Source organism: Cruoricaptor ignavus (genome assembly GCF_900141665.1).
Taxonomy (GTDB): domain Bacteria; phylum Bacteroidota; class Bacteroidia; order Flavobacteriales; family Weeksellaceae; genus Cruoricaptor; species Cruoricaptor ignavus.
The window spans coordinates 1-56,285 of the sequence record NZ_FQYI01000010.1 but is presented as its reverse complement, the minus strand read 5'-3'; the positions used below and the strand labels follow the sequence as shown (position 1 = coordinate 56,285).

Here is a 56,285-nt window from a genome sequence, read left to right as displayed (position 1 = left end):
AGGCCGAGCGGAAATTTAAGGAATTGAACGAAGCCAACGAAGTGCTGAGCAACCCGGAAAACCGTGCGAAGTACGATAAATACGGCGAAAACTGGCGGCACGGCGAAGAGTACGAGAAAGCACAACAGCAGTACCGCTCTTCACAGGGTGGCGGTTTTGAAGGCTTTAGCGGAAATTTTGAAGAAGGCGATTTTTCGGAGTTTTTCCAAAGTATGTTTGGCGGCGGTTTCTCCGGCAGAAGCAGCCGTGGAAGCGCTTCCGGAAAATTCAAAGGGCAGGATGCCTACGCTGAGCTCAACCTGAATATGCGGGATGCTACCGCTACGCACCAGCAAACTTTCGACATCAACGGAAAAAAGGTGCGCATCACCATTCCTGCCGGCGTTTATGACGGGCAGCAAATCAGGCTGAAAGGCTACGGGCAGCCAGGAATAAATGGCGGACCAAGCGGCGATTTGTACATTACCTTCAACATTGCCAGCGATCCGAATTTTGACAGGGTAGGTGATGATGTGCGGATGAAAGTGCCGATAGACCTTTATACAGCGGTGCTTGGCGGCGATGTGAAGGTGGAAACTCTGAACGGAACCGTGAACCTGAAAGTAAAGCCTGGTACGCAAAACGGTGCTACGGTGAGGCTTCGCGGAAAAGGTTTCCCGGTGTATAAGGAAGATGGGAATTTTGGCGATTTATTCGTATCGTACGATGTGAAGCTGCCGACAAACCTTACGGATAAACAGCGCGAACTTTTTGAACAACTGAAAAATTCTTAACGAAATGAGCAACAGAATTTCAAGGGAAGAGCTAGTGAAAATCTATAATGTGGAGCTGAAATTCATCGATGAACTCGTGGATTTTGGCCTGCTGAAGAGCTTTACCGAAAACGAAATTTCATACATCCTGTACGAAGAACTACCTGCGTTCGAGCGCTTTGCCAATTGGCATTATGATTTGGAAATCAACTTGCCAGGAATTGATATGGTAAATAATCTTCTGCAGAAGGTGCGCGAACTTCAGGCGGAAAACCGCAGGCTGGCGAACAGGCAGTTTGCGCTGGAAAGTTTGGCGGAAGATTACGAAGATTAATTGCTGAAGGAAATCAGCTCTTCTTTTTTCGAGTTTAAAAGCCTGTATTCCAGATATTTAAAGGAATCCCTAGGCACTATGGTCACCCATTTTCTGTATTTCAGGAACCATTTCATTTGGATGCTGTTGATGCCCTTCGTCAAATAGGCTTCCACGAAAGGATGGGTGTGAAGGTAAAGCTTGCCTTTTTCCGTCTGCATTATATTGCGGATGGCTTCTTCCATTCTTTCGACTATCACTATCGGTGCCAGAATTTCGCCCGAAGCGTTCGGGTTTTCTTCCGTGGTCACGATTTGCTTTTCCGGGCGGTTTCGCTGCCGCGTGATTTGTATCAGCCCAAATTTACTTGGCGGCAAAATTTTGTGGCGCGCCTTATCGCGCTTCATTTCGAGTTTCAGGTGGTCGTAGAGTTCGCGGCGGTGTTCAGGGTTCGTCATATCAATAAAATCCACCACGATGATTCCGCCCATATCCCGAAGCCTCAGCTGCCGCGCAACTTCCGTAGCCGCAAGTTTGTTCACGGTCAGTCCGTGCGTCTTGTTCGTTCCGGCAGCAGAAATATTCGAGCCGGAATTTACATCTATCACATGCAGTGCCTCGGTGTGTTCCACCACAAGGTATGCGCCCTTTGAGCTTGGGATGTTCACATGCTTGCCGAAGCTGTTCTTCAGCTGCTTTTCCACATTGTAATATTCCAGCAAAGGGATGTGCGAATCGTAAAACTTCACGATGTCCTTCCTTTCCGGCGCTATGATTTCCAGGTAGCTTCTCATCTCTTCCACCATCTGTTCATCATCGCAGATTACCGAAACGAATTCCTGGTTGAAATTGTCCCGTAAAATTGCGGAAGCTTTTTCATCTTCGCTCAAAACTTTGGACGGAACCTTCTGATTTTCAATGTTTTTAAAAATCAAATCCCACTTTTGGATCAGGTGGTTCATATCGCTGTGAAGTTCCGCCACCTTTTTTCCTTCCGCCACGGTGCGTATTATCACGCCGAAGCCTTCCGGCCTTATCGATTCTATCAGCGTTTTCAGGCGCTCTCTGTCCTCCGGATTCCGGATTTTTTTCGAGATGGAAACTTTGTCATCAAACGGGATCAAAATAAGGTAGCGGCCTGTAAGTGAAAGCTGCGTGGAAATTCTCGGGCCTTTCGTGGAAATGGCTTCCTTCGTAATTTGCAGCAAGATTACATCGTCCTTCGCCAAGACTTTGTCCACCGTTCCGCGTTTATCAATTTCCGCCTGGATTTCGAAATTCTTCAGGCTTGCGCTTTGCTGCCTCTTGCCGAAGGTATCTTTTATGAACTTCCTGTAGCTCAGGAAATCTGGGCCAAGGTCCTGATAATGCAGGAAGGCATCCTTATCATGGCCTATGCTCACAAAGGCAGCGTTCAGGTTTGGTGCCAGTTTCTTCACCTTCCCCAAATAGATATCGCCTACGGAAAACTCGTTCTTTTCCACCTCTTCGTGAAACTCGAAAAGCCTTCCGTCCTCCAGCAGCGCTATGGCTGTGCGCTGCGCTTCCTGAGAGATTATCAGTTCTTTCTTCATTCGCCCGGCAAATTTTTGCTAAAATAAAATATAGTCGGCGGAAAACACCAACTATATTTTCTATTTCGCGGAAGCGCTACTTCTTCTTCTTGTGTCTGTTCGCTCTTCTTCTCTTCTTCCGTTTGTGCGTTGCCACCTTGTGTCTTTTTCTCTTCTTTCCGCTTGGCATAATTATATTTTATTTTTAAGATTTAAAAAATTGAGTTATTTCTTCACGGGAACTTTGGCTTTCACCTTATCCGAGAATGATTTCGCAGGCTTAAAAGCCGGGATATTGTGCGCAGGGATATCGATTGCCGTATTTTTAGAAATGTTTCTCCCGGTTTTAGCTGCCCTTGTTTTTATAATAAATGAGCCAAAACCGCGTAGGTAAACATTATCGCCTTCTAGCATTGCACCACGGATCTCCTGCATGAATGCCTCAATGATTTTCTGAGTTTCATTCTTTTCCGTACCGAGCTTCCCAGAAATTATTGTTACCAGTTCCGCCTTAGTCATGTCCTTTTAGCTTATTTTAGAATTCGGACTGCAAATATAGACAAATTTACTTTTCTGAAAAACAAAATATTGATTTTCTTTGTGTTGGGAGGTCTTCCCGGAAAATTTTTTTCTAAAATAGCCGCCTTCATCTCTTTTGCGTCCCCAATTTTAGCGAAAGCCTTTGTAACGCTTGAAGAAATGCTGGATTTTAATCATTTAATCATTTAATCATTTAATTTCTCTAACTTACTTCCCGATGCAAAATTTCGAAAAGATGTTCCCTAAGACTTCATCATTGGTGAACTCGCCGGATATTTCGCCGAGGGCTTCCAGGGCGTTGCGAAGCTCGTAGGCAAGAAGTTCCGTGGTGATGCTGCTCTGCACGGCAGCCTCCACATTTTCAATGGATTGCAGGGATTTCTGCAGGGCTTCGTAGTGCCGCTGATTGGTAATCACCGTGCTGGTCTCCGTTTTCAGATTATCCACAAATGTGGAAAGTTCGCTTTTAAGCTCGTCAATATTCGTCTGATTTTTTGCGGAAATTTTAATGAGCGTCTTGGCAAAATCCGGGACTAAAGCTTTGGTAATTTCGGCTGAAAATGAAGAATTATCCGCCAGATCTGTTTTGTTCTGCAGCAGGATAATCTGTAAATCCTTCCGTTGAATTCCCCGTATGAAATCCACGACTTCTGCCGCAGTGTAATCGCTCTCGTCAAAAAGGTAGAGCAGGATGTCCGCCGTTTCAATTTTCTCGCGGGCTTTTTTTACGCCAATTTCCTCGATGGTATCGGTAGTCTCGCGGATTCCAGCAGTGTCTATGAAGCGGAACGCCGTGCCGTTCAGGTGAAGGATTTCCTCAATGGTGTCACGCGTCGTCCCTGCAATATCGGAAACTATGGCGCGCTCTTCTTTCAGCAGGGCGTTCAGCAGTGTGGATTTCCCGGCATTCGGCTTCCCGATGATCGCCACGCTTATGCCGTTCTTCACCGCATTACCGTAGCGGAAGCTTTCCAGCAGCTCGTGCAGCCTGCCCTTTATTCGGTTGAGTAGCGATAGCAGCGCAGTTCTGTCGGCAAATTCCACATCTTCTTCCGCGAAATCCAGTTCCAGCTCGATGAGTGAAGTGAAGTTCAGCAGGTCGTTCCGCAGGTCTGAAATCTCGTGGGAAATTCCGCCTTTTAGCTGGTTCAGCGCCATTTTTCGGGACGCCTCGTTTTCGGACGCAATCAGGTCTGCCACGGATTCTGCCTGTGCCAAATCGATTCTGCCGTTCAGGAAGGCACGCATTGTAAATTCGCCCGGTTTGGCGAGCCTTGCGCCGTTTTCCACGAGAACTTCCAGAATTCTTTTCGCGATGAACGGAGAGCCGTGGAACGAGATTTCCACCACATCTTCCGCCGTGAAGGTCTTCGGCGCACGGAAAATCGAGATAAGGACTTCGTCAATTGCCTGCAGGCCTTTGTCCGTTGGCTTTTGGCCTTCAGTGAAATGCTTTTGCTCTTCCAGTAAAAACCCGTAATGCACGGTATGGCTTGCCGCTTCTTCAAGATTTTTGCCGGAGAAAACTTTATTGGCAATGGCAATGGCATCCCTGCCGGAAATGCGGATAATGCCAAGCGCCGCCACGGCATTTCCCGTAGCCAGCGCACAAATGGTGTCCTGATTCATCGGGTAAATTTACTATTATTAATGATTAGGCTGAGGCTGGGATTGAAAAATTCATAAATACTTGCTGGAAAAATAGATCGTTAAAAAATATTATCGTAATATTGCAATATAAAAATAAACATAATCCAGATGGGTGCATCTAAAACGGAACATTACACCGAGAGGCAAAACAGAATTTCAACAATCTTTAAAGCGCTGGGGCACCCTGCAAGGCTGGCGATTATGGAAGTGTTGATGGAAGTGGAAAGCTGCATTTGCGGCGATATTGTCAGCAGTCTGCCGCTCGCTCAGCCCACGGTTTCCCAACATTTGAAGGAACTTAAAAACGCAGGATTAATCAAGGGGAACATTGAGGGAAATGCCGTATGCTATTGCATCAATGAGAAATTGCTTGAAGAGATACAGGGATACTTTGCAGAAGTCTCTGTAAAATTATCGAAAATGGAAAATAACTGCTGCTAATAAAATTTTTTTAATAATGAAACTGTACCAATTAAAACAAATCCTGAAAACAGTACCACAACTCAATTTCGTGCTGGAAGACGGACGCCTCGTGCCACAGCACTTTCACATTACAGAAGCTGGCCTGGTGACGAAGCATTTCGTGGACTGCGGCGGAACGATACGGACTCATAAAAGCATCTGCTTTCAAATCTGGACGGCAGATGATTTCGAGCATAGGCTGGAGCCGCAAAAGTTTCTGCAGATCATATCCGTTGCCCAGCCGCTTTTCAACGAAGGTGAAGATCTGGAGGTTCTAGTAGAGTATCAGCAAGAAACTATATGTTGCTACGGCCTGGATTTCGACGGAAGTAACTTTTTGCTAACCGCCCTGCAGACAGATTGTTTAGCCAAGGACAAGTGCGGAATACCACCGGCAAAGAAAAAAATCAATCTATCGGAATTGCAAGATTCAAAGACCAACAATTGCACGCCGGGAAGCGGCTGCTGCTAAAAATGAAATAGCATATTATGGATATAGGTGTACCGGCGAAGAAGAAAATTTTAGTGCTATGCACTGGTAACAGCTGCAGAAGTCAGATGGCTGAAGGCTATCTGAGACATTTTGCAGGAGACAAGGCGGAAATCTACAGTGCAGGTGTGGAAACACACGGTGTAAACCCACAGGCTATTTCAACGATGTTAGAAGACGGTGTAGATATTTCGGCGCATACCTCAAACAACATTGATGAATACGCTGATGTGGATTTTGATTTTGTGATCACCGTTTGTGATAATGCAAAGGAGCGATGCCCAGTATTCCCTTCACAAGCGAAAAAATTTCACCAGAACTTTGCCGACCCTGCCAAAGCAAGTGGCAGCGAAGACGAGATAAAAGAGCACTTCAGCACTGTGCGCCAGCAGATAAAAGTTTACTGCAGCCACTTCGTGGAAGAAAATCTTTAATGCGAGTTCCTGCTTAGGAAAGGCAATTATTTCATAATATTGCCCTTAGTAGCCGGTCTTTGCTTTATTCTGCCAGCCGTATTTGTCACCGGAGTCTTTGCGTACCTCTACAAAAAATTCGGGCAGCTACCGGAAGTGCTGCCGTTCATCTATGGCATAAAACCGGCAATCATCGCCATTATTTTGGCGGCCGTATTTCCGCTTGCCAAAAAATCTCTGAAAACTTCCGAGTTAAAAATCATCGGGCTGCTGGTTTTCGTGGGAGCCCTCTTCAAAATCAGCGAGATATCCCTGATGTTCGGTGCGGGTATCACAGCGCTTTGCCTGGCATTCATCAAAAATGGGAATAATAAAACTCTTAAGAATTTCCTGCCGGTTGCGTTGTTGCAAATTCCCAATGTTGCCAAGATTTCTGCAACTAATGCCCAGCTTTTCTGGATTTTCCTGAAAATCGGGTTGATACTTTACGGCAGCGGCTATGTACTGTTTGCCTTCCTGGATACCGAACTGGTTTCTGCCGGAATTCTCACCAGGCAGCAATTAATAGATGCGATTGCTGTGGGGCAATTCACGCCAGGCCCCGTATTTTCGTCGGTCACATTCATTGGGTATCAGATAAACGGCTTCAGCGGAGCGGCGATTTCCACGCTTGCGATTTTTCTGCCGTCGTTTGTCTTTGTAGCGATGCTCAGTTTCATTGTAAAAAAGCTGCGGAATTCCCGGCAATTTTCCGCTTTTCTGGACGCGGTCAATGTAGCCTCTGTTGCTTTGATTGCCGCGGTTTGTATAGAAATGGGCACAGAAACCATCAATGATTGGCGCACAATCCTCATTGCCGTGCTAAGTATCGCCATTGCCTTCCGATACCGGAAACTAAACAGCGCCTTTGTAGTTCTCGGCGGTTCTTTACCTGGTTATTTATTATCTTTGATTTGACACGGCTGCATTTATTACTATCAGAATATCCATAAAAATTTGAAGAGATGATACTGAAAGTGGAGAAAAGGCAAGAGATTTTCAGAAAATATTTCCGGCTTTAACGAAAATTCCGTAATTTCATCCTTTGAAATTGAGGTTTATGAGAATGGTATCGCAATTTTTCACGGTGGCTTCCGCCTTCGTTTTTACGATGGCTTCCGCTCAGGTTTCGCAGCAGCAAATGGTGCAGAACATCATGACGGAAACCTACAATAATTCTCAACTGGAAACCCTGGCATACGAACTTCTGGATGGCATCGGGCCAAGGCTCGTAGGCTCACCCAAGATGCAGCAGGCACACGATTGGGCGGTGCGGAAATTCAATTCCTGGGGCATCCCTGCAAGGAATGAAAAATGGGGGGAGTGGAAATCCTGGGAAAGGCTCACTTCTAATGCTGAGATGCTTTACCCATATACCAAATCTCTGGAAGGTATGCAGCTGGCGTGGAGCCCTGCGACAGGAAATAAAGGCGTAACGGCAGATGTGGTGGCAATGCCGGTCTTTAATTCCAAAGAAGAGTTTAACGCCTGGCTTCCTACGATTAAGGGGAAAATCGTGATGGCATCGCAATATCAGCCCACCGGAAGGCCGGAGTACAACTGGAAGGAATGGGCTTCTGCAGAAACTTTTGCGAAGTATAAAAAAGAAGCCGACGAGCGCAACGCTGCTTGGAATAAATCGATGGAGAACATCGGCCATTCCTGGAGAAATATTAACAAACCGCTGGAGCAAGCCGGTGCAGCGGGCATTATCTGGAGCAACTGGAGCCGTGGTTTTGGCGTGAATAAAATTTTTGGAGCAGGTACGAAGAAAATACCAGTGATGGATATTTCGCTAGAAGATTACGGCCAGCTCTACAGGATGATTCAGCATGGAACCACGCCTAAGGTAAGGCTGGTAACCAATAGTAAGGACCACGGCAAAGCCCCGACCTTTAATACCGTAGCCGAAATAAAGGGCAGCGAAAAGCCTGATGAGTATGTGATACTTTCCGCACACCTGGATTCCTGGGATGGTGGCACAGGTGCTACGGACAACGGCACGGGAACCATCACGATGATGGAGGTGGCACGCATTCTGAAAAAGTATTACCCAAACCCGAAACGCACCATTTTGATTGGTTTGTGGGGCAGCGAAGAGCAGGGGCTGAACGGAAGCCGCGGCTTCGTGTGGCAGCATAGAGAGAAAATGCCGAAGGTTCAGGCGGTGTTCAATCAGGATAACGGTACGGGAAGAATCCAAAGCATCAACGGCAATGGCTTCCTGAACTCTTACGACTACCTGAAAAGATGGGTAAATGCTGCACCAGAAAGTATTACCAAGGAAATTAAGTACACGTTTCCTGGCTCACCTTTTGGCGGCGGCAGCGATCATTATTCTTTTGCAGCGGCAGGCGTTCCGGCGTTTTTCCTGCTTTCCAGCAGCTGGTCTTACGGCAGCTACACCTGGCATACACAACGCGATACCTATGATAAAATCGTGTTCGATGATGTGAAGAAACAATGTGGCACTCATCGCTATTATGACCTATATGGCAAGCGAAGACCCTGAGAAAGCATCGGCGGAAAAAATTAAACTGCCAATAGATTCAAGAACCGGAAAGCCTGTAGAATGGCCTTCGGTAAAGGAGCCGATAAGACTTGGTGGTTTTGATTAAACTTAAACAGATAATATTTTTTTAAACTTTTTATACAATGAGCATTAGAAGCATTTTAGAGAAAATTGCGACAGAAGAGAACAACCCGTGCGTTACCATTTCGCTGAATACGCACCGCACACACCCTGACAATCAGCAGGATGGCATCGTTCTGAAGAACCTTATCAGCGAAGCGAAGGAGAGAATCCACGAGGAATTCAGTGACAGGGAAGTGAGCGGCGTTCTTGAAAAACTGGATGCACTGCACGATAAAATCGACATCAACTATCTGCTGGACAGCCTGCACATCTATATTTCCAACGATACGGAGGAAATCGTAAAATCTACCTGGCCAGTTGCAGAAAATTCCGTATACATCGATGACCATTTTGCGCTGAGACCTCTGGTAATAGAGTACAACAGGGCGAGAAGGTATATGGTGCTGCAGCTTGCTGTGGATGGCGCGAAGCTCTTCCTTTGCGAAAACGGAAATGTGGTGGAAGAAGTGGATTCCGAAGCATTCCCATACCACGAAAATCCGCACTATGTGCCGAAGCAGCGCGAAAGCGACGCGGAATATGGCGATAATGTGATGAAGGAATTCTACCGTGATGTGGACAAGGCGCTGGTTAATTATATCAATGAACGGGATAAAAATCTGAAGGTGGTGGTGATAACAACCGAAGGCAACTATAGCGGCCTGCAGGAAGTGGCTACAAGACCGCAGATCTACATTGGCTATGGGCACATTGACCACGGTGAGCAGAAACCGCATCAGCTTGCAGAGCAGGCATGGGAAATCGTGAAGGAGAACATGCAGCACGAAAGAACGGAAGCGATAGAAGAGCTGCAGGCAGCGGTTTCCGAAGGAAAAGTGATTACCGATTTGCTGGATATTTATCTGGCGGCGAAGGATGGCAACGGTGAACTGCTGATGGTACACAGCGATTTTACGCAGCCTGTGAAAATGACCGGTGAGAGAGAATTCGAAATCAAGGAGGATTCTAAAGAGCCCGGCGTAATCGACGATATTACTAGCCTAATTGCTTGGGAAGTAATTTCCAAAGGCGGCAGGGTAGTATCAACCAGTCAAGATCAGCTGAAATCTCTCGGTGAGATTGTACTGAAAACGAGGTGGTAGAATTTTGAATTAGAAATTAAATCCCGGCGGAAAGTCGGGATTTTTATTTGTTGCGAATGGAACAGATTCTTACCAATTTAAGCAAAAAATTCTAAAATATCTCAAAGCCGTATCTTTACGCAAAATTAAATTATGACTGCAGATTGGAAAACCGCGAGGGAATTTGATGATATTACCTATAAAAAATGTGGCGGCGTGGCACGCATCGCTTTCAATAGGCCTGAAGTGCGCAATGCCTTCCGCCCGAAAACCACTTCGGAACTTTACGAGGCGTTTTACGATGCTTACGAAGATTCGTCAATCGGCGTGGTTTTGCTCACTGGTGAAGGCCCAAGCCCGAAGGATGGCGTTCACGCATTTTGCAGCGGCGGCGATCAGAAAGCAAGGGGGCATCAGGGCTATGTGGGTGATGATGGCAGGCATCGGCTGAACATCCTGGAAGTGCAGCGCCTCATCCGCTTTATGCCAAAGGTTGTAATTGCCGTGGTAAACGGCTGGGCAGTAGGCGGCGGACATTCGCTGCATGTGGTGTGCGATCTGACGCTGGCGTCCGAAGAGCACGCGATCTTCAAGCAGACCGATGCCGATGTTACGAGTTTTGACGGTGGCTACGGTTCAGCCTATCTGGCTAAAATGGTGGGGCAGAAAAAGGCGCGGGAAATCTTCTTCCTGGGTAGAAATTATTCTGCCAAAGATGCCGAAGCAATGGGGATGGTAAATGCGGTAATCCCACACGCTGAGCTGGAGGACACGGCTTTTGAATGGGCGCAGGAAATTCTGGCAAAATCGCCGACTTCCATACGAATGCTGAAATTTGCGATGAACCTGACGGATGATGGAATGGTGGGCCAGCAGGTTTTTGCGGGCGAGGCCACGAGGCTCGCCTATATGACGGACGAAGCGAAGGAAGGCCGCAATGCTTTCCTGGAAAAGCGCAAACCGGATTTCGGCGAGAATCAGTGGATTTCTTAGTGATAATTGATAAGAGATAAGCGATAATTGATGGATGGCGATATACGGTGGAGGCAAAGGCTGGAGCACTATGAAAGTGCGGTAGCGCAGCTCACAAGATTTCTCGAAAAAGATGAGCTGAACGAATTCGAAGAACTGGGGCTTATTCAGTGCTTTGAATTCACATATGAATTGGCCTGGAAGCTTATGAAAGATTATCTTACTTATCAGGGTATCGCTGGAATTACAGGAAGCCGTGATGCTGTGAGGCAGGCTTTCAGTTTTGGATTAATTTCTGAGGGAGAAATTTGGATGAAAATGATTGACGACAGAATTCGCACGGTGCATACTTACAATGAAAGTCTGGTGGAAGAAATCGAGCAGAAAATTAAGAACCGTTATTACGAACTGTTTTTAGATTTTCTTGAAAAAATGCAATCCTTGAAATGAAATTCGGGCTGAAGGATACCACGCTGGAAGTGCTTTATTCCGAGTTTGAAAAATTTCCGGAAATAGAGAAAGTCGTAATCTACGGTTCCCGTGCGATGGGAAATTACAGGGAGGGCAGCGATATTGACATCACGCTTTTTGGCGAAAATGTGACGAATAATACCGCCAGCGCGCTTTGGGGCAGGTTTGATGATTCTTCGCTCCCTTATTTGTTTGATATTTCGGTTTTTCATCTCTTGCAGAGCGACAGCCTGAAAGACCATATCGAAAGACGCGGGCAGGTTTTGTATGAAAGAAACGGCAAAACATTTTAAAAGTAAAAATTTTTGGCAAAAAATAACACGAAAAAAAATCCCTGGCTGCAAGCCGCAAGGCTGAGAACGCTGCCGCTTTCTGTAAGCGGCGTGATTGCCGGCAGCTTCATCGCACGCTGGAAACTTCGCCAAAACGGCGAGCATTGGGACTGGCTGATTTTCGCGCTGGCAATGCTCGTCACGCTGCTTTACCAAATCCTTTCCAACTATGCGAACGACTATGGCGACGGCATAAAGGGCACCGATAAGCTGCGCGTCAACGAAGCGGAACAGCGCGTGGTTTCTTCTGGCAGGGTGACGGAAAAACAGATGCGAACCGCCGTTATCCTGATGTCGGCAGTTTCTTTCATCGCTACGGTTGCCTTGCTTTGGCGCGCTTTCGCGCCGGATTTTGGGCGGGATTTCTGGATTTTCATCGGCTTGGGAATTGCCTGCATTCTGGCGGCACTTGGCTACACCATCGGCAAAAAACCCTATGGTTACTTAGGCTTGGGCGATTTGATGGTGTTCCTGTTTTTCGGCCTGGTATCAGTTTGCGGCAGCTATTTTCTGTTCACCAAATCGTTCGAGTGGCAGATTTTGCTGCCTGCATCAGCCATCGGGATGATGAGCGCCGCAGTGCTGAACCTGAATAATATGCGTGACATAGAAAGCGACCGGGTTTCCGGGAAGAAATCGCTGGCGCTGAGAATTGGCTACCGAAATGCGATGCTGTACCAGATGCTGCTGATGCAGCTTCCGCTGCTTCTCATCCTTGTTTGGCTGGGGCTTCAGGGCTTTTTCCAAAGTGGAAAATATTACCCATTCATCGTGATGATTTTAATTTTCCCGATGATGAACTTGCGCCGCAAAATCCTCTACATCAAAGAGCCTGGATCGCTGGATCCGTACTTGAAGCAGGTAGGTATATTGACTTTGATGATGGCGGTTTTGCTTTCTGCAGGATTAAATCTTGGGTAAGTTTGAAGTTTTAAATTTGGCATTCGGAAATGATATTGATAATAAAAAAGAAAAAACGACGCCCTGAGATTTAGCTCTGCGGCCTTGTTTCCTGGCTCTCACATCTTGGTTTTAAAATCTTAAAAATATGAAATTCACATTCCTTGGGCAGAATTGCTTCCTGATTGAGCACGATGGCATTACGATCATCACGGATCCATTTTATAATTTTCAGAAGGAAAAATCCGGCTTCGATATTTCGGCGCAAAAGATTGATTATGTGGTGATTACGCACGCTCATCAGGATCACATCGCTGATGTGGAAGAAGTGCTGAAGCATCATCCGGAAGCCACGGTTATCGGTCAGCCGGAAATTTGCGGGCATTTCAATCATCCGAAAAGCATCGACATTAATCTTGGTGGCACCGCGAAACTTTCCGGCCTGGAAATCTCTATGGTTGCGGCGCAGCATACCAGCAGCTTTCCGGACGGAAGCTACGGCGGTGAGCCTTGCGGCTACATTTTCAGTTTGGAAGGGAAGAATATTTATTTTGCTGGTGATACAGGTGTAACGGCTGATATGGCATACTTCCCGAAGCTTTTCGGAGAAATTTCGGCGGCAATTTTACCGGTGGGCTCGCACTACACAATGTGCGCGAAGAAGGCGAGTTTTGCGGCGGCTGAACTGCTGAAAACGCAGAAGGTTGTGGGTTGCCATTTCGATACATTTCCGCCGATTACCATCAATCACGATGAGGCGAAAAAACATTTTGCGGAAAGAAATATCGAATTTACTTTGCCAGAACTGGGCGAGCATTTCGAACTTTAGAAATAAAAAATGGCAAGCGACCTACATCACACCGCTACAACCGATTACCTTTGCTGCGTTCCCACCCTGGAGGATTTTCAGGAGCTGGTTGTGTAGGACTTGCCGCTGCAAAGATACGCATTTCAGGAAATTTAACAAAATTTAAAAATCAAAAGAGAGGGTATAGAAAGATGATGAAGCTTGCAAGAAATCCGTATGTTGTTGGTTTTCTGATATTTATAATTACTGCGGGCATTTTTTTCGTGCTGAATATTTTCTTTCGGGATGTCAATTATTACCGGAATACGATGATTGTGGCGGCATTTGTGGCACCGCTTATTTCAGGTGTGGGTGCCTTTCTTTCGGTATATTATCAGGGCAGAACGAAGCGCAAGGTGAGTTTTCGCGATGCCTACGGAAGGGCATTTGTGCCGATGTTTGTAGGCGGTATTTTGACGACAGCCACGATGTTCGCTTACATCAATTATATCGACAAGGATACGAAGCAACTCCTTAATTATCAATTTATTGAGAGTTTCAAGCAGTCTTTGGAAGATGAATACCAGAAGGCGAAAAAAATCGTAATCCCAAATTCTGAGGAGGATAAGGAACTGGAACAGAAATATGCCGAAGCCAAAGTTCGCATTGCAGCGAAGGAAGCGAAAAATGAGGATGTTTTCACCGCGAAAAATTTCGGATATGTATTTGCCGGGTATTGTGCGTTTTACCTTTTGCTGTCGCTGTTTTTCGGAAGTTTTTTCCGCACGAGAAATCCATCATAAAAAAGAATGCCGTATATTTGTAAAAATCATACGGAAATGACAACCAAACTGACTTTGACGATAGAACAGAGTGTGGCGGAAAAAGCCAAGATTTTTGCGAAAGGCCATCAAAAAAGTTTATCCAAAATCGTCAACAATTTTTTAAAGGAAATGGTTGATTCCGAAACAGATAGCGTAGGAAAATCCAAGGTTGAAACTTTGGGAGGAAGCCTTCCCTTGCCGAAAGATTTTGATGAAAAGAAAGCTTTGGACGAATATTATCGGGAAAAATACGGCCTATGAATTTTTACCTTGATACCAACATCATCGTAGATTTTCTGAGTGGCAGAGTTCCGTTCTACAAGGCTTCCCGAGAGATTTTCGCTTATGCTGAAAGTAAGGAAATCGCGCTTTTTTGCAGCAGCCATTCTTTCGTGACAGTACATTATTTAATGCGGAAAATTCATCCGGAAAAAGCTGTGCGGAAAAATTTGCTTGAGCTTTCAGAATTAATCAAAGTTTTAGATGTGAAAAACGGGATGGTTATTCAGGCGCTGAAATCGGATTATCCGGACTTTGAAGATGCCGTTCAGATTTTTTGTTCTTTGCAAATTGAAAGTCTTAGCGGCTTCGTCACAAGAAATTTAAGAGATTTTTCGGGCGCGGAAGTTGAAATTTTTTCACCAACCGAAGCATTAGATTTTATCCATAAAAATTTGAGAAATTGAAAAACCCAACACTTTCCGTAATCGTTCCGCTGCTGAATGAGCAGGATTCGCTGGAGGAGCTTTTCACCAGGGTGGATAAGGTGTGCCGTGCCAACCAAATTCCGTACGATATTTGGTTTGTGGATGATGGCAGCACGGATTTGTCGTGGGCAATTATCGAAAATCTTAAGGTGCAGAATCCGCAGGTTAGGGGCATTAAGTTTTCCAGAAATTACGGAAAATCTCAGGCGCTCCACGCTGCATTTGAAAAGGTTCAGGGAGATGTGGTAATTACGATGGATGCTGATTTGCAGGACTTTCCCGAAGAAATTCCGGAGCTCTACCAGATGATTGCCGTGGAAGATTTCGACTTGGTTTCTGGTTGGAAAAAGAAACGCTATGATAACGCCTTGACGAAAAATCTGCCGTCCAAACTTTTCAATGCGTCAGCGCGCCGACTTTCCGGCGTGAAGCTGCACGATTTCAACTGCGGACTGAAGGCCTACAAAAATCAGGTGGTGAAATCGGTGGATGTGTACGGCGATCTTCACCGCTGGATTCCCGTTTTGGCATCGAATGCTGGCTACAAAAAAATCACGGAGAAACCGGTGCAGCACCAGGCAAGGCCCTACGGCGTTTCGAAATTCGGTGCCGATAGGTTTGTGCGCGGCTATCTGGATTTGATTACGCTTTGGTTCGTGAGCAAATTCGGCGGCAGGCCGATGCATTTCTTCGGTGCGGTGGGTACGCTGATGTTCATCATCGGTTTTCTTGCGGCATTTTGGCTGGGAATTTCCAAGCTGTACGAAGTTTACGCCAAGAATATTTACGGCAATTTGATAGCAGAAAATCCGTGGTTTTACATTTCGCTTACGATGATGATTTTGGGCACGCTGCTTTTCATCGCCGGTTTTTTGGGCGAGCTGATTATCAGAACTTCGCGCGGCCAAAAGCATTACCAGGTGGAAGAAATTCTGTAAATTTGTAAAAAAGGAAAAATGGAAACGAACGATATAACCCCCAAAAAATTAAAGAAAAAACCAGTGCCAAAAAAGCAGGTAACTAAGGCTGAAGAGCCGAAGAAAATCTCGAAAACCTGGGAAGCTGTTTTGAGGCATAAGGGAACGGGCGAAATACTGGATATGAGGGCGGTTTTGAAATAGATGCGCTATCTTCTCGATACAAATATTGCCATTTTTATGATTTTAGGTGAAGAAGATGAATTCTCGCCTGAAGTCAGGAATATTTTGTCTGATTTTTCTAATACGCTATACATCAGTGCTTTAAGTGTTGTGGAAATCGGTTTTTTATTTAAAAGAAAGAAAATCATGACGCAGTATAAATCTTTGGATGCACTGGTGAAATCTTTGAAGGAGCAGTTTTACCTGAATATTTTACATTCTTCGGAATCGCATCTTCAGCAATACCTCAGGTTAGAAATCGCACCAAATCATTCCGATCAGATTGACCATTTCATCGTGTCTCAGGCCATTGCTGATAAAATGCCGCTCATCAGTTCAGACCGGCAGTTTCAGAATTATGTTCCGCAAAAGTTGAATTTCGTTTTTAACAGAAGATGAAGACCTGGCATTTCCTTTTTTTACTGATTATTTTTTCTTGCGGAAAAATTTCGCCGAAAGGTGAAATCGTGGCGAAAGATATTAGCGTGGAAGATTTTAATTCGCTAAATTTGAATGGAAAGTTTCGCGTGTTTTTGGCAGGCAGCGATTCAAGTTTTGTGAATGTGGAAACCTACCCGAATTTTGCGGATAACCTGAAGATAAATGTTGAAGATAATATGCTGAATATCAGTGAGAAAAGGGAAGTTTCCGGTGTGGATTTTTATACTGTGACGGTTTATGCCAAAAATCCACTGAGAAGAATTTCGGTGGCAGATTCGGTGGAAGTGAATGTTTCTGGTGCATTGAATAGTCCGCAGATTGAGATTGAACTGAAAGACCAGGCGAAGTTTATCGGTGCGCTGAACACGGATTTTGCCGAGATTAAGATGAAGAATTTGAGCAAGGCGAATTTCACTGGTTTCAGTAAAAAATCGGCGATGCAGATTGCTGATACTGCGAGTGTTATTGCGCCGTATTTCCAAATCGGAACTTTGGATTTAGACTTTAAAAACGGTGGATATGCAGAAGTGAATGTGAAGGATTCCATTACGGGAAATGTGCGGAACACCGCGAAACTTCTGTATTATAATGCGCCGATTCGCGCTTTTAATAGTGATAAATCGGCGACTGTGAACAACAAGAATTTAGACTAAAAAATCACGAAAATATGGTTAATGAATTGACATCACTGGAAAGGGCGCAGCTTTGGCTCGGCGAAAGTTTCGACGAAGAAACGCGTACTGCCGTGGAAATGCTCATCAACTCAAAATCGCCGGATTTGGACGATTCCTTCTACCGTGCGCTGGAATTTGGAACCGGCGGAATGCGCGGAATAATGGGCGTGGGAACGAACCGGCTGAACAAATATACGCTGGGACAGGCTACGCAAGGCCTGGCCAATTATCTTCACGAACAGTTCCCGAACGAAGAAATCAAGGTGGCCATTGCATACGATGTCCGCAATAATTCCAAGGAATTTGCGAAAATTGTGACGGATGTTCTTACAGCGAACGGCATCAAAGTTTTGCTGTTTAAAAATCACAGGCCTACGCCAGAACTTTCATTTACCGTTAGAAATAAGAAGTGTAATGCAGGAATCGTGCTTACGGCATCCCACAATCCACCGGAATACAACGGCTACAAAGTGTACTGGAACGATGGCGCACAGGTTGTGCCGCCGCACGATGAAAACATCATCAAGGCGGTGTATGATACTCAGTACGAGATGATTAACTTCAACGGAAATGATGAGCTGATTGAGTGGATTGGCGAAGAACAGGACGAAGTTTACATAGATGCCTGCATCGAAAATTCCCTTTACCAAAAGGAAAAAACTGGATACGAAAATCTGAACATCGTGTTCACCTCAATTCACGGGACCACCTATGCCACCGTTCCAAGAGCGCTGGAAAAGGCTGGTTTCAAAAAAGTGGATTTGGTGGAAGAGCAGATGGTGCCTTCTGGAAATTTCCCGACCGTTGAAAGCCCGAATCCTGAAGAGCCTGCAGCGCTGGGAATGGCGATGGATTTGGCGAGAATTACGAATGCTGATATCGTGATAGGTACCGATCCTGATGGAGACAGGCTGGGAATTGCGGTGCGCAATCTGAACGGCGAAATGCAGCTTTTGAACGGCAACCAGACCAACACAATTTTAATCTATTACATCCTTGACCAATGGAAGAAATCAGGGAAGATTACAGGCCGGGAATTCATTGGCTCTACGATTGTAACCTCGGATATTTTCTTCGACATTGCGGAAAAATTCGGTGTAACTTGCAAGGCTGGTTTGACGGGTTTTAAATGGATTGGAAAAATGATTCGCGATGCTGAAGGCACGGAAAAATTTGTGTGTGGCGGCGAAGAAAGTTTCGGTTTTATGACCGGCGATTTCGTTCGGGATAAAGATTCCTGCGGCTCAATTCTTTTAGCCTGTGAAATCGCGGCGCTCTGCAAAGCGCAGGGTTCATCGATGTTTGAGTACCTGATTGAAATTTATAAACAAGTTGGAATTTACAGCGAAGGCCTGATAAATGTGGTGAAAAAGGGCAGGGAAGGTGCGGAAGAAATACAGCTGATGATGAAGAATTTCCGTGAAAATCCGCCGAAAGAATTGGCTGGCTCTCCTGTGGAAATCGTGGAAGATTATAAGGAACAGACCTCGACAAATATCCGAAATAACGCTACTTCTGTGATGGATGAAATTCCAAAATCCAATGTGTTAATCTGGTACACAGAAGACGGCACGAAGGTTTGCGTAAGGCCTTCCGGAACGGAACCGAAAATAAAATTCTATGTCTCCGTGAAGGACAGCCTGGAGAATATTGCTGATTATGAAACTAAAATGGAGAACCTGAAAAATAAAATTCAGCAGGTAAGGGCCAGCCTAAATCTTTAAAGCTTGAAAATCATTGCCGTAATTCCCGCTAGGTACGATGCATCGCGGTTTCCCGGAAAACTGATGCAGAAGCTTGGCGAGAAAACCGTAATCGCCACAACCTATAAGAATGTGGTAGAAACCGAGCTTTTCTCGGATGTTTTTGTGGCTACGGATTCGGAAATTATTTTTGACGAAATTATTTCAATCGGTGGAAAAGCGGTGATGACAGGAACTCACGAAACGGGGAGTGACAGAATTGCGGAAGCTGTGCAAAGCATTGATTGTGAGATAGTTATAAATGTTCAGGGTGATGAGCCTTTCTTGAAAAAGGAGCCACTGCAGCAGCTGATTGATGTTTTTAAAAAGGATGAAAAAAACGAGATTTCGCTGGCTTCGTTAAAAATAAAAATTAACGAGAAAGAAGAAATCGAAAATCCAAATGCGGTGAAAGTCATCACGGATTTAAATGGATTTGCGATGTATTTTAGCCGGACAGCCATTCCTTTTCACCGAGAGCAAAGCCTTGAGCCTGAATACTTTAGGCATATCGGCGTTTATGCGTTCCGGAAAGATGCGCTGCTGAAATTCGCCAAATTGCCATTATCACCATTGGAAAAAACCGAAAAAATAGAAGCGCTGCGCTACCTGGAAAACGGGATGAAAATAAAGATGGTGGAAACGGATTTTGTGGGCGTGGGCATAGATGTGCCTGCCGATTTGGAACGCGCCAGGGCTATTTTGCAGAGTTTTCATTTAAAAAAGTAATTTTGCCGAAAACCATCTTTAATGAAACATTTTTTCACGCTAATTCTATTTTTCCTGTCTGCACTCGGCACAGCGCAGACTGCGCAGGAAATCATCAGTAAAAATATTGAGCTTACCGGAGGTCGACAAAACTGGAAATCGCTAAATTCCATTCTCCTGCAGGGCAGGGCGATCCTGGGGCTTAAGGAGGAATGCCCCGTGAAAATCTATCAGCAGAGGCCGAATTTAACCAAAACAATCATAACCTTGCAGGGAAAGGATGTGGCAATCGAAGGCTACGATGGGAAGAAAGGCTATGCTATGAATTATGCCGCGAATAAGATTCAGGAGTACCCGGGATACAAAGCGGAGTCTTTCGACAGCGATTTCCTGGATTGGAAACTCAAGGGTTACGAAATTAAATATTTGGGTAAAGAAAAGCTCGGAAATAAAATTTGCCACAAAATAGAACTAAGCAAAAACCGTGAGCGGGCAGTGTATTATTTTGACGCCGCCACACACTTGCTGGTGCAGGAGCAGAAGGGCGATGAAACCCTGCGGTACAGCGATTTCAGGAAGGTGAAAAGCTATACAATGCCGTTCAGAATAGAATCTGAATCTGAGAAGAACGAGGGTAATTATGTTTTGATTATCAACAAGATAGAAATAAATAAAGAATTTCCTGCTAATACTTTTAAGTTTTAGGCTATGAAAAAATTATTCATCATTCTGCTTACTGTGGGCGCTTTTTTATCAGGATGTACTAACAGCCAAAAATCAGCGGCGCAGGCTGCAGCCACTCCTGCTTCAATTTATGATTACAAAGTGGAGTCATTGGATGGTGGCACGATAGATTTTGCAGATTTTAAGGGAAAGAAAATCTTGATTGTGAACACCGCTTCCAAATGCGGCTTCACGCCGCAATATGCTGATTTGCAGAAACTTTACGACGAGAATAAAGACAGACTGGTGGTAGTAGGCTTCCCTGCAAATAATTTTATGTCGCAGGAGCCGGGTACCAATGCAGAGATTGGTGAATTTTGCCAGAAAAACTATGGAGTCACATTTCCAATGGCTGCCAAGGTTTCCGTAAAAGGAAGTGATATTGCACCGATTTTTCAGTATTTAACTGATAAAAATCTCAATGGTGTAAAAGATTCCAAAATTCTTTGGAATTTTACAAAATTTTTGATTGATGAGAACGGACGGCTGATCGATTCCTTCAACAGTGCCACGAAGCCAACGAGCGATGCCATCGTGAAGCATCTACGCTAACGCTTTCAATGAATACCGAGGAAATCCGGGATTACGCGCTTTTGAAACCTGCGGCTGAAGAGAGCTTTCCTTTCGGGGGAAACCTCCTCGTATTTAAGGTTTCAGGTAAGATGTTCTTGCTTATCGATCTTGAGAGAAAGCCGGTCTTTATTAACCTCAAAAACACCCCTGAGAAAAATCTGCAGCTACGGGAAGATTATTCCCAGATTCAGCCTGGGTGGCATCAGAATAAAAAGCATTGGAATTCGGTTTTTGTTGATGATTTGCCGGCAGAGCTTCTCCGTGAACTGATAGACGATTCTTACAATCTCGTTGTAAAAAATCTAACAAAGAAGCAGCTTGCAGCACTTCAGAAGTGAAAATTTTCCGTCCTGAATTTATCCTCGTCAAGTTTTTCAATCAGTTTTTCAAGGCTTTCAAACTTTATCTCTTCGTGGAGGAAATCCCTGAATCTCACCGTTAAATCCTCGCCATAGATATCCCCGCTGAAATTCAGGATATAGACCTCCGCAGTAAGCTGCTGCCCGTTCACGGTAGGGTTCGTGCCGATGCTCATCATACCTGCGTGCTGCTCCTCACCAAGAAAAACCTCTACGATGTAGGCGCCCTTTTTCGGTAAAAGTTTATCAGGATTTACTTCAAGATTGGCAGTAGGGTACCCAATGGTGCGCCCGATTTTCTTTCCGTGAATTACCCTCCCGGTCAGAGGATAGGCGTACCCCAGCATCCGGTTTGCAGAGAGAATATTGCCGGATTGCAGGCTTTCGCGAATTTTTGTAGAAGAGATAATGATTTCATTTTCAGAATTTTCTATTGCTTGAATCTGCTCTGTTGTAAATCCGCATTCCGGTGCCAGGCGCTTTAGGAGGTCGAAATTTCCGTTCTGGTTTTTCCCGAAAGTGTGGTCGTGCCCAATGATTAAGTGCTTGACATTTAATTTGTCTGATAAAATTTTTCTCACAAAATCCTCCGCCTCAAGGTTTCGGAAATCATCATTAAATTCCTGGATAAAAAGATTTTCCACCCCAAATTTCTGCAGCAATGCACTCTTTTCCTCGGGTGTATTCAGCAGGCGGAAACTATTATCCGCACTGAAAAATTTTCGGGGATGCGGCCAGAAGGTAAGCACGGCGCTCCCCAGGCTGCTTCTTTTTGCTACATCGTTCAGCTGCCGCAGAATCTGCTGGTGACCGAGATGCACCCCATCAAACATCCCTATGGTCAGCGCTAGGCCTTTGGTATTGGAGTAATTTCGGAGATCTCTGATAATTTCCAAACTGAAATATTTGACTGCAAAGATGACAAAAATCTTTTTTGGGACAATTGCAAAAAACTTAACAATTCTTATATTTGCAAAAAACAAAAAAGAGTAATGGCGGACCAAATTAAAGGTAAAATTTCGCAGATCATCGGACCGGTAATCGATGTTGTGTTTTCAGAAGTTGAACAGCTTCCGCAAATATATGATGCACTGCAGGTAACGAAGGATAACGGGGAGAAACTAATTCTGGAAGTGGAGCAGCACATCGGCGAAGATGTGGTAAGGTGTATCGCGATGGATGCGACGGACGGCCTCCAGCGAGGGCACGAAGTTATCAGCCTTGGTACGCAGATTACGATGCCTACAGGAGATGGTGTGAACGGAAGGCTTTTCAATGTGGTGGGCGATGCCATCGATGGTTTGCCTGAGCTTTCAAAAGAGGGCGGAAGGGCGATCCATAGAGAGGCTCCGCACTTTGATCAGCTTTCTACTTCGGCGGAAGTTTTGTTTACAGGAATTAAAGTTATCGACCTGATTGAGCCTTATGCAAAGGGCGGGAAAATCGGGCTTTTCGGAGGTGCTGGTGTTGGCAAAACCGTATTGATTCAGGAGCTTATCAACAACATCGCTAAAGGACACGGCGGACTTTCCGTGTTTGCAGGTGTTGGCGAAAGAACGCGTGAAGGTAACGACCTTCTTCGTGAAATGCTGGAATCCGGCATCATTAAATATGGTGAGGAGTTTATGCACTCGATGGAAAACGGTGGCTGGGATTTGAGCAAGGCAGACCTTGAAGAAATGAAGGATTCCAAGGCGGCATTTGTTTTCGGGCAGATGAACGAGCCACCTGGTGCAAGGGCGCGCGTTGCACTTTCCGGCCTGACTTTGGCGGAATATTACCGTGATGGCGGCGAATCTGGGCAAGGCCGTGATGTACTTTTCTTCGTGGATAACATCTTCCGCTTTACGCAGGCAGGTTCCGAAGTTTCCGCGCTTCTTGGCCGTATGCCTTCTGCGGTGGGCTACCAGCCTACGCTGGCTTCTGAAATGGGGGCGATGCAGGAAAGGATTACTTCCACGAAAAACGGTTCCATTACTTCCGTTCAGGCGGTGTATGTTCCTGCGGATGACTTGACGGACCCTGCGCCTGCAACTACTTTTGCCCACCTGGATGCAACTACGGTACTTGATAGAAAGATTGCTTCCCTGGGAATTTATCCTGCGGTAGATCCGCTGGCTTCCACTTCAAGAATCCTTACGCCGGAAATTCTGGGTGAAGACCACTACAACTGCGCTCAGCGTGTGAAGGCGATTCTTCAGAGATACAAGGCATTGCAGGACATTATTGCAATTCTTGGTATGGAAGAGCTTTCCGAAGAAGATAAGCAGGTAGTTTACCGCGCGAGAAAAGTTCAGAGATTCCTTTCTCAGCCATTCCACGTTGCAGAACAGTTTACCGGAATTCCTGGTGCGCTGGTTGACATCAAGGATACGATCAAAGGCTTTAATATGATTATCGATGGTGAGCTGGATCACCTTCCAGAAGCAGCTTTCAACCTGAAAGGCTCCATTCAGGAAGCCATCGATGCCGGTGAGAAAATGCTTGCTGAAAATGCCTAAAGTGAGCTTAAAGAATAGAAGATGAACATTAAAATACTTACACCGGAAGCTGTTATATTCGATGGCGAGGTAAAATCAGTGCAGGTACCCGGCTCCAATGGCGAGTTTCACATTCTGAATAATCACGCCTCAATTGTCTCCGCATTGAGTGAAGGAGAAATTAAGCTTTATAATAGTTCAGTGGGTGATTACAGCAAAAATTTCGAGCAAAGAAATGGCTCCGCAGGACAATATTTCGGTTATGACATCAAAGGCGGTGTGGTGGAATTTAAAGACAATAAAGGTATTATTTTAGCAGACTGATCAAATTTTAAAATAAAAAATCCGGCAAACAAAATTGCCGGATTTTTTTATCATTTAATTTAGTACATTACTCAACCATTTTTATTGCTACTTTAATCATTTCGACACCAATAGAACGGCTTTCCCCAAGCAGATTGTAAATTGCATCCTCAGAAAGAATCCCACGCTTGATACCATTCGATATTTCTCCGCGTCTGTCGGCCTCCAGGTCCTCTGCCCAGCCATTATAATAATATTCTTCGAGCTTTTGCAAGTCGGCCTGCGCATTCTTCAGATTACTGAGGGCCTTCTCAAATTTCTTTAATGTATTATCAATATGGTTAAAGCTGGTTTCAAAAGCCGCCACACGCTTTTCAAGATCCGTCATTTCAAAAAATTAAAAAAGCACCCACTAAGAGTGCTTATTATCGAATTATATAGGTTTAAAGCTAAGATTCTCTTCTTTGAGCAATTTCTCTGCGGCATCTTTGTAATATCCGCTTACAAGTTTATCGTGAAGTGCCTCAAACGCCGCAAGAGTTTCATTGATTTCTTCATCGGTATGCGCAGCAGTAGGGATCAGCCTCAGCAATATCATCCCTTTCGGAATCACCGGATAAACAACTACAGAAGTGAAAATTCCGAAATTTTCGCGAAGGTCTTTGACGAGTAAGGTAGCCTCTACCGGCGTTCCTTCAATCATTACAGGTGTTACGCAGGTGTTGGTTAGCCCGATGTTAAATCCTCGTTCTTTCAGCCCATTTTGAAGTTTATGAACATTTTCCCACAGCTTAGCCTTGATTTCAGGCTGCGATTTTAGGATCTCAAGACGCTTTCTTGCCCCTATTACCATCGGCATCGTTAGAGATTTAGCAAAAATCTGCGACCTCAGATTAAACTTAAGGTAGCGGATAATTTCCGCATCCCCGGCAAGGAATGCTCCAAACCCTGCCATAGATTTTGCAAAAGTAGAAAAATAAATATCGATTTGCTCTTGGCAGTTCTGCTCTTCACCGACACCTGCGCCTGTTTTTCCCAAAGTGCCGAAACCGTGGGCATCATCAACCAGGAGCCGGAAGTTAAATTTCTTTTTCAGCTCGCAAATTTCTTTGATTTTGCCCTGCATTCCGCGCATACCGAACACACCTTCTGTGATTACGAGGATTCCGCCGCCGTTGGCCTCCGCTACCTTCGTTGCGCGCTCAAGATTTTTCTCCAGCGATTCCATATCATTGTGGCGGAAGGTGAAGCTTTTTCCCATGTGCAGCCTTACGCCATCAACGATGCAGGCGTGAGAATCCGCGTCGTACACAATTACATCGTGGCGAGAAACCAAAGCATCAATCGCGGAAACCATCCCCTGATAACCGAAATTCAGCACATAGGCAGATTCTTTCTTTACGAAATCTGCCAGCTCTTTTTCCAATGCCAAATGCTCATCCGTCTCGCCGGACATCGCGCGTGCGCCCATAGGGTAGAACATTCCGTATTCCGCTGCAGCCTTGGCATCGGCTTCCAGAACTTCTGGGTTGTTACACATACCGAGATAGTCATTAGCAGACCAGAATACGACTTCCTTGCCCTGAAATTTCATCCTTGGGCCGATAGGGCCTTCGAGTCTTGGAAATATAAAGTAGCCTTCGCCGTAGTCCGCAAACTGACCGAGCGGGCCGGGATTTTCTTTTATGCGTTCAAAAATGTCCATCAGATAAAACAGATATAATCTGCAAATTTAAAAAATCTAAAACAAAGGCTGGGTGAGAAAAATCAGAATGTGATATTTTGGGGAAAGGATGTGATGATCCACGCATAAGCGCTGAGTTATTATGAAAAAAATATGCAAAGAATCCTTATTTCGAATGGTTTTCGACTTAAAATTTGTGCGTTTGCGTAAAAAGCGGAGAAGAATTTACTTCACAAATTCCGTAGCGTGAAGCTCGTCATAGCTGTGGATGCAGTTGTTGGTAAAGCCCTGCTCCGCCATCCACTGGTCATTGTAAACTTTGGTAATGTACCGCGAGCCATGATCAGGGAAAATAACCACCACTACATCGGACTCCGTAAACGGGTGCGAATTGGCATATTGCAGGAGCCCCTGAACAGCGGCACCTGTGGTGTAGCCGCCCATTATCGCTTCTTTCATTGCGATTTCGCGGGTGCGGTAGGCAGACATTTCGTCGTTAACTCTTACAAATTCATCCACTAAATCAAAAAGAAGAGCACTGGGAATGAGGTTTTTACCTAAGCCTTCGATTTGATATGGATGTATTACGCTTTTGTCGATTTTACCGGTTTCGTGATAGGTTTTCAGGATGGAGCCATCAGCATCCACACCGATGACTTTTATATCAGGATTTTTTTCTTTCAGATATTTTGCCGAGCCGGAAAGCGTGCCGCCAGTTCCTGTGCAGGCTATGATGTGCGTGATTTTACCCTTAGTCTGCTCCCAGATTTCCGGGCCGGTAGTTCGGTAATGCGCATCGATATTCAGCTCGTTGAAATACTGATTAATGTAAATAGAGTTGGGCGTTTCCGCAGCGATGCGCTTCGCCACTTCGTAGTAAGAGCGGGGGTCATCCGCGGGAACGCTTGCCGGGCATACGAAAACCTTGGCGCCGAGTGCCTTCAGATAGGCGATTTTCTCCGGCTTAGTTTTATCGGAGACCGCAAGTATGCATTTATAACCTTTAATAATGGAAACCATTGCCACGGAAAAGCCGGTATTCCCGGAAGTGGTTTCTACGATGGTGGCGCCAGGCTCCAGCAAGCCTTTTTCTTCCGCACTTTCGATGATGTGGAGGGCTATTCGGTCTTTTGTGGAGTGCCCCGGGTTGTAGGATTCCAGCTTGGCATATACCGTTGCAGGAATGGCTTCAGTAACGCGGTTGAGCTTAACCAGTGGGGTAGAACCGATCAGTTCCAGTATGTTGTTATAAACATTCGTCATTTCTAATACTATTTTCCTCTCAGAAACTGCGTGCAAAATTAAGAAAAATTAACAATTGCTGAATTAAAAATTATGCGCCGCATAATCTGCCGGGAGTTCGGGTAAAAACATTAATTTCGCAACATTCTTATTTTTTTATGAAGAACTGGACTTATAAACGCTGGAATACGGCACTTGGCTGGGCAGTATTTGCCATTGCATTCGTAACTTATCTCTCAACAATTGAACCAAATTTCAGTTTCTGGGATTGCGGGGAGTACATTTCTTCTGCCGTGAAGCTGCAGGTAACGCACGCTCCCGGTGCTGCGCTGTTTCAGCTGGTAGGCGCTGTGGCGGGTATGTTTGCATTTGGGAACGGTGCTGATTACTCGGTGGTCATCAACGCGATGTCGGCACTTTTCAGCGCGTTTACCATTTTGTTTCTCTTTTGGACGGTTACTCACCTGGCGAGAGTTTTATTTAATAAAAACGCTGATGAAATCAGCACCAAAAATGATTTCTGGATACTGCTCGCCGGGGTAATAGGCGCGCTGTGCTTCACTTTTTCCGATACCTTCTGGTATTCTGCAGTGGAAGGCGAGGTGTATTCAATGGCGTCGCTTTTCATAGCGCTGATGATTTGGCTCATCACGAAATGGGAAAGCGAGAGCGATAGGCCTGGCAACGAGCGCTGGCTGATCCTGATATTCTTTGTCACAGGGCTTTCCGTGGGGGTGCATATGATGTGTATGCTTTCCATCCCGGCAATCTGCCTGCTGTATTATGCCAAAAGATACGAGTTCAGCTGGAGGAGTTTCCTTATTGCAAATCTCATCACACTTGCGATTCTCGCCATCGTTTTCAAGGGTATTTTCCCTGTGATAATGACGCTTTTCGGCAGGCTGGAAATCTTCGCGGTGAACGGGCTGGGGCTGCCGTTCCACTCCGGCACGGTGCTCGCATTCTTGCTTCTCGGGCTGCTTTGCTTTTTCCTGATAAAATGGACGCGGAAATCCGGCAGGGGGCTTTACCAGACCGTGGTTCTGTCGGTAGTTTTTATGCTCATCGGTTTTTCGTGTTGGCTGGTAATCCCGATTCGTGCGAATGCCAACCCACCGATGAACCTGAATAATCCTGATACCGCCATCGGGATGCTGGATTATTACAACCGTGAACAATACGGCGACTGGCCAACGATTTACGGGCAAAATTACACCGCTTACCTGGATGCCAAGGGCATCGAGCGCAACGAGGATGGAAGCTACAGGCAGACGAAAACCGGCGACATTTACGAAAAAGATGAAAAAACTGGCAGCTACAGAGTAGTGGGCGATCGATTTAACTATGTTTACAATAAAAACCACACCAGCTTCCTGCCGAGGATGTACAACGAGGATAAATCCGTGATGGCGAACTACATTTCCATGTACGGAGCGCCGGATTTCGAGTTCAACTTCAACGGGGAATATGCCGACAGCCCGGAGGCAAAACAGATGTACGATGAGCTGCGGGCGAAGTATGAAGACGGCACTATAAAGGTGGAAGATTATCTCAATGTGAAGCCCTACGACCTGATAAATGTACAGCGCCCCAGCTTAGCGCAAAACCTGGATTATTTCTTCTCCTTCCAGAATTCCTACTACTTCGTGCGCTACCTGATGTGGAATTTCGTAGGGAGGCAAAACGACCTGGAAGGCAATATGGAAAACACGAAGGGCAACTGGATTTCCGGCATACCATTCATCGATAATGCATTGTACGGAAAGCAGGATAATATGCCGGCGAAATTCCGGAATGCCTCCACCGTGAAATTCTTCTTCCTGCCTTTGCTGCTGGGCTTGATTGGCTTTTTCTTTCAGGCTAATAGAGATTTCCTAAGGTGGTATGCCATTTTGTCACTCTTCATTTTAACGAGTGTGGGCATCATCTTTTACACCAGCGTGAAACCTTTTGAGCCAAGGGAGAGAGATTATGCAATGGTGGGCTCTTTCTACGCCTTTGCCATCTGGATTGGGTTGGGGGCTGCTGCGATTCTTTGGTTTACCCAAAATAAAGTGAAGAAAAACGCTGCTACCATCGCTGTTTCCGCGCTACTACTGGGTATTCCGTTTATGATGGGCTTCCAGAACTACAACCCGCACGACAGGAGCAAAAGATACACAGCCTACGATTATGCTTACTCTGTTTTAAAATCATTGCCAAAAAATGACATCCTGTTTGTTTACGGGGATAATGATACTTATCCCGTTTGGGCAATTCAGGAAACGGAAAGATTTCGGGATGATGTGAAGGTCGTGAATTTCACGCTGCTTTCCACACCGTGGAACATCGACCAGGTAAGGAGGAAAACCTACAACGCCGATGCCGTGCCGAGCAGCCTAGTACACGAAGACTACCGAGACGGCAGCAATGACCAGATTTATGTGATGGACAAAGAATCCTGGCAGGGGCTCTTCGAAAATATGAATGCCCAGGGTATGCCGCAGACCGCATTTGCCAGCTTTCGGAAGTTTGCAACGCAGGATTCTATGACCGTGAAGGAGGCAGTACAGTTCCTTAAAACAAAATCAGAGGATAAAGACCAACTCCTGAAAATGCTCTTCGGCGAAGAGAAATATGACAGGTTCAACATCCTCCCCGTTTCAAAATTTATTTTGCCGGTAAATAAGCAAAATGCAGTAAAGGCAGGCATCATCACCGCGGCAGATCTACCAGAAGCGCTCGACCAAATCGTGATTGACTATGGCAAGCAAACGATGTTTAAAAATGATTTGATGCTTTTGGATATCCTCGCCAATTTTGACTGGAGGCGCCCGATCAGTTTTTCCTCAGGCGGCATCTACAGCGAGGATAATACATTCTACCTTAATGATTATCTGCAGTTTGACGGCTTTAGCTACCGCCTAGTACCGATCAGAACAGCGGAAAATAAAAACGGCGATCTGGGCAGGGTAGATGCAGAGGATCTTTACCGTACGGTGAAGAATTTCCGATGGGGGAATTTTAAAGACAGGTCCGTGCATTTCGATGAAACCAGCACCTCTAACATCATTAGCTACCGCGCCTCCGCGGCACGCGCTGCAGAGGCTTTGGCGCTGAAAGGAGAAACACAGCGTGCGGCGCAGATCCTGGACCTTGCGGCAAAGGAAATCCCTTCGGATAAATTTAACGACCCGCGCTCCCTGAGTCAGATAGTTTACGGCTACATCATTTCCGGACAGGAAGCGAAAGGCCTGAAACTAGCCGAAGATTTGAAGAAGGGCATCTTCAAAGAATACGACTATTACGCATCTCTTGATCCTCAAAATCAAAGATTTGCAGCCAGGCAGATGCGGCTGAAACCTTTTGAATATTCGCTTGTAGTTTCCGCAGTGTCGGACGCTTATGAAAAACTCGGACAGCGAGACAAGGCTTACGCCTATCTGGTGAGCTCCATAGAGCCAGTGGACAAAAGGTTTAATGCATTTATAAAAGACCTGGAGATGATGGGCAGGGACAAAGCCTATCGGGAATCCGAAAAAGTACAGAAAATTACGCCGTTTTACCAATATATTTTCGAGGTGATGAACGACTACGATTCCACTTATGCCAATGAAAAACTGGAGCAAATCACCAACCGCGTAATCCGTGCCACGCAATAATTTTCATTTATGATTCAGCATTTAGAAAATATCCGCCATAAAAATTCCCGCAATTTTTTTCTGATTGCTGGGCCTTGCGCAATTGAAGATGAAGCTTTATCGATGAAGATTGCGGAAGAAATCGTGCGGCTTTCCGAGAAATATGAAATTCCTTACATCTTCAAAGGCAGCTTCAAAAAAGCGAACAGATCCAGGGTGGATTCCTTCACCGGCATTGGCGATGAGAAGGCTTTGAAGATTTTGCAAAAAATAGGGCAGACTTTTCAGATTCCTGTAACTACGGATATTCATGAAAATCATCACGCAGAATTGGCGGCGCAGTTTGTAGATGTGCTGCAGATTCCCGCATTTTTGGCGCGCCAAACGGATCTGCTGGTTGCCGCTGCAAAAACGGGAAAGGCCGTCACCATAAAGAAAGGGCAGTTTCTCTCGCCGGAAAGTATGCAGTTTGCTGTGCAGAAAGTTCGGGATTCCGGCAATGAAAAAGTGGCGATAATTGAGCGCGGCAATTCCTTCGGCTACACCGATTTAATCGTGGATTTCCGCGGAATTCCCACGATGCAGAAGTTTGCGCCGGTCATTCTGGATGCCACGCATTCTCTGCAGCAGCCCAACCAAAATACCGGCATTACGGGCGGAAAACCGGAGCTGATAGAGACCATCGCAAAGGCTGGCATAGCAGCAGGTGTGGACGGCATTTTCCTGGAAACGCACCCTGAGCCAAGCTGCGCAAAATCGGACGGTGCCAATATGCTGCCGCTGCATCAGCTGGAAAATCTGCTTGAAAAATTAATAAGAATCAGGCAGGCAATTCTGGAAAATTAGTAATTTGCAAAACTTAAATTTCAAGCATTGAAAAAGCTCATTTTATTCGTTTCAGCTTTGGCGCCGCTTTTCGCTTTGGCGCAGGAAGTGCAGAAGGAAAATCAGATAGAGGAAATTGTTTTCCAGAAAAAGGGCAGGCCGAAAAATACCGACCTTACCAACCAGAGTATTTCCACAAAGGCCGCACAGCAAGTGGTTTCTGCTGCGGGCGGAATAGAGGGCGTGCTGAAAACGCTGCCTTCCGTAAATTCCAACACGGAGCTTTCCTCGCAATATATGGTGCGTGGCGGAAACTACGACGAGAATTTGATTTACATCAATGACATTGAAATCTACCGGCCGTTTTTGATTCGGAATTCGATGCAGGAAGGGATGAGCATCATTAATCCTGATATGGTTTCGGTGGTGAATTTTTCGGCGGGAGGTTTTGAGGCGAGGTATGGTGACAAAATGTCATCCGCGCTGAACATTTACTATCGCCAGCCAGAGAAAATGGAACTTTCTGGCGAAGCAAGTTTGATTGGCGGAAGATTGACTGGTGGTTTTGCAACGAAGGATAAAAAGCTAACAGCCTTAGTTTCAGGAAGATACAGGAATACAAACCTTGTGCTGAACACGCTGAATGAGGATACGGATTTCAACCCTACTTACATCGATGTGCAATCTTACCTGAATTATGCGGCGCATCCAAAACTGGATATTTCTTTCCTCGGTTTTTACTCGAAGAATGATTATGAGATGGTGCCGAAGCAAAAGGACATCGATTTTGGAACGGCACTTCAGCCCATTCGTTTGACGGTTTTCTACAACGGTAGGGAGGACGACCGCTACAAAAATATGATGGGAACGCTGAGCGTGAACTTTAAGCCGAATAGAAATTGGCGCGTAACGCTTGATAATTTTGCCTATCAAAATCGCGAGAGAGAGTATTACAGCCTAGCTTCCGGCTATATGCTGCAAACTTTCGACCCTGTTTCCGGCGAACCCTTGCCTTCGTATGATGCCGGCGGACAGATTGACCACGCAAGAAACGACCTCTTCATCCGCACCTTCGGAAGCCAGCTAAGAACACGGTTTTCACCAAATGTAAACACGGATTTTGAAGTGGGTGTAAAATTCGAGAAGGAGAAAATCGAAGACCTTACAAATGAATGGCAACTGATTGATTATCTGGGATATACATCACAAAGAGATATGGATAATCCTTTCCCCATAAACGATGGTGATCTGAAGCTGCGCTATTTAATCAGCGGGCAAAACGACATCTCACCAAGCAGAATTTCCGGCTATGCGCAGTTTTCCAAGAAAATGATGTGGGATAGAAACCGCGTGTTCATCAATGCTGGCGTTCGTGCGCAGCATTGGTCTTACAACGGCGAAACCTTGGTGAGCCCAAGGGTTCAGTTTGCGATAAAGCCGGACTGGAATGCAGATATGCTCTTCCGGATTGCTGGCGGTTTGTATTATCAGGCGCCGTTTTACAAGGAAATCAAGGCGCTGGATGGCAGCTTCAATCCGAATATCAAGGCGCAGCAATCTCTGCAGATTATCCTGGGTAATGACTATGAATTCTCAATGTTTCAGCGGCCTTTTAAGCTGACGACCGAGGCTTATTACAAAAATCTGAACAAGCTGATTCCGTATTATGTGGACAATGTTCGCACCAGATATTTCGGTGAAAATAATTCGAAAGGCTATGCCTACGGAATTGATGCACGGCTTTTCGGTGAATTTGTTCCTGGTGTAGATTCTTGGATTTCAGCAAGTTATGCCAGGGCTTACGAAAATATTGACGACAGGGGAAATATCCCAAGGCCTACGGACCAGCGTTTCCGCTTCTCGATGTTCTATCAGGATTATATGCCGGTATTCCCAAGTATGCGTGTAAACCTTACACTGACCTACGGCAGCGGACTCCCGACCGGTGCGCCTATCAGCATTGATCCGGTAACGAATCAGCCGAATCCTTACGCGCCGTATGGTTACCAGAAAACCCTGCCGGCTTACAAAAGGGTGGATATCGGTTTGTCGAAAATTTTCATTGACCAGAAAGATTTCAAAGCTTCTGGGAATTTCTGGGGAAATTTTAAAGAGCTTTCGCTTGGCGTGCAGGTTTTCAACGCGTTTAACATCAACAATACCGTGGCAAATCAATGGGTGAGCGATGTGACGAGTAGCTCAATCTACGGCGTGCCAGTTCGGCTCACGGGTCGTTTCTTTAACGCTAAGCTTGAGTTTAAACTTTAATGAAAAAATCCGCCGGAAACGCAGCCGGCGGATTCGTTTTATTATTCTCTTAGCGAGATCTCGTAGAGATCCCGCCTTCGGTCAGTCATCGTCTGCACGGATCCGTAGTGGTGTAGCTCCTTCAGCAAGTTGAGGTCCACATCCACAATCAGCGTCATTTCCGTATTCGGCGTGGCTTCCCCTTTGATGGCGTTGGATGGAAAAGCGAAATCCGAAGGTGTAAATACCGCTGCCTGGCCATACTGGATGTCCATATTCTTCACCCCCGGCAGGTTGCCCACGCAGCCGGAGATGGCTACATAGCACTCATTTTCTATCGCGCGTGCCGCGGCACAGTGGCGCACCCTGGTATAGGCGTTCTGCGTATCGGTGAGGTACGGCACGAAGAGTATCTTCATCCCCTGGTCTGCCAGCAGGCGGGAAAGCTCCGGGAATTCTACATCGTAGCAGATTACGAGACCGATTTTCCCACAGTCCGTATCGAAAACTTTAATCTCATTGCCGCCCCTCATTCCGTAGTAATTCCTTTCGTGCGGGGTGATGTGCACTTTGCGGTACTCATCTATTTTGCCGTCGCGGTGCAGGAGGTAGCTGATGTTGTAAAGCTCGCCGGCCTCCTCGTACGGCATGCTGCCGCAGATGATGTTCACATTGTAGCCAATAGCCATTTCGGAGATTCTCTGCTTAATCTGCTCCGTAAGTTTTGCCAGTTCCTGCATACTTTCCCTCTCGGAGAGGTGGTTGAAAAGCGCGAGCAGAGGCGTATTGAAAAATTCGGGGAAGAGCACGAAATCCGATTTGTAGCTGCCCAGCGCATCCACGAAAAACTCTACCTGTTCATAAAATTCCTCCACATTTTTAAACTGGCGCATCTGCCACTGCACCAGCCCGAGGCGGATTACGCTGTCCTGCATCGTATTGGGCTTGCGGCTGTAGTAGATGTTGCTCCACTCCAGCAGAACGGCATTTTCACCGGAAAACTTGTCTCCCGGCAAATAATTTTTCAGAATTCGCTTGGGCTGAAACCCATTGGAAAGCTGGAAAGTAAGCACAGGATCGTAAATTTCCTGCTTGCGAACATTGTGGATGTATTGCCTTGGCGACATTTCCGCGCTGTATTTGTGATAGTTTGGGATGCGCCCGCCCACGATTATCGACCGAAGGTTCAGTTTTTCACAAAGCTCCTTGCGGGCATCGTAGAGGCGCCTGCCCAGCCGCAGCGAGCGGTATTCCGGATCTACAAACATCTCGATGCCGTACAGCACATTGCCGGAGTTGTAATGGGTATTGAAGCTGGAGTTCCCGGTAATTTCAGCATAAGTATGATCGTCGCCGTATAGCTCGTACTGAACGATGATGGAGAGGCACGCCGCAGCCACCTTCCCGTCCACCGTCACACAGATCTGCCCATCCGGGAATATCGAGATCAGCTTCTGTATGCTTCGCTTTTCCCAGACATCGTCCATCATCTCCGGGTAGGATTTCTTCATTACCTCGATCAACTCATCAAAATCGCTGAGATTCAGCCTTCTGATATCTACCTGCATAATATTTTTAGTTTTAAATTAAAGTTTTAAAAACCGCCCGGTTTGTTTTAAAAATCTGTACACGAGCGTCACCGCTGAAAAAGTAAGGCCGGCCACGAAGGCAATCCACATCCCCGTAGCGCCCATCCCTCGGGACACGCAAAGATAGTAGCCCAAGGGCAAAGTAATGACCCAATAGGCCACAAAAGTGATGAGGCTGGGCACCCGCACATCCTGAACGCCTCGCAGCGCCCCCAGAGCCGTAACCTGGATCCCGTCGGACAACTGGAAAAGGGCCGCAAAAATAAGCAGCTGGGAGGCTAAGGCAATGACCTCCACATCGTCGGGTTTGGTAAAAAATGTTGGCAGAGTGCCGCGTGCCAGCACGAAGAATGCCGCGCAGATCATCATAAAGATAAATGCCATTTTCAAATTATTGATGCCCACAGCTCTGAGTTCCTCGTACTTGCGCTCGCCCCACCGCCTGCCCACCATAATCGTGGAGGCTACGCTGAAGCCGACGCAGAGGTTAAAAGTAAAAGATGCCATACTAAGGGCAATCTGGTGCGCCGCAATATCTTTGGCAGAAACCAACCCGCAGATAAATGCCGCGGTGGAAAATGCTGTGATTTCGAAAAACATCTGAAGGGCGGTAGGCAAACCGAGTTTCCAGAGATTTAAAAACATACTTCTTCGGAAAGTTTCTGCTTTTAAGGTGAATGCGCGGAGATATTTTCTTGTTAAAGTATGATTCAGCATTACAATTAACAGGAAAGCGAGCATAAAAATCCGTGCGAGGAGGGTGGCATATGCTGAGCCGCGCACGCCCATCGGCGGAAAGCCGAAGAGCCCTTTGATGAAGATATAATTCAGCGCGATATTCACCAAGTTGGCAGCAATGGTAGCCTTAGTAACGCCTACGGTGTAGCCCAGGCCTTCCGAAACTTCCCGCAAAGTCTGGAAAGCCATAAACGGCAAAACGCTAAATGCCATAATGCTCACAAAGTGTACCGTATCCGGGATGATTTCTTCCGGCTGATCTAGGTGGTAAAGCAGCGGTCTGGCAGCGAGCATCAGTATCATCAGCAGTACGCCTACGGACATATTTAGCACAAAACCGTGACGGAACACGGCGCTGATCCTCTCATCATTATTCTGAGAATGCGCCTCTGAAACAAGGGGGGGGATAGCAAATGAAATACCCAGCCCGAAGATGAACATCATCATAAAAATTGCGTTGCCCAGAGATACGGACGCCAGTGCCTGGGAGCCCAGCAAGTTTCCGACAATGATGTTGTCAAAAAGCTGAACGGAAACCTGCCCGAGTTGTGTTATCATCACGGGGAGGGCAAGTTTCAGAGTTTGGCGGGAAAGGTTTTTTTCCAAAAAAGGCATAAAAAAAGTTTGCAGCAAAAATACCGCAAACTTCCCGTTTCTTCCTTATTAAAACAGAACTATTTCCGTACAAAACTCGCCACATCCTCTGCTGTAACGGTAGTACCGCCGAGGATTATCAGGCGCTCCACCACATTCCGCAGCTCGCGGATATTTCCTGTCCAGCTGAACTCCTCCAGTGCCGATATTGCCGCATCATCAAATTTTTTCGATGCCGTACCGTGTTCATCAGCAATAAGTTTTGCAAAGTGCTCCACCAGTAATTTGATGTCTTCTTTCCGCTCATCTAGTGGGGGTACATAGATTTCAATCACGGAAAGGCGGTGGTAAAGGTCTTCCCGAAACCTTCCGGCGGCGATTTCCTCCTGCATATTCTTGTTGGTAGCAGCGAGCACCCGCACATCCACCTTTATTTCTTTATCGCTTCCGACGGGTGAAACTTTGTTTTCCTGAAGCGCGCGGAGCACCTTCGCCTGGGCAATGAGGCTCATATCACCAATTTCATCGAGGAATATGGTACCGTTATTCGCCTGCTCAAATTTTCCCTGCTTATCTTTAATGGCTCCGGTAAACGATCCTTTTACATGTCCAAATAATTCAGATTCGATCAGTTCTGACGGAATCGCGGCACAGTTTACCTCCACCATCGGGCCTTTGCTGCGCTCGCTTTTTTCGTGAAGCGCGTGCGCCACCAATTCTTTGCCGGCGCCGTTTGGCCCGGTAATGAGCACGCGCGCATCGGATTGCGCAACTTTGTCCACCATTTCGTGGATTTTTTTCAGTGCATCACTTTCGCCGATCATTTGGTACTTTTTGCTTACCTTTTTCTTCAGCGTGCTGTTTTCACTTTGCAATTTCTGGTTTTCCTTAGATAATTTTTCTTTGTCAATTGCATTTTTAACGCTGGTGATCAGTCGGTTAATATCTATCGGCTTCTGGATGAAATCATACGCGCCATCTCGTAGGCTGCCGACTGCCGTATCAATATCTGCGTGGCCGGAAATCATTATAAAAGTAGTTTCTGGCTTCATCTGCAGAGCCTGGCTGAGGAGTTCTGTGCCGGAGAGTTTCGGCATTTTGATGTCGGAAATTACTAAGGCATATTCATTTTTCTCAATGGCTTTCAAACCTTCCAGCCCATCCTCTGCGGTATCAAATTCATATTCGGGAAGCTCATCCGAAAGGATGCTTTCGAGTACGCCGGAAATGGCTTTTTCATCTTCAACAATCAAAATCTTCTGCATAATTTTAGGATTTTGATTGTTTAAGCAAAAATCATTCCCCGGAATATCGGCGTTTAATTTTTATAAATTCGTTCTCCAAAAATCGACGAACCGATGCGCACCGAGTTGGAACCGCAATCCACGGCAATCTTCCAATCGCCGCTCATTCCCATGGACAGGGTGCTTAGGTTTTCCTGCGCAGAAAATTCATTGTATAAATTTTTTAATGCGGAAAATTCCCGGCGTACCTTATTTTCGTCTTCCGTAAACGATGCCATCCCCATCAGGCCGATAATCTCCACATTTGGATAATTTCCTGAGCTCCATTTGCGGAAAAGCTCCCTGGCTTCATCAGCCTGCAAGCCGAATTTTGTATCCTCTTCCGCGATTTTGACCTGCAGCAAAATTTTAATCTTCCGCTGGTGTTTTTCTGCCTGCTTATCAATTTCCAGAAGCAGCTTTTCCGAATCTACACTCTCGATTACATCAATAAAATCCGCGATGTATTTCACCTTGTTACTCTGCAGATGGCCGATAAGATGCCAGCGGATGTCTTTCGGCAGGATTTCGTATTTCTCCAGGAGCTCCTGCACCTTATTTTCACCGAACACCCTGTGCCCTAAATCGTAAATCTCCCTCACAGCCTCTGCAGGGTGGGTTTTGGAGACTGCTACCAGCTGTACATTTGCAGGAATTTCAGAGATGAGTTGTCTGTAGTTTTGCTGAGTCTGCATGAGGCTTTGAAAGGGGTTTGTAATCGGCGGTATTGAATGGGTATTCTGATAATTTTTTGAAACGGTACTTCCCACTTTCCTTCAGCTTGGTAATGAATGCTGTAAGCTCCCTCACGGAATCCTCATCCGTAAGGTACTGGTCGTGGGAGAGAAGGATAAGGTGACCAGGGCGCTTGCCGCCGCCCGTTTCGAAATAATGCTCCACTTCTTCCAGTTTTTTTTCGTGGCTGCCCGCGAGGTGCATCTTCTTCGTGGCGCCCCATTCCATATCCCAGCCTACCACGCGGTAGCCAGCATCCTGCAGCAGGTCGCCCGCAGCGGCAGAAGCCTTTAAATCTGTAAATTTCAGGTCGCCGCATCGCCAGATGTTTCTGCCCGGCATCCTTGCCAGGTCTATATTCGTGCGAATGCTGTCCCGCGTACGGTTGAAATCTGCGCGAACATTTTCGGGATTTTGGTAAAACTTTTTGTACCGGCCGTTGGCGTGCGTGTAGCTGTGGTTGGCCACCTCGATGTACGGGTTGTCTACCAACTGGCGGTACAGGCTGTTCAGATGCTCGTTAGCATAAATATTCTTACCGATTACGAAAGCTGTCATCGGGACATTAACTTCGTTGATAACGCGCAAAAGGTTTTTGGTGCCCTCGTTCGGCCCGTCATCAAAAGTGATGTAAATGGTTGGCTTCGGGATGGTGTCTTCTTCTATTATTATACTGTCAGCCGTTGCCTCAGTCTGCGCTACTGGAGCCTCATTTTTTTTAGAACAGGAAAAAAGCAACAAGGCAAACGCTGTAATTGCTGCCACTATCTGCCTTGCCCAAATGCTTTTTACATTCATTTTTAAAGAAAAATTTTCTGCAAATATAAACTTTTAAACAAAGATTTAAAGTTGTAATTCAGATAAAAGACGCTCTTTTAGACGGTGCATTCCCTGGCTGGCGCCGCAGCGGAAGCAGTTTTCAAATCTTGTAAACTGGTGCTCAAGATTAGGGTCGATTACAAAGATCTCACAACCTGGCGGTACGCAGTGGATGAGGCCCGCCGCCGGATACACCTGCATAGAGGTACCGATGACCAGGAAAATATCAGCGCCGGAAGCCAAGCGTTCTGCCTCCTCCATCGCGGGTACCATCTCGCCGAACCAAACGATATGCGGCCGCAGCTGATTCCCCTCCGCATCCGTATCGCCAGGAAGAATGTCCCCTTCCCACGGAATGATTGTATCTGAGTTTACAGGTCTGGCTTTTAGCAGTTCACCGTGGAGGTGCAGAACATTGGAGGAGCCGGCGCGCTCGTGCAGGTCGTCCACATTCTGGGTGATGATATTTACATCAAAAAATCTTTCAAGCTCTGCTAAAATATAATGCGCCTCGTTGGGCTTTACAGTGTGCAGCTGCCTGCGCCGTATATTGTAAAAATTCAGCACAAGCCCAGGATCCCGGGCAAACCCTTCTGGGGAGGCCACATCCTCTATGCGGTGGTTTTCCCAGAGGCCATTTGCATCCCGGAATGTAGAGATCCCGCTTTCCGCCGATATTCCCGCTCCGGATAATACAACAAGTTTTTTCATCAATGTAAAATAAAAAAGCGCCGAGAGAGGCGCAATGTTATAATTATTAAATTTATAGTTATTTTTCTACCAGGCCGGCGGTAAGGGATTTCCACTGGAATTTACTCCCGAAAAGCATTCCACCTATTGCCACAGCAGCGTTCCTGATATTTTCAATAATGCCGTATTCCGCGCTAATGTTCGGCTTTTCATTTCTGCCGTGCACCTCGGCAAATACCTCATCCGCTACACATTTTACGATAAATGTGGAGGTAGCCTCGTCCTGAAAAAAATGCGTTTCCTCAGTCTCGCTACCCAATGGCGAGTGAACGGGGCGGACGCGCATTGCGGCGAAATTTTCTCCTTCTTGAATCTCCTCCACCTGAACCCAGTCACTTTCCTGTCCTGCAGGATTTTTAGGAAACGGCATCGTGATCCGGAAATAGTATCCTACTTGTGGTTTGCCATCGGCTTCTGCGGCGGCAGCGTTATAAAGCTGGAATTCTGCCCCCGGTACCTTAGCATACTCGCTCCAGTTTTTTATATCAAAGAAGCGGTGCTTTACCAAGGAAAAATGATGCTGCGCCTGCAGAGAACTGTCAAATTTTTCGCTGGAAACCGTATCGCTATATCCGCCAGTCCTTTGTTCTGGAATTAGGTTGTCCGGATTCATAAACGATTATTTGGAAAACTCTTCGATTATCCGCTCATTAAAAGCATCCAGATCATCAGGGGTTCTGCTGGTAGTGAGGTTCCCCTCGGTTACCACTTGCTCATCCACCCAGTTGGCGCCGGCATTTTTAAGATCCTTGGATATAATGGATACGGAGGTGAGCGTTCTGCCGGAAACAACTTCTGCCTCTATGAGCAGCTGCGGTCCGTGGCAGATGGACGCTACCGGTTTGTTTTCCATAAAAAAATCTTTCACGAAGGCTACCGCATCCTCGTCTCCGCGGAGGGCATCCGGGTTCAAGACTCCGCCCGGCAGTACCAGGGCATCGTAATCCGCAGCATCCGCGTGGGCAACGGTATCATCTACCTTTACGGAGCCCGACCATTCAGAATCGTTTTCCATACCCTTAATTTCCCCTTTCTTTAATGAGATGATTTCTACAGTGGCTCCTGCATTTTTCAGGGCTTCCATAGGTTTCTCCAGTTCGCTTCTCTCATAACCATTGGTAGCAAGGATGGCTATTTTCTTATTTTCTAGTTTCATTAGTGTGAGTATTTCAGGAATTTGACTATCAATTTTAAAGCCAAATAGTATTAAAAATTAAAAAAACCGGCGAAAAACCGGTAATTTAACATTGTTTGATTATCACACGCGGTCGGCGCCGCCCATTGCGTCCATTGTGCTGTCCATTTCTCCGCGGTTCCTCAAATTATAATTCCGCTCGGGATCAAGTAAATACACATCGTTTCTTGCTTTGCTGAGGATTCTTGCGCGCTTTTCTTCGGAAATTGGGTATTCGTCATTTCCGGTGACCGCCGGCTTTCTGTAGCCCTTGGAAAGCTCATCCATATCTGCCGCACCGGCATCGTCCAAGATGTTCCGCGCTTCTTCTGCACGCGCCTGATTGTCTACATAAACCGTTACCACATTGCTTCTGGATGCCGCATAGCTGTGCCTCATCCTGTCTTCATTTTCGCCGAAAAGATGGTTCCAGAAACCGGCAGTCCTTTCATCGTCGTCAAAATCGTACTCCGAAGCCTGCACACCCGATACATTGTATTTTGACAGAAAAAAATCGTTTTGCGAAAAGCCGGCTGCAGCGAGATTTTGAATTGCTTTTTCAGCCTCTTCTGTGTTGGTAAAGTGCCCAATTACTGTAAATGCCATAATGATAGTTTTAAGTTTGGTTTAAATTTAACTATCAAAAAATATGACAAACTGACACGATTTGTGAGATTTATGATTTTTTTAACGAATGATTTTAAAAATCTGCCGGAGATAGTTGTTTTGTTTCATCTACAATCTCATAGTTGAGGGCTCTAGCCAAAACAAAGATTTGCTCCAAATTCTGCTGAAGTTGCTTTCTGCCTTCTGCTCTCAGATTCTCCTGGTTTACCTGCTTTACGGCATTTTGTTTGGCATTTTCGGTAATTTTTTTCAAGTCCTTTTCGTTGATTCTGTAAAAAAAGGAATCATCCATGCTCTGGATTTCCACACTTGGTGTGATGCGGATATCAGGATGCGGTAGCTCTTTTATTATCAATCTTTTATTTACGCTGTCCACCTCCATCCGCATCTTGTTCAGGTCATAGGAAACTTGGGCGTTGGTTCTGGTAAAGGTTACGATTTGCTTGTCCGCCCCCGGGAGCAGCCCGCCCAGCACCTCATTGGAGATTTTCGTTTTCTGGAGGCTGGTGAGGTTTTGCTCCATCACCACCATCTTATTCATCCGGCTTATCTGGTTGGTGAGGATGTAGGTGTCGTTGCGCTCTTCGCGCTTATCCGCCGAAGTTTTCTTCCACACATAGGCGAACAGCAATGCCGTAAGCGCCGCCCCGATTACAAAACCCCAGAATGTTTTGCCCATATGCTATTTTTTGAAAATATTTCCCACTGAATTTCCATCATCCGTTCTCAGAATTTCTGCCAGATCCCTTTCCAGATAGCCGGATTTTGGCGTTTCTGTAATTCTGCCCAATTCTCTACCGTATTTTTTAACAATAATCGTAGGTACTTTTTTAATGTTGTACAGGCCTTCCTCACCGCTGGGGGACTCCATCTTTCTATTCACTGCGATAATATTCAGCTTTTCCTTAGGGTAGTTTGCCGCCTCGAGGATTTTCAGTAAACGGGGGAGCTCGCGGTGTGTATCCTCGCACCAGGTGCCCACGAAGGCGGTAATCTGGTAGCTGGAAATTTTCTGCTTTTTCAGTTCGGCAACAGCTGCGTCATCGATTGGATACTCATTAAATTCCTCACTGAACCACCCGCTGTAGGGCTCTTTCTGGAACTGATCTGCCGATTGTCTTCCGAGGAGCATCGGGCCGTCTTTTTTGGATTCCACTTCCCGGTTGATAACGACCTTCTTGCTTTCGCAGGAATAGGCAATTTGCAAAAAAAATGCAAAAAGCAGCAATATGTAGTTTTTCATTTTAGTTCTCGATAATTTTTTTCAGGTTGGCGGGGGAGTAGTTGATGCTCTTCAAGACTTTATTGTCACCCGCGCGGTGCACATTGATTTTTCCGTTGCATTCCTCGGCATAGGCCTCCTGTCCCTTTGTTTTGTAATGGGCTATTGTGTCCTTAGCCTCTTGCATTGTAGTGCAGGCTTTGCTCATATTCGACCGCTGAACTTCCTCAAAAAGCGCGGGAAATTTTTCGCCCAAGCCAAATTCCAGCACGGCACCGCTGAGGACATACTGCAAATCGCAAAGCGCATCGGCAACTTCTACGATGTCATTGTTATTAATGGCTTGCTGGAGTTCATCCAGCTCTTCCTGGAGGAGCCTCACTCGAAGCTCGCAGCGCTCCTTGGCAGGAATTTGCGGCGATGCTAAGATCGGCGCATTGAAGGTCCGGTGAAATTCCGCCACCTGATTTAAAGCGTCCAGCTTTTCCATAATTAAAGTTTTCACAAAAATAGAAAAAGCACCGCAAAGGGTGCTGGAATTATTTGATAATCTCCCGCCCGATCACGAGCTTCTGAATTTCCGAAGTGCCTTCCCCAATAGTATTCAGCTTGGCATCTCTGTAGAATTTCTCCGCTGGGAAGTCCTTCGTGTAGCCATATCCGCCAAATATTTGTACGGAATTATTGGCAATGCGCACGCTCGCTTCGGAGGCGAAGAGTTTTGCCATCGCGCCTTCCACCGTCATTTTTTCTCCGCGGTTTTTCATATCTGCCGCGCGGCGGATCAGAAGCTCCGCGGCATCAATTTCCGTAGCCATATCTGCGAGCATAAAATTCACAGCCTGGAAATGGCCGATGGGCTGGCCAAATTGTACGCGTTCTTTGGAGTATTTCAACGCCGCCTTATAAGCTCCGCGCGCCGTACCAAGGCTGAGCGCCGCGATGGATATTCTGCCGCCATCCAGAATCTTCAGTGCCTGCTTAAAGCCTTCGCCCACTTCCCCGAGCCTGCTGGAATCCGGCACCCGGACATTATCGAAAATCAGTTCCGCTGTCTCCGAGGCGCGCATCCCGAGCTTGTTTTCCTTCTTCCCGGAGGAAAAACCGGGCATACTTTTTTCCAAAATAAATGCTGTGGAATTATGCCTTTCGCCCTTCTCGCCGGTTCTCGTCATTACCACGGCCACCTCGCTGGAGATGGCGTGCGTGATGAAGTTTTTCGCACCATTTATCACCCAATCATCGCCGTCGCGCACCGCCGTGGTGCTCATTCCGCCGGCGTCGGAGCCGGTGTTGTGCTCCGTAAGCCCCCATGCGCCGAGGATTTCGCCGGAGGCAAGCTTCGGCAGCCACCTACGCCGCTGCTCTTCATTTCCAAATTCGTATATATGATTGGTACATAGGGAGTTATGCGCTGCTAAGGATAGCCCGACGGATGGATCTACTTGGGAAATTTCGTCCAGAACGGATACATACTCCTGGTAGCCCAGCCCAGAGCCGCCGTACTCCTGAGGGATCACGATGCCCATAAAGCCCAGCTCGCCCATCTTGTGGAAAAGATCTTTGGGGAAAGTCTGGCTTTCATCCCATTCCATAATGTACGGGCGGATGTTTTTCTCAGCGAAATCCCTCGCTGTTTCGGCAATCAGTTTCATGTTTTGCGTTTCGGCGGACATATGTATTATTTGAATTTGCAAAAATAACATTTTCTGGCTCACCTGGTGCGTATTTTCGGTAAAACTATGAGAGAATTATTTATCAGTTTTGAAACAAACTGATTTTTCTTAAATTTGAAATAAATTTAAAGAGAAAGCAATATTTTTGAATAATTAAAAATCTGATATTTTAATATATGGAATCATTACTCCCCATCTTCTATCTTCCGCCGGTTTCCTGGTGGAAGGTTTTTTTGGATAATGATAATAAAATAACCTTCGAACGGTTCGAAAATTTCCCGAAACAAACCTACCGCAACCGAGCCAATATCTACGGCGCCAACGGAAAACTTTCGCTCATCATCCCGATAAAGCATACGGGAAAAAGGGCCTTGCACGAAATCGAAATTTCGTACGCCGAACGCTGGAAGGATTTACACTGGAAATCGATAAAGACTGCCTACCAAAGCTCACCGTATTTTGAATTTTACGAGGACAGCCTGGCGGAAGTTTTCGACTTTGAGACAGATTCACTGATGGATTTCAACCTGAACGGGATTGGCATCATCCAAAAAATCCTGAAAACGGAAAAGGCATACTCTTTGAATAGCGCATATTCCAAAGATTTTCCAGGGCAAGATTTCAGGCTGAGGTTTTCAGCAAAAAATCCAGAAAATCCGATAGCGCCGCATTATTACCAAGTATTTGGGGATCGGTTCGGATTCTTGCCGGATCTTTCGGTGGTGGATTTAATCTGTAACGAAGGCCCAGGCGCTTTGGCTTATATTGAAAATTTTAACATCCGATAAATGAAAAAAATATTAATTGCAGCAGCTGCTTTTTCCGGGCTGCTTTTCAGCGCTCAGGGAGTGGCGGATCCTATGCAGGACAAAGATTTGATGACTTGGTATCATAAAGACTTTGCCTCCACCAATGTCTATGGGGTCAATACCCAAAACGCTTATAAGTTCTTTGAATCCAAAGGCATTAAGCCAAAGACAGTCGTAGTAGCCGTGCTGGACAGCGGGGTAGAGGTAGACCACCCGGGGCTGGTAAAAAACATGTGGAAAAACCCGAACGAAATCCCGAACAACGGCATTGACGATGATGGCAACGGCTATGTGGATGACATCCACGGATGGAATTTCCTTGGCGGAAAAGGCGGCGATGTAAAGGTGGATAATATGGAAGTGACCCGCATCGTGAAAAAGTACAAGCCTGTTTTCGAGGGTGCGAATTCTGCACAGAACAAAGCCAACCAGGCGAATATGCCTGAGGAATTCAAAATGTACATGACTTCGAAAGAGATTTTCACAAAAAAAAACATCGAGGCACAGCAGAACTACAACCAGTACAAAATGATCCAGGAACTGGTGCCCACTATGATTTCCCTGCTGAACGGCAGACCGCTGACACAGGAAACCATTAAAACCATAAGGCCTACGACACAGCAGCAGGCTATGGCGGCAAGCGTGCTCGCAGGTATTTCTTCTGATCCCAACTTCGCAGGAAAACCGGCGGCGGAGGTGGAGCGCCTGATGAACAAGGAAATGAAACAGGCGCTGGATTATTATGAACCTCAGGCAACGAAACAGTACAACCTGGACTTCGATCCCCGTGCGGAGCTGGTAGGGGATGATCCTTATGATTATTCCCATAAAAATTACGGAAACAACCACTACGAAGGGCCGGATGCGCAGCACGGCACGCATGTGGCGGGCATTATCGCCGGATATCCGCATGCTAAGGAAATTCAATACGGGGTAGCATACAAAGTAGCAAAAATAATGACGGTGCGCGCCGTGCCGGACGGGGATGAGCGCGATAAAGATGTGGCAAATGCCATACGCTATGCGGTGGATAACGGCGCTAAAATCCTGAATATGAGCTTTGGAAAACCAGTCTCCCCAGGGAAGAAGTATGTCTGGGATGCCTTTAAATACGCGGAAGACAAAGGCGTATTACTCGTGAAGGCAGCCGGCAATGAAAACGAAGATCTTGCAGAAGCAGAGTACTTCCCTACCAATTACCGAAGCAGTACGGATGCTAAGCCATTCATTACCAATATGATAGTAGTAGGAGCCAGCACCAATAATAACGAAATGCTCCGCGCAGATTTTTCCAATTACAACAGAAAGTTTGTCAATGTGTTTGCGCCGGGCTCGGAAATGTACTCTACCGTGCCGGATGCCAAGTACGAATACCTCCAGGGTACCTCGATGGCGTCCCCCGTGGTCGCCGGTGCGGCGGCAGTGCTGCTTGCCTATATGCCCGGGCTCACGCCACAGCAGATCATCGAATCTTTCGTAATGACAGCCAATAAATCCGATGTGAATGCGATGATAAAAAGCAACACTAACAACCGCTTCAGCCTCATTTCCGAGGCGGGAGGCGTGATAGATTTGGGTAAGGCTGCGGAGTACGCCTTCAACAAATACTATTCAGCCGGGAAGATGGATGCCCCCAAGGCGGCTGCTACCCGTGCAGTGCGCTCTCAGCAGCCGGCAAAGAAAAACGCTCCCGCGTCATCTGCCAAAAGAAAATAGCGCCATCCAAGCAGGTTTGGCATAATTTTTATATTTATTCAAAAAAAATAATTTTAAAATGAAAAAAATAATTTTTGGAGCTGTACTGGCCGGAGGGATCCTGGCTTCTTGTAATTCTGCTTCCAATGCAAAAGTAGCACAGCAAAACCGTGCGGATTATCTAAAAATGAAAGGGGACTGGCAGCTGACAAGCGTTAATTATCCTCAAAATTTCAGGATAAAACCTTTTGATGAAAATGCCGACGCAAAATGCTTTGAGGGAAGCGTGTGGCACCTTGTCCCGAACAATTATACGGGTTCCTATACTCTCAACGGGGGCGCAGGCTGCCCTTCCGTGACGCAGGATTTCCGGTGGGAGGTGAAGAACGGCAGTCAGTTTCAGTTTAAAAAAGTCTATCCAGATATGAAGGATAAAAACCAGACTGCGGGCTATGCGCTTAATCTCGTGGGAAGGACTGAAAACACCTTCGCGCTGGAGCAAAATGTACCGTTTGAAGGTAGAATGATTAAAGTAACTTATAACTTTCAAAAAATTAACTAAAAATGAAGAAATTTAATAATAAAATAGCGGCTTTATTTCTAGGTTCTGCATTGGTACTCACCAGTTGCGAATCCGTCCAAAATTCTAATCATCAGCAGCGCGGCACCGTGGTAGGGGCGACTTCCGGCGCTGTGATCGGCGGCATCCTGGGCAACAATGTTGGCAAAGGGCGCAATGGTGCTGCCGGTGCCGTTCTTGGAGGTATCATCGGAGGTGCGGCAGGAAATGTGATTGGAGATAAGATGGATAAGCAGGCACGCGAGATAGAGCAGACGCTGCCGGGCGCAGAGGTGGAGAGAGTGGGAGAGGGAATCCGCGTGACGATGAAGGAGAATATGGTAAATTTCGGCTTTGATTCTGCGGAGCTAAGCACGGCTGCGAAGACGAACCTAGACCGCCTGGCGGAAGTGATGAAAAATAACCCTGATACCAACATCAGCATCTATGGCCATACTGATGGCAAGGGCAAGGCAGCGTACAACCAAGGACTTTCCGAGCGCAGGGCGAATTCAGTAAAAAATTATCTGGTTTCTCAGGGCGTTTCATCCAGCCGCCTTACTTCAAAAGGCCTCGGGATGTCTGAGCCTATCGCGAGCAACGATACCGAGGACGGCCGCGCGAAGAACCGCCGCGTAGAATTTGCTATTACCGCAAACGAGAAGATGATTCAAGACGCTCGGCAAGGGCAATAGTTTTTTTCAAGTATAGTCAGCCACCCGAAAGGGTGGTTTTTTTGTTTAAAACCTTATTTTTGTTTAAAACTCAATTATGGAATTAAAAGGTGAAAAGTTTTTCTGGTTCCTCCTGCTGCTGGTTTTCGCGGCGTCGCTCTACCACCTTGGGGGGTGGGGCGTTACGGAAACGAGTGAGGCGCGATACGCGGAAATCCCCCGCGAGATGCTGGAAGCAGGCGACTGGATTTATCCGCGGTACCTAGGGATTCTTCATTTTGATAAGCCTCCGATGACTTACTGGATTACGATGCTGAGTTATAAAATATTCGGTATCTCTGAATTTTCGGCAAGATTTCCTTTACAACTGGCTTTCCTCCTCCAGATTTTCATCGTATATAAACTTTCGGAACTCTTGTTTAAGGAGAGAGATACGGCGCTGCTATCGGCGATCTGCTATGCATCGCTGCCGCTGGTGCTGATGTCCATCCGAAACCTTACCACGGATGCCTACCTGAACACCTTTACCCTGCTTACGGTTTATTTTTATGCGCTTTACAGAAAAAGCCACAGGATACCGTGGCTGCTGGCGGCTTCCGTTTCGCTAGGCTTGGGCGTGTTGACGAAAGGCCCGTTTGCGTTCATTGTCCCGGTCTGTGCGCTGTATCCCGTGAACAAGGCTTTCCCGGCGCCCGATCTTTGGCGCAGGCATTGGCTGGCGGTTGTATTTTGCGGCATTCTCGCCGCGGCGGTCGGCGGGTCGTGGTTCCTGTATCTTATACGCCAGTCGCCGGAGTTTTATAATTTTTTCATCCGGGAGCAGTTTATAGACAGGGTTTCCAATGCGGACTCCCTGAAGCGCAGCGAGCCGTTTTGGTATTACTTTGCCTTCCTGCCGCTGCTAATTTTCCCCTGCCTGGGGCTTTTGCTGCACTGGATTTTTAATGTGAGAAAAAAACCTTCAGAAGCCAACCGCCTGGGTTTTTTCACCGTACTTTTGCCTTTGATAATCTTTTCACTGAGCAGTTCCAAGCTCGTGCTTTACATACTTTCCGTCTCCCCGTTTATCGCGGTTTGTCTTGGTAAAATTTTTTCGGAGATGGGTAGCAAAAGCCTCTCCCGTGTTTTCGTTTTCAATGCCGCGTTTGCACTTTTGCTGTATTTAGGGCTTATCTTGCTTTCTTCTAATGCCATTCCAAATTTAAATTTTACGGTAAATGTCCAGATGATTGCTTGGTTGGTTTTCGCAGGAATTTTTCTTGCGGTGGCGTTAAAATTATTTCTTCAAAAAAAAATCAGCATTTCTTTGCTGATGCTTTTTCTGCCACTCATCATTATTCCGCTGTCCACAAATTATCTTTCCCAGATAGAAACCGAAATCGGAAGCCCCAAACCGGTTAGCGAATTCATTAAAAAAGAGAAGCCTCACAGCAGCGTGCTCGCCTGGAACCGCGTGTACAACTCGGTTGCATTTGAATTGAAAAAACAGATCTACAGCATTAAATATGAAAATTACACACTAAATCGGGAGACGCGCTTCCAGCCGGATGATTCGTGGAAGGATTCTCTGCTTGATATCAATACCCCGGAAGGGCAGCAGCAAGTGAGAAGCCTACTGGGCGGCGATTGCGTATTCATCCATTTGAAAAGGGAAAAAATTCCCGAAGAGCACGGCTGGATTCTGGCGGAGCTTCCCCAGGAGAAGGAATTCGGCAAATATATTATCCGCTATCGGTAGCCATCTTTGTGATTTTAGAATAATCCGTAATTTTGAACCTTTGAATATTAAAATGAGCAAAGTATATCTCGATAATGCGGCTACCACGCCGCTGGACGAGAAAGTTATCGACACGATGGTGGAGGCTATGCGCCTCAGCTACGGCAATCCTTCCTCCACGCACAGCATAGGCCAGGAAGCAAAAGCCCTGATAGAAGGCGTGCGCAGACAGGTGGCAGATTACCTCAAGGTGCAGCCGGGCGAAATAATCTTTACTTCCTGCGGCACGGAATCCAACAATATGATCATCCGCGGCTGCGTGGAGCACCTGGGAGTGGAAAGGATAATAACATCCCCGATGGAGCATAAATGCGTGGCGGAAACCATCCGGGATATGAAGGCGCGGCGCAATGTGGAAGTAGTATATCTAAAGCCTGATAGGATGGGCGACATCCCATTGGTACAACTGGAGGAAGCGCTGAAAAATTCCGAAAAGAAAACCCTGGTTTCTCTGATGCATGCCAACAACGAGATTGGCAACCTACTGGATATCAAAAAGGTAGGAGATATTTGCGCTGAGCATTCCGCGCTGTTCCACTCCGATACGGTGCAGACTATAGGGCATCTTGATTTGGATTTTTCAGAAATTAATATTGATTTCGCTTCCTGCTCTGCGCATAAATTCCACGGACCAAAAGGTGCAGGATTTGCCTTTATCCGAAAAAATTCCCGCCTGAAGCCAATGTTTTACGGTGGCTCGCAAGAGCGCGAGCTTCGTGCCGGTACGGAAAATGTCTGCGGCATCGTGGGTCTGGGCAAAGCGATGGAAATTTCTATGGAAAATTTACCCGAATACCAGAAGAAAATTTCGGAAATTAAAGAATACGCCATTTCCCGCCTTCGTGAAGCTATTCCCGGCATAAAATTCAACGGACATTCTGCTGAAAGCCACAGCCTTTACACGGTACTCAGCGTGCTGCTGCCTTTCAGCAACCCGTTAATTGGGCTTCAGCTGGATATGAAGGGTATCGCAGTATCGCAGGGAAGCGCGTGCTCCTCCGGCGCCGGCAAGCCATCTATGGTGATGCTTTCTATCCTGGATGCCTACGAAATGGAGCACTGCACGCCGCTGCGTGTGTCATTTAGTCACCAAACCACCGCGGAAGATATTGACAGATTGGCATCTGCGTTGAAAGAACTCTATGATGAAAAGCCAGGGAACTCCTGATTTTTATTTGGTATGAATTTTTCTATAAATAAGAAAGTTTAAAAATTAAAAAAAATGGCATTAGAAATTACAGACAATTCGTTTGATGAGGTATTAAACTCTGACAAGCCCGTATTGGTAGACTTTTGGGCGGCGTGGTGCGCACCCTGCAGAATGCTGGCGCCAATCATCGAGGAAGTAGCGGACGATTTCGAAGGGAGGGCGCTCGTAGGCAAGGTAGATGTTGATAACAACCAGGAAGTTTCCTCGAGATACGGAATCCGCAGCATCCCTACCGTTCTGATTTTCAAAAACGGGGAAGTGGTGGATAAAATTGTAGGGGTGGTTCCTAAAGAACAGATCACCGAAAAGCTACAGGCTCAGCTATAATTTTTAAGATAGGATAGTAATGCAGGATTTTGTTCCTGCATTTTTTTTGCAAAAAAAAACCCAAGGAAATCCTCGGGATTGTTTTTCGCGATCCGGACGGGACTCGAACCCGCGACCTCCGCCGTGACAGGGCGGCATTCTAACCAGCTGAACTACCGGATCAATTTTTTTAAGAAAAAGAAAATTGAAAAACTTCTGCGATCCGGACGGGACTTCAATGACTTCAAATATTTCCTTTATTATTCAGCTTTTTGAAAGCTTTATTTTTATGGTATCCGAATCTGACCCCTCCGTAATTTGTTTACGATTTTCTAAATCTTATGGGTGCAAATTTAACCCTTTTTCTTTATTCTACAATAGTTTTTCTTATATGATTAGAAATTAAATTGTAACATACTAATGTTTAGGATCTTAATTTTCAAATATTATTCATAAATAAGATTCTTTGAGTGCCTTAAACTTAAGTTTTTACTAATACAACATTCCAAATTGCCAAAGAGGAATGTTGTTTCTATATCCAAATTCTATATCATCTTTTACCACAAATCCCTTTTCAGCGTTTAATACTTGTTTCTGAGTTTTATTTTTCCCACCGATTTCAAAATCGATATTATCTATTCTGAAATCTCCAAAATTAGACGAAGTCACTAAGTGGTTGATCCTCATTTGGTTTAAAAAGAAGGTTTCCCTAATATTCCCAATATTTGGAGTATCTTCTGCTAAATTATAGATGAGGTTGGTATTATCCAGATAAATCTTCTCTACTTTCCCCAATTCTTTTATACCTCCTGTATGGCTTCGCAGTTGGCTTATCATTCCTGCTTCCTCGATGTACAGGCAGTAATCGGCAATATTATTTCTGCTTGCTGAAAGTGCGGTGGCAATGCTGCTGAAATTTGGTTTAAAAGGAACACTCTTTGAGATAATGGCTAAAAGTTGCTTTAATTTCCTTCCCGTTGCCGTATTCATTTCTGCATAAATGGGAATATCGCTTTCCAATGTCTGGTTTATGATCTGCCGAAGGCGAATTTCAAAATCTCCATCCAGTGCAAATGGATAATAGCCTTTCTTCAAATAATCCTGAAATAGAGGCAATGGATGTTCTATATCAGGAATCTCAACTTTATGATCCAAAACTTCTGGTAAAGTATAAACATCTGCTGCTATGTTGTGAAATATCTGCAAATACTCTCTGAAAGATAATCCTTGCAGATGATACATCACAGCTCTCCTGCTAAGGTCTGCCGCTCCTTTTTTAATATCTAAAACAGAGGAGCCTGTAAACACTATTTTTAAATTTTTATGATAATCGTAAATGAGTTTAAGTTCTTTCGACCAGTCCTTGTATTTATGAATTTCATCAATGAAGAGGTATTTTCCTCCTTGTTTTACAAATTCAGCGGCAAGGTCTAAAAGTTTGTTGTCAGCAAAATAAAAATCTTCCGCAGTTACATACAGGGTTTCATTAAGGTTGAGGGTTTGCTTTATGTGTTGCAGAACCATAGTTGTTTTGCCAACTCCTCGCGGTCCTGTAATACCAACCATCCTGTTCTCCCAATTGATGTCTTTGTAAATATAACGAAATGCGGCAGAATCAGTTTCTTTCAATATTTTATGGAAATATTCCCAAAGTTTTTCCATTCTATTTTTTTTACAAAGATATAAATTCGCACTATAAAAGTGCAATATTTAAAATAAAATGCGTTTTCATGGTGCGTTTTTTACTTTTCAGATACACTCACATTAATCATCGTTCCTTTGGATGGATTATAAGAAGGGAAATACTCAATTAAGCCCGTTGCTTCTAAATCCTTGATGCATTTATGATAAGTGGTATACGAAGATATTTTGCTGAGTTTCATTAATTCATTTCTGGAAACATAAATCGGATTTTTGAACTGATTAACATTCCAAAACTGGAAAATAGCAAGATAGAGGCTGATATGAGTGGGATTCAGCAAATCATTATTCTGTCATAAAAGTTCGTGAGATGTCTAAGGTAGATTTCATTTTTGTTCATCGTTTGTGTGTTTGTTTTTTTCTATTGTTTGAAGAGTTTTTCAATATCTTGATAATCATAGAACAATGTCCCTCCTACTTTGGAATATTTTATTGTTCCGTTAATTCTTAAATTCTGGAGAGTACCGGAGGAAATATTCAAAAGCTTTTTGACTTCACTGGAGCGAAGCCATCGTTTTTCTTTCTTTTCTGAGGCAGAAAGCATCTCTCGAAGTTCTGCGAACAATTCTTCTTTGAATATTTCAAAATCTTCTTTTGTAAGTATGTTGACTGTACTGCAAAATTGAAGTAGAAATCTAATAAAAACAATAGTGTTTTCCGGCGTTGGCTTAAAAAAGAATGTTCTGGATGAATTTGGAATATTAGTTGGCTTAAAAACTTTTAGTTTGGATGAGTTTGGCATCTTAAATCTAAATTTTCTGCAAAATAAAAACTGAGTTCCGAAGTTTTTCACCCTTTTCGCAGAAAAGGCAAGAGGGTCTTTGTCGCAAAACTTGAAAAAGTTCGTGGGCACAAAGACACATCTTGCCAAACTCATTTTCAGAGGTTTAAAAGGACATAAGGTTTACTTTTAGCATCTGTTTTATGTGGTTTTTGCTTATAAAGAGAAAAAATAACGATGAAATTTTATTGGGTAGGACTTTTTTACACAAGTCTGTGATGAAGCTGTATCTTTTTTATGCAGCTTTTAGAAGTGGTTGTATCTGAAATAAGCAGGTTTTGATTTTTCCCGTATCTTTTTTGCTCATCTTTGGAAAAAGTTCAATCTCATGTATGTAAGTTGAGAATCATGTTATTGCTGTTTTAATTAGGTCATTAATCTGTATCTTTTACACACCTTGTGGGAAACCTGCATCTAAATGACGCAGCTTTTGATTTTACCAGTGTCTTTTTTACCCATCTTTAAACTGAAGCTGTATCTCAAATATCCAGCTTAAGCAATTGCATTTGTATTTATTTTATCCCTCTTTTTGGAAAACCGGTATCACAATTACCCACCTTGTGATTTTCTATTTAGAGGAGGTAAGTATCTTATTGAAATGTCCTAATTTACAAGTGTTATAGGTCGTAATTTATAAATTAGGACAGATTACTAAAACTATTTATTAGTGCAGGAGTTATCACTGCAATGAAGTGGGATTATCTTTCTTCTAACCGCTAGTTGCAGGTAAATAAATTCTCCAAGATTTGAAAACTTTAAGAGCCAGAACAACGGTACGAAAAACCAAAGAATTGGAATTCGTAATACAATTCTATAAATAGTATTAAACCCATATTTCCATCTTCCATCATAAGACGCCATTTCCCTTTTTGCCAGTTCAATATCTATCCCTTCGGAAATTCCACCGTCATGAATACTTCTAAGTCTTTGAAAGTTAAGCACTGTAGCCAATCAATTTTTTTGACCACTCTTACAAAATTAGTACATCTACTACACCAATTGTCAAAAACAACAACCATAATTTTTATTTACATGAAGGCTCTACCTCAATAGGATTCTCGAAATTTTTGAATGCCAGCCATTCCTTTTTATTATATTCGTCTTTTACGTCACGACTTGAAACATCTTTTCCGTTAATTACATAAGTGGTTTGGGTTGTATTAAGATTTTCTAAGATCATAGATGGTTGCTCTTTATATTTTTTTAAAAAAGTTTCCCATCTAACTGGGGAAAGTTCTACCGGCTTACCATTACCAAAATTCCTATATTTTAAGTTATTGACTTCTTTTGTTATACCTTTGATTTCAAAAATATAATCTTCTTTGCTGTCTAATATTTTCAATATTAATCCAGGTAATCCCGAAAATTTATATGGCCCGTCTTGTATTGGGATTTCGCTGGTATAAAATGCTATCCATTTTCTTCCTCCAAAATTACAAGTTGCCTTTTTCACATCATATCCCATTATTTTTTCAGTAGGTTTCTCATTTTTAAGATTCCAAACAATTTTACATGGAAATCGAATGGAAAAAGTCTTTGTGAAAAACGTTTCCTCTTGAATAACATCTTTCTCTGCATTCCTTTTAATGATTAATGATCTAAATTTTGCATTACGATCTGATGAAGGAATCTTTAAAGGACCTTTTACTTGATTTTTTTCATAATCTATAATAACTTTAGTCTTAAGCGAATCTTTTCTAAAATTGTCATAAGCTTGAAAATAAGAATTATTATTTTTATCAAATGTCAAAGAGGACAATTCTTTATTATAAGCAATGGAAGTTTTAGATGAAATACCCACACTTCACTAGACCACTTTTAAGGGTTTCTTAATTGAATTTTATGCTGCTGATTTATATATTTCTATTGGTTTTTGGAGTTTGA

59 protein-coding genes, 1 tRNA gene, 1 other RNA gene and 1 pseudogene (1 of these 62 running past the window's edge) are annotated in these 56,285 nt (G+C 45.3%); 37 read left to right on the top strand and 25 right to left on the bottom strand.

The features are described from left to right. Together BUB43_RS09645 and BUB43_RS09640 are read left to right on the top strand one after the other, a co-directional pair. On the top strand, positions 1-773 hold the 3' portion of the coding sequence (locus BUB43_RS09645; protein WP_073180594.1) for a DnaJ C-terminal domain-containing protein. It extends 121 nt beyond the left edge of the window; 773 of the gene's 894 nt are visible here — the last part of the coding sequence; the start codon falls outside the window, past its left edge; it ends in the stop codon at positions 771-773. Between the two features lie 4 nt (positions 774-777). Then, a complete protein-coding gene (locus BUB43_RS09640) occupies positions 778-1,086 on the top strand; it encodes a chaperone modulator CbpM (RefSeq protein ID WP_073180592.1) in 309 nt (102 codons plus the stop codon). Here BUB43_RS09640 and BUB43_RS09635 read toward each other — a convergent pair. From BUB43_RS09635 to mnmE, 3 genes are all read right to left on the bottom strand, one after another. Beyond that, positions 1,083-2,639, bottom strand: a complete 1,557-nt coding sequence (locus BUB43_RS09635; protein ID WP_073180590.1) for an Rne/Rng family ribonuclease — start codon at positions 2,637-2,639, stop codon at positions 1,083-1,085. The genes BUB43_RS09640 and BUB43_RS09635 overlap by 4 nt on opposite strands. Positions 2,640-2,843: 204 nt before the next feature. Next, positions 2,844-3,137, bottom strand: coding sequence for an HU family DNA-binding protein (locus BUB43_RS09630; protein ID WP_073180588.1), 294 nt, complete (start codon positions 3,135-3,137; stop codon positions 2,844-2,846). Positions 3,138-3,365: 228 nt separating this feature from the next. Further along, positions 3,366-4,787: a tRNA uridine-5-carboxymethylaminomethyl(34) synthesis GTPase MnmE gene (gene mnmE / locus BUB43_RS09625; protein WP_073180586.1), complete on the bottom strand. Its 1,422-nt coding sequence runs from the start codon at positions 4,785-4,787 to the stop codon at positions 3,366-3,368. Positions 4,788-4,916: 129 nt separating this feature from the next. Between mnmE and BUB43_RS09620 the strand changes: the two genes are divergently transcribed. The 11 genes and pseudogenes from BUB43_RS09620 to BUB43_RS09570 all read left to right on the top strand — a co-directional run bounded on the left by BUB43_RS09620 (position 4,917) and on the right by BUB43_RS09570 (position 13,433). Next, positions 4,917-5,249 carry an ArsR/SmtB family transcription factor gene (locus tag BUB43_RS09620; RefSeq protein WP_073180584.1) on the top strand — a complete coding sequence of 111 codons (333 nt, stop codon included), beginning with the start codon at positions 4,917-4,919 and terminating at the stop codon, positions 5,247-5,249. Between the two features lie 16 nt (positions 5,250-5,265). Then, positions 5,266-5,742, top strand: a complete 477-nt coding sequence (locus tag BUB43_RS09615; RefSeq protein ID WP_073180582.1) for a DUF6428 family protein — start codon at positions 5,266-5,268, stop codon at positions 5,740-5,742. Positions 5,743-5,759: 17 nt separating this feature from the next. After that, a complete protein-coding gene (locus tag BUB43_RS09610) occupies positions 5,760-6,194 on the top strand; it encodes an arsenate reductase ArsC (RefSeq protein WP_073180580.1) in 435 nt (144 codons plus the stop codon). Positions 6,195-6,233: 39 nt separating this feature from the next. Next, on the top strand, positions 6,234-7,130 hold the full coding sequence (chrA, locus tag BUB43_RS09605) for a chromate efflux transporter (RefSeq protein WP_260200760.1): 897 nt from the start codon (positions 6,234-6,236) through the stop codon (positions 7,128-7,130). A 193-nt stretch (positions 7,131-7,323) separates the two neighbouring features. Continuing rightward, positions 7,324-8,830, top strand: a pseudogene (locus tag BUB43_RS09600) (M20/M25/M40 family metallo-hydrolase). Between the two features lie 37 nt (positions 8,831-8,867). Continuing rightward, the gene (locus tag BUB43_RS09595; protein ID WP_073180576.1) at positions 8,868-9,950 is read left to right on the top strand and encodes a baeRF3 domain-containing protein; all 1,083 of its coding nucleotides are present in this window, start codon (positions 8,868-8,870) and stop codon (positions 9,948-9,950) included. 132 nt (positions 9,951-10,082) lie between these two features. Beyond that, positions 10,083-10,922 (top strand): 1,4-dihydroxy-2-naphthoyl-CoA synthase, encoded by an 840-nt coding sequence (locus tag BUB43_RS09590; RefSeq protein ID WP_073180575.1) that lies wholly within the window; start codon positions 10,083-10,085, stop codon positions 10,920-10,922. Between the two features lie 30 nt (positions 10,923-10,952). After that, complete coding sequence (locus BUB43_RS09585) at positions 10,953-11,351, top strand: nucleotidyltransferase substrate binding protein (protein ID WP_073180573.1); 399 nt, start codon at positions 10,953-10,955, stop codon at positions 11,349-11,351. Further along, entirely contained in the window at positions 11,348-11,665 is a 318-nt protein-coding gene (locus BUB43_RS09580; protein WP_073180571.1) for a nucleotidyltransferase domain-containing protein, read from the top strand. Before BUB43_RS09585 ends, BUB43_RS09580 begins: the two co-directional genes overlap by 4 nt. A 12-nt stretch (positions 11,666-11,677) precedes the next feature. Continuing rightward, positions 11,678-12,625 carry a 1,4-dihydroxy-2-naphthoate octaprenyltransferase gene (gene menA, locus BUB43_RS09575; protein ID WP_073180569.1) on the top strand — a complete coding sequence of 316 codons (948 nt, stop codon included), beginning with the start codon at positions 11,678-11,680 and terminating at the stop codon, positions 12,623-12,625. A 127-nt stretch (positions 12,626-12,752) separates the two neighbouring features. Then, entirely contained in the window at positions 12,753-13,433 is a 681-nt protein-coding gene (locus tag BUB43_RS09570) for a metal-dependent hydrolase (protein WP_073180568.1), read from the top strand. Positions 13,434-13,440: 7 nt separating this feature from the next. Here BUB43_RS09570 and ffs read toward each other — a convergent pair. Further along, positions 13,441-13,538: signal recognition particle sRNA small type (gene ffs, locus BUB43_RS09565), an RNA gene on the bottom strand. 65 nt (positions 13,539-13,603) lie between these two features. On the opposite strand from ffs, the gene BUB43_RS09560 reads away from it, so the two are divergent. Genes BUB43_RS09560 through BUB43_RS09510 form a run of 12 tightly spaced genes read left to right on the top strand, consistent with a single transcriptional unit; the run spans position 13,604 to position 21,260 of the window. Beyond that, complete coding sequence (locus tag BUB43_RS09560) at positions 13,604-14,194, top strand: DUF4199 domain-containing protein (protein WP_260200759.1); 591 nt, start codon at positions 13,604-13,606, stop codon at positions 14,192-14,194. A gap of 36 nt (positions 14,195-14,230) precedes the next feature. Then, a complete protein-coding gene (locus BUB43_RS09555; protein WP_073180566.1) occupies positions 14,231-14,476 on the top strand; it encodes a DUF6364 family protein in 246 nt (81 codons plus the stop codon). Further along, positions 14,473-14,901, top strand: coding sequence for a type II toxin-antitoxin system VapC family toxin (locus BUB43_RS09550; protein ID WP_073180564.1), 429 nt, complete (start codon positions 14,473-14,475; stop codon positions 14,899-14,901). Before BUB43_RS09555 ends, BUB43_RS09550 begins: the two co-directional genes overlap by 4 nt. Continuing rightward, complete coding sequence (locus BUB43_RS09545) at positions 14,898-15,860, top strand: glycosyltransferase family 2 protein (protein WP_073180562.1); 963 nt, start codon at positions 14,898-14,900, stop codon at positions 15,858-15,860. The genes BUB43_RS09550 and BUB43_RS09545 overlap by 4 nt, the downstream gene beginning before the upstream one ends. A gap of 18 nt (positions 15,861-15,878) precedes the next feature. Further along, complete coding sequence (locus BUB43_RS11290; protein ID WP_159430242.1) at positions 15,879-16,043, top strand: hypothetical protein; 165 nt, start codon at positions 15,879-15,881, stop codon at positions 16,041-16,043. Beyond that, a complete protein-coding gene (locus BUB43_RS09540) occupies positions 16,044-16,460 on the top strand; it encodes a type II toxin-antitoxin system VapC family toxin (protein ID WP_073180560.1) in 417 nt (138 codons plus the stop codon). Then, positions 16,457-17,155 carry a GIN domain-containing protein gene (locus tag BUB43_RS09535; RefSeq protein ID WP_073180558.1) on the top strand — a complete coding sequence of 233 codons (699 nt, stop codon included), beginning with the start codon at positions 16,457-16,459 and terminating at the stop codon, positions 17,153-17,155. The genes BUB43_RS09540 and BUB43_RS09535 overlap by 4 nt, the downstream gene beginning before the upstream one ends. 14 nt (positions 17,156-17,169) lie before the next feature. After that, a complete protein-coding gene (locus BUB43_RS09530) occupies positions 17,170-18,900 on the top strand; it encodes a phospho-sugar mutase (RefSeq protein ID WP_395858375.1) in 1,731 nt (576 codons plus the stop codon). A 3-nt stretch (positions 18,901-18,903) separates the two neighbouring features. Beyond that, positions 18,904-19,647, top strand: coding sequence for a 3-deoxy-manno-octulosonate cytidylyltransferase (gene kdsB, locus BUB43_RS09525; RefSeq protein ID WP_073180556.1), 744 nt, complete (start codon positions 18,904-18,906; stop codon positions 19,645-19,647). A 21-nt stretch (positions 19,648-19,668) separates the two neighbouring features. Then, positions 19,669-20,331: a LolA-like protein gene (locus BUB43_RS09520; RefSeq protein WP_073180554.1), complete on the top strand. Its 663-nt coding sequence runs from the start codon at positions 19,669-19,671 to the stop codon at positions 20,329-20,331. Positions 20,332-20,334: 3 nt separating this feature from the next. Beyond that, complete coding sequence (locus tag BUB43_RS09515) at positions 20,335-20,901, top strand: glutathione peroxidase (RefSeq protein WP_073180552.1); 567 nt, start codon at positions 20,335-20,337, stop codon at positions 20,899-20,901. Between the two features lie 8 nt (positions 20,902-20,909). Then, positions 20,910-21,260, top strand: coding sequence for an MmcQ/YjbR family DNA-binding protein (locus BUB43_RS09510; RefSeq protein ID WP_073180550.1), 351 nt, complete (start codon positions 20,910-20,912; stop codon positions 21,258-21,260). Here the strand turns inward: BUB43_RS09510 and BUB43_RS09505 are convergent. Next, entirely contained in the window at positions 21,251-22,177 is a 927-nt protein-coding gene (locus tag BUB43_RS09505; RefSeq protein ID WP_073180635.1) for a bifunctional riboflavin kinase/FAD synthetase, read from the bottom strand. The genes BUB43_RS09510 and BUB43_RS09505 overlap by 10 nt on opposite strands. A gap of 96 nt (positions 22,178-22,273) precedes the next feature. Here BUB43_RS09505 and atpD point away from each other — a divergent pair, with 96 nt between their 5' ends. Beyond that, positions 22,274-23,782: a F0F1 ATP synthase subunit beta gene (gene atpD, locus BUB43_RS09500; RefSeq protein WP_073180549.1), complete on the top strand. Its 1,509-nt coding sequence runs from the start codon at positions 22,274-22,276 to the stop codon at positions 23,780-23,782. A 21-nt stretch (positions 23,783-23,803) separates the two neighbouring features. Then, on the top strand, positions 23,804-24,085 hold the full coding sequence (locus BUB43_RS09495) for a FoF1 ATP synthase subunit delta/epsilon (protein ID WP_073180547.1): 282 nt from the start codon (positions 23,804-23,806) through the stop codon (positions 24,083-24,085). A gap of 67 nt (positions 24,086-24,152) precedes the next feature. Here the strand turns inward: BUB43_RS09495 and BUB43_RS09490 are convergent, their stop codons facing one another. From BUB43_RS09490 to BUB43_RS09480, 3 genes are all read right to left on the bottom strand, one after another. Further along, positions 24,153-24,452 (bottom strand): DUF4298 domain-containing protein, encoded by a 300-nt coding sequence (locus BUB43_RS09490; RefSeq protein ID WP_073180545.1) that lies wholly within the window; start codon positions 24,450-24,452, stop codon positions 24,153-24,155. Positions 24,453-24,497: 45 nt separating this feature from the next. Continuing rightward, positions 24,498-25,769: an aminotransferase class I/II-fold pyridoxal phosphate-dependent enzyme gene (locus tag BUB43_RS09485; protein WP_073180543.1), complete on the bottom strand. Its 1,272-nt coding sequence runs from the start codon at positions 25,767-25,769 to the stop codon at positions 24,498-24,500. A gap of 204 nt (positions 25,770-25,973) precedes the next feature. Further along, a complete protein-coding gene (locus tag BUB43_RS09480; protein ID WP_073180542.1) occupies positions 25,974-27,011 on the bottom strand; it encodes a PLP-dependent cysteine synthase family protein in 1,038 nt (345 codons plus the stop codon). Between the two features lie 137 nt (positions 27,012-27,148). Between BUB43_RS09480 and BUB43_RS09475 the strand changes: the two genes are divergently transcribed. From BUB43_RS09475 to BUB43_RS09465, 3 genes are read left to right on the top strand one after another with little or no spacing between them, the layout of a single operon-like run. Continuing rightward, positions 27,149-30,631 carry a glycosyltransferase family 117 protein gene (locus tag BUB43_RS09475; RefSeq protein ID WP_073180540.1) on the top strand — a complete coding sequence of 1,161 codons (3,483 nt, stop codon included), beginning with the start codon at positions 27,149-27,151 and terminating at the stop codon, positions 30,629-30,631. Positions 30,632-30,640: 9 nt separating this feature from the next. Next, positions 30,641-31,456 (top strand): 3-deoxy-8-phosphooctulonate synthase, encoded by an 816-nt coding sequence (gene kdsA / locus BUB43_RS09470; protein WP_073180538.1) that lies wholly within the window; start codon positions 30,641-30,643, stop codon positions 31,454-31,456. A 27-nt stretch (positions 31,457-31,483) separates the two neighbouring features. Further along, positions 31,484-33,703 carry a TonB-dependent receptor plug domain-containing protein gene (locus BUB43_RS09465; RefSeq protein ID WP_073180536.1) on the top strand — a complete coding sequence of 740 codons (2,220 nt, stop codon included), beginning with the start codon at positions 31,484-31,486 and terminating at the stop codon, positions 33,701-33,703. A gap of 41 nt (positions 33,704-33,744) precedes the next feature. On the opposite strand, the gene BUB43_RS09460 is transcribed toward BUB43_RS09465, so the two are convergent. From BUB43_RS09460 to BUB43_RS09400, 13 genes are all read right to left on the bottom strand, one after another. Beyond that, on the bottom strand, positions 33,745-35,250 hold the full coding sequence (locus tag BUB43_RS09460) for a bifunctional GNAT family N-acetyltransferase/carbon-nitrogen hydrolase family protein (RefSeq protein ID WP_073180534.1): 1,506 nt from the start codon (positions 35,248-35,250) through the stop codon (positions 33,745-33,747). 18 nt (positions 35,251-35,268) lie between these two features. Next, positions 35,269-36,624 (bottom strand): MATE family efflux transporter, encoded by a 1,356-nt coding sequence (locus BUB43_RS09455; RefSeq protein ID WP_073180532.1) that lies wholly within the window; start codon positions 36,622-36,624, stop codon positions 35,269-35,271. Positions 36,625-36,683: 59 nt separating this feature from the next. Continuing rightward, positions 36,684-37,868, bottom strand: a complete 1,185-nt coding sequence (locus tag BUB43_RS09450) for a sigma-54-dependent transcriptional regulator (RefSeq protein WP_073180530.1) — start codon at positions 37,866-37,868, stop codon at positions 36,684-36,686. A gap of 53 nt (positions 37,869-37,921) precedes the next feature. Continuing rightward, complete coding sequence (locus tag BUB43_RS09445) at positions 37,922-38,581, bottom strand: YggS family pyridoxal phosphate-dependent enzyme (protein WP_073180528.1); 660 nt, start codon at positions 38,579-38,581, stop codon at positions 37,922-37,924. Continuing rightward, positions 38,544-39,419: a polysaccharide deacetylase family protein gene (locus tag BUB43_RS09440; RefSeq protein WP_073180526.1), complete on the bottom strand. Its 876-nt coding sequence runs from the start codon at positions 39,417-39,419 to the stop codon at positions 38,544-38,546. Before BUB43_RS09440 ends, BUB43_RS09445 begins: the two co-directional genes overlap by 38 nt. A gap of 45 nt (positions 39,420-39,464) precedes the next feature. Next, complete coding sequence (locus tag BUB43_RS09435; protein ID WP_073180524.1) at positions 39,465-40,151, bottom strand: SIR2 family NAD-dependent protein deacylase; 687 nt, start codon at positions 40,149-40,151, stop codon at positions 39,465-39,467. A 58-nt stretch (positions 40,152-40,209) separates the two neighbouring features. Then, a complete protein-coding gene (locus tag BUB43_RS09430) occupies positions 40,210-40,803 on the bottom strand; it encodes a hypothetical protein (protein ID WP_073180522.1) in 594 nt (197 codons plus the stop codon). Between the two features lie 6 nt (positions 40,804-40,809). After that, positions 40,810-41,346 (bottom strand): type 1 glutamine amidotransferase domain-containing protein, encoded by a 537-nt coding sequence (locus BUB43_RS09425; protein WP_073180520.1) that lies wholly within the window; start codon positions 41,344-41,346, stop codon positions 40,810-40,812. Between the two features lie 102 nt (positions 41,347-41,448). Further along, entirely contained in the window at positions 41,449-41,970 is a 522-nt protein-coding gene (locus tag BUB43_RS09420; protein WP_073180518.1) for a hypothetical protein, read from the bottom strand. Positions 41,971-42,064: 94 nt separating this feature from the next. Then, a complete protein-coding gene (locus BUB43_RS09415) occupies positions 42,065-42,670 on the bottom strand; it encodes a DUF4230 domain-containing protein (protein WP_073180516.1) in 606 nt (201 codons plus the stop codon). Positions 42,671-42,673: 3 nt separating this feature from the next. Next, positions 42,674-43,234, bottom strand: coding sequence for a thioredoxin family protein (locus tag BUB43_RS09410; RefSeq protein WP_073180514.1), 561 nt, complete (start codon positions 43,232-43,234; stop codon positions 42,674-42,676). A 1-nt stretch (position 43,235) separates the two neighbouring features. Beyond that, positions 43,236-43,703 (bottom strand): pyrophosphohydrolase domain-containing protein, encoded by a 468-nt coding sequence (locus BUB43_RS09405; protein ID WP_073180513.1) that lies wholly within the window; start codon positions 43,701-43,703, stop codon positions 43,236-43,238. 49 nt (positions 43,704-43,752) lie between these two features. Continuing rightward, the gene (locus tag BUB43_RS09400; protein WP_073180511.1) at positions 43,753-44,889 is read right to left on the bottom strand and encodes an acyl-CoA dehydrogenase family protein; all 1,137 of its coding nucleotides are present in this window, start codon (positions 44,887-44,889) and stop codon (positions 43,753-43,755) included. Between the two features lie 176 nt (positions 44,890-45,065). Here BUB43_RS09400 and BUB43_RS09395 point away from each other — a divergent pair, with 176 nt between their 5' ends. The 7 genes from BUB43_RS09395 (at position 45,066) to trxA (ending at position 51,940) form a co-directional block, all read left to right on the top strand. Then, entirely contained in the window at positions 45,066-45,677 is a 612-nt protein-coding gene (locus BUB43_RS09395; protein WP_073180509.1) for a WbqC family protein, read from the top strand. Then, a complete protein-coding gene (locus BUB43_RS09390) occupies positions 45,678-47,414 on the top strand; it encodes a S8 family serine peptidase (RefSeq protein WP_073180507.1) in 1,737 nt (578 codons plus the stop codon). 58 nt (positions 47,415-47,472) lie between these two features. After that, entirely contained in the window at positions 47,473-47,955 is a 483-nt protein-coding gene (locus BUB43_RS09385; protein WP_073180505.1) for a lipocalin family protein, read from the top strand. 2 nt (positions 47,956-47,957) lie between these two features. Further along, positions 47,958-48,647 carry a YiaD family glycine zipper/OmpA-like lipoprotein gene (locus BUB43_RS09380; protein WP_073180503.1) on the top strand — a complete coding sequence of 230 codons (690 nt, stop codon included), beginning with the start codon at positions 47,958-47,960 and terminating at the stop codon, positions 48,645-48,647. 76 nt (positions 48,648-48,723) lie between these two features. Then, positions 48,724-50,364 carry an ArnT family glycosyltransferase gene (locus BUB43_RS09375; protein ID WP_073180501.1) on the top strand — a complete coding sequence of 547 codons (1,641 nt, stop codon included), beginning with the start codon at positions 48,724-48,726 and terminating at the stop codon, positions 50,362-50,364. A gap of 52 nt (positions 50,365-50,416) precedes the next feature. Continuing rightward, on the top strand, positions 50,417-51,571 hold the full coding sequence (locus BUB43_RS09370; protein ID WP_073180499.1) for a cysteine desulfurase family protein: 1,155 nt from the start codon (positions 50,417-50,419) through the stop codon (positions 51,569-51,571). A 54-nt stretch (positions 51,572-51,625) separates the two neighbouring features. Then, a complete protein-coding gene (trxA, locus tag BUB43_RS09365; RefSeq protein ID WP_073180497.1) occupies positions 51,626-51,940 on the top strand; it encodes a thioredoxin in 315 nt (104 codons plus the stop codon). An 88-nt stretch (positions 51,941-52,028) separates the two neighbouring features. On the opposite strand, the gene BUB43_RS09360 is transcribed toward trxA, so the two are convergent. From BUB43_RS09360 to BUB43_RS09335, 4 genes are all read right to left on the bottom strand, one after another. Then, a tRNA-Asp gene (locus BUB43_RS09360) sits at positions 52,029-52,102 on the bottom strand. A 309-nt stretch (positions 52,103-52,411) separates the two neighbouring features. Next, positions 52,412-53,581: an ATP-binding protein gene (locus tag BUB43_RS09355; protein WP_073180495.1), complete on the bottom strand. Its 1,170-nt coding sequence runs from the start codon at positions 53,579-53,581 to the stop codon at positions 52,412-52,414. Positions 53,582-53,981: 400 nt separating this feature from the next. Beyond that, the gene (locus BUB43_RS11285) at positions 53,982-54,362 is read right to left on the bottom strand and encodes a helix-turn-helix domain-containing protein (RefSeq protein WP_143154090.1); all 381 of its coding nucleotides are present in this window, start codon (positions 54,360-54,362) and stop codon (positions 53,982-53,984) included. A gap of 1,063 nt (positions 54,363-55,425) precedes the next feature. After that, positions 55,426-56,202 (bottom strand): GLPGLI family protein, encoded by a 777-nt coding sequence (locus BUB43_RS09335; protein WP_083541264.1) that lies wholly within the window; start codon positions 56,200-56,202, stop codon positions 55,426-55,428. Positions 56,203-56,285: the final 83 nt, after the last annotated feature.

What these genes read in the sequence shown, in the direction of transcription:
- BUB43_RS09640 (WP_073180592.1), top strand. Translation starts at nt 778, where the DNA reads ATGAGCAACAGAATTTCAAGGGAAGAGCTAGTGAAAATCTATAATGTG.
- BUB43_RS09635 (WP_073180590.1), bottom strand. Translation starts at nt 2,639, where the DNA reads ATGAAGAAAGAACTGATAATCTCTCAGGAAGCGCAGCGCACAGCCATA.
- BUB43_RS09630 (WP_073180588.1), bottom strand. Translation starts at nt 3,137, where the DNA reads ATGACTAAGGCGGAACTGGTAACAATAATTTCTGGGAAGCTCGGTACG.
- mnmE (WP_073180586.1), bottom strand. Translation starts at nt 4,787, where the DNA reads ATGAATCAGGACACCATTTGTGCGCTGGCTACGGGAAATGCCGTGGCG.
- BUB43_RS09620 (WP_073180584.1), top strand. Translation starts at nt 4,917, where the DNA reads ATGGGTGCATCTAAAACGGAACATTACACCGAGAGGCAAAACAGAATT.
- BUB43_RS09615 (WP_073180582.1), top strand. Translation starts at nt 5,266, where the DNA reads ATGAAACTGTACCAATTAAAACAAATCCTGAAAACAGTACCACAACTC.
- BUB43_RS09610 (WP_073180580.1), top strand. Translation starts at nt 5,760, where the DNA reads ATGGATATAGGTGTACCGGCGAAGAAGAAAATTTTAGTGCTATGCACT.
- BUB43_RS09595 (WP_073180576.1), top strand. Translation starts at nt 8,868, where the DNA reads ATGAGCATTAGAAGCATTTTAGAGAAAATTGCGACAGAAGAGAACAAC.
- BUB43_RS09590 (WP_073180575.1), top strand. Translation starts at nt 10,083, where the DNA reads ATGACTGCAGATTGGAAAACCGCGAGGGAATTTGATGATATTACCTAT.
- BUB43_RS09585 (WP_073180573.1), top strand. Translation starts at nt 10,953, where the DNA reads ATGGATGGCGATATACGGTGGAGGCAAAGGCTGGAGCACTATGAAAGT.
- BUB43_RS09580 (WP_073180571.1), top strand. Translation starts at nt 11,348, where the DNA reads ATGAAATTCGGGCTGAAGGATACCACGCTGGAAGTGCTTTATTCCGAG.
- BUB43_RS09570 (WP_073180568.1), top strand. Translation starts at nt 12,753, where the DNA reads ATGAAATTCACATTCCTTGGGCAGAATTGCTTCCTGATTGAGCACGAT.
- BUB43_RS09560 (WP_260200759.1), top strand. Translation starts at nt 13,604, where the DNA reads ATGATGAAGCTTGCAAGAAATCCGTATGTTGTTGGTTTTCTGATATTT.
- BUB43_RS09555 (WP_073180566.1), top strand. Translation starts at nt 14,231, where the DNA reads ATGACAACCAAACTGACTTTGACGATAGAACAGAGTGTGGCGGAAAAA.
- BUB43_RS09550 (WP_073180564.1), top strand. Translation starts at nt 14,473, where the DNA reads ATGAATTTTTACCTTGATACCAACATCATCGTAGATTTTCTGAGTGGC.
- BUB43_RS11290 (WP_159430242.1), top strand. Translation starts at nt 15,879, where the DNA reads ATGGAAACGAACGATATAACCCCCAAAAAATTAAAGAAAAAACCAGTG.
- BUB43_RS09540 (WP_073180560.1), top strand. Translation starts at nt 16,044, where the DNA reads ATGCGCTATCTTCTCGATACAAATATTGCCATTTTTATGATTTTAGGT.
- BUB43_RS09535 (WP_073180558.1), top strand. Translation starts at nt 16,457, where the DNA reads ATGAAGACCTGGCATTTCCTTTTTTTACTGATTATTTTTTCTTGCGGA.
- BUB43_RS09530 (WP_395858375.1), top strand. Translation starts at nt 17,170, where the DNA reads ATGGTTAATGAATTGACATCACTGGAAAGGGCGCAGCTTTGGCTCGGC.
- BUB43_RS09520 (WP_073180554.1), top strand. Translation starts at nt 19,669, where the DNA reads ATGAAACATTTTTTCACGCTAATTCTATTTTTCCTGTCTGCACTCGGC.
- BUB43_RS09515 (WP_073180552.1), top strand. Translation starts at nt 20,335, where the DNA reads ATGAAAAAATTATTCATCATTCTGCTTACTGTGGGCGCTTTTTTATCA.
- BUB43_RS09510 (WP_073180550.1), top strand. Translation starts at nt 20,910, where the DNA reads ATGAATACCGAGGAAATCCGGGATTACGCGCTTTTGAAACCTGCGGCT.
- atpD (WP_073180549.1), top strand. Translation starts at nt 22,274, where the DNA reads ATGGCGGACCAAATTAAAGGTAAAATTTCGCAGATCATCGGACCGGTA.
- BUB43_RS09495 (WP_073180547.1), top strand. Translation starts at nt 23,804, where the DNA reads ATGAACATTAAAATACTTACACCGGAAGCTGTTATATTCGATGGCGAG.
- BUB43_RS09490 (WP_073180545.1), bottom strand. Translation starts at nt 24,452, where the DNA reads ATGACGGATCTTGAAAAGCGTGTGGCGGCTTTTGAAACCAGCTTTAAC.
- BUB43_RS09485 (WP_073180543.1), bottom strand. Translation starts at nt 25,769, where the DNA reads ATGGACATTTTTGAACGCATAAAAGAAAATCCCGGCCCGCTCGGTCAG.
- BUB43_RS09480 (WP_073180542.1), bottom strand. Translation starts at nt 27,011, where the DNA reads ATGACGAATGTTTATAACAACATACTGGAACTGATCGGTTCTACCCCA.
- BUB43_RS09475 (WP_073180540.1), top strand. Translation starts at nt 27,149, where the DNA reads ATGAAGAACTGGACTTATAAACGCTGGAATACGGCACTTGGCTGGGCA.
- kdsA (WP_073180538.1), top strand. Translation starts at nt 30,641, where the DNA reads ATGATTCAGCATTTAGAAAATATCCGCCATAAAAATTCCCGCAATTTT.
- BUB43_RS09460 (WP_073180534.1), bottom strand. Translation starts at nt 35,250, where the DNA reads ATGCAGGTAGATATCAGAAGGCTGAATCTCAGCGATTTTGATGAGTTG.
- BUB43_RS09455 (WP_073180532.1), bottom strand. Translation starts at nt 36,624, where the DNA reads ATGCCTTTTTTGGAAAAAAACCTTTCCCGCCAAACTCTGAAACTTGCC.
- BUB43_RS09450 (WP_073180530.1), bottom strand. Translation starts at nt 37,868, where the DNA reads ATGCAGAAGATTTTGATTGTTGAAGATGAAAAAGCCATTTCCGGCGTA.
- BUB43_RS09445 (WP_073180528.1), bottom strand. Translation starts at nt 38,581, where the DNA reads ATGCAGACTCAGCAAAACTACAGACAACTCATCTCTGAAATTCCTGCA.
- BUB43_RS09440 (WP_073180526.1), bottom strand. Translation starts at nt 39,419, where the DNA reads ATGAATGTAAAAAGCATTTGGGCAAGGCAGATAGTGGCAGCAATTACA.
- BUB43_RS09435 (WP_073180524.1), bottom strand. Translation starts at nt 40,151, where the DNA reads ATGAAAAAACTTGTTGTATTATCCGGAGCGGGAATATCGGCGGAAAGC.
- BUB43_RS09430 (WP_073180522.1), bottom strand. Translation starts at nt 40,803, where the DNA reads ATGAATCCGGACAACCTAATTCCAGAACAAAGGACTGGCGGATATAGC.
- BUB43_RS09425 (WP_073180520.1), bottom strand. Translation starts at nt 41,346, where the DNA reads ATGAAACTAGAAAATAAGAAAATAGCCATCCTTGCTACCAATGGTTAT.
- BUB43_RS09420 (WP_073180518.1), bottom strand. Translation starts at nt 41,970, where the DNA reads ATGGCATTTACAGTAATTGGGCACTTTACCAACACAGAAGAGGCTGAA.
- BUB43_RS09415 (WP_073180516.1), bottom strand. Translation starts at nt 42,670, where the DNA reads ATGGGCAAAACATTCTGGGGTTTTGTAATCGGGGCGGCGCTTACGGCA.
- BUB43_RS09410 (WP_073180514.1), bottom strand. Translation starts at nt 43,234, where the DNA reads ATGAAAAACTACATATTGCTGCTTTTTGCATTTTTTTTGCAAATTGCC.
- BUB43_RS09405 (WP_073180513.1), bottom strand. Translation starts at nt 43,703, where the DNA reads ATGGAAAAGCTGGACGCTTTAAATCAGGTGGCGGAATTTCACCGGACC.
- BUB43_RS09400 (WP_073180511.1), bottom strand. Translation starts at nt 44,889, where the DNA reads ATGTCCGCCGAAACGCAAAACATGAAACTGATTGCCGAAACAGCGAGG.
- BUB43_RS09395 (WP_073180509.1), top strand. Translation starts at nt 45,066, where the DNA reads ATGGAATCATTACTCCCCATCTTCTATCTTCCGCCGGTTTCCTGGTGG.
- BUB43_RS09390 (WP_073180507.1), top strand. Translation starts at nt 45,678, where the DNA reads ATGAAAAAAATATTAATTGCAGCAGCTGCTTTTTCCGGGCTGCTTTTC.
- BUB43_RS09385 (WP_073180505.1), top strand. Translation starts at nt 47,473, where the DNA reads ATGAAAAAAATAATTTTTGGAGCTGTACTGGCCGGAGGGATCCTGGCT.
- BUB43_RS09380 (WP_073180503.1), top strand. Translation starts at nt 47,958, where the DNA reads ATGAAGAAATTTAATAATAAAATAGCGGCTTTATTTCTAGGTTCTGCA.
- BUB43_RS09375 (WP_073180501.1), top strand. Translation starts at nt 48,724, where the DNA reads ATGGAATTAAAAGGTGAAAAGTTTTTCTGGTTCCTCCTGCTGCTGGTT.
- BUB43_RS09370 (WP_073180499.1), top strand. Translation starts at nt 50,417, where the DNA reads ATGAGCAAAGTATATCTCGATAATGCGGCTACCACGCCGCTGGACGAG.
- trxA (WP_073180497.1), top strand. Translation starts at nt 51,626, where the DNA reads ATGGCATTAGAAATTACAGACAATTCGTTTGATGAGGTATTAAACTCT.
- BUB43_RS09355 (WP_073180495.1), bottom strand. Translation starts at nt 53,581, where the DNA reads ATGGAAAAACTTTGGGAATATTTCCATAAAATATTGAAAGAAACTGAT.
- BUB43_RS11285 (WP_143154090.1), bottom strand. Translation starts at nt 54,362, where the DNA reads ATGCCAAACTCATCCAAACTAAAAGTTTTTAAGCCAACTAATATTCCA.